Genomic DNA, 52444 nt, shown 5'->3' on the forward strand with positions numbered 1-52444 from the left:
CACAGCTTCCTGCCGCAGCGCGCACCCCGGCTCCCCGGCGCCGACATCGCCCTGCGCTATGTCCCGGCCTCCAGCCGCGCCGAGATCGGCGGCGACTTCTACACCGCGCTCAGCACCCCGGCCGGCCTCCTCGTCGGCGTCGGCGATGTGGTCGGGCACTCCCTGGACGCGGCCACCGTCATGGTCGAACTCCGCCACGCCTTACGGGCGTACGCGACCGACCAGCACGAACCGGCGGCCTTGGTCCGCCTCCTGGACCGGATGCTCCAGCTGTACCACCCCGAGGCCACCGCGACGCTCTGCCTGGCCCTGATCGACCCGGCGACCGGCGCGGCCCGCATCGCCAACGCCGGGCATCTGCCGCCGCTGCTCCTCCCGGGCGGCGGCGGGGCCTCGTACATCGAGACCCGGGGGCCGCTGCTCGGCCTCGGCCTGCGCCATCCGCCCTCGACGCGAATCCAACTGGGGCCTTCCGACGGCCTGTTGATGGTGACCGACGGGCTCATCGAGCGCCGTGGCACCGATCTGGAGGTGTCCCTGGAGCACCTCAGGCGCGCGGCGGCCGAGGCCCCCTCCGCCACCGAGGCGCTCTGCGACGCGCTGCTCGAACGGTTCGGCGACGACCCGGAGGACGACGTGGCCCTGCTCGCCCTGCGCCTGGGCGCGGACGACCGGAGCGCCGCCGTGTCGATGTGACCGCGGGACGGCCGGGAGCCCCGGGCCGCCGGGTCGCCCGGGCCTTGCTCAGCCCACGCGCGGCGCGGGCACCAGGGGGAGCAGGGCGGCCAGGCGGTCCACCAGCTCGCCGAACGGACCGTCGGCCGGCTCGTCCGCGAGCATCCGCAGCATGATCGCCGCCATCTCCTCGTCGTGGGCCGCGCTCACCGCGGCGAGCGCGGCGAAGTCGTGCACCAGCTGCAACTCCAGCTCGCCGCGCGGAATCCGCCGCCCGTCCAGCCAGAGCAGGGCCGTCGACTCGGCGAGCGAGACCCACGACCGGACGACCAACTCCAGCCGCGCGGGCGGCTGTTGGACGTCTAGGTGGGAGAGGATCTGGAGGTAGGCGGCGTTGCGCACCTCGTCGATCATGGCGTTGGCGGTGGACGAGCCGGCCGCCGGGCCGCCCCGCATCAGCGCCGAGAAGCCGGGCCCGTGCTCGTCGACGAAGTCGAAGAAGCGGCCCATGACCCGCAGCAGCCGGGCCCCCAACGGGCCCTCGTGCGGCTCCAGGAAACGCCCCGCCAACTCGTCCGCGGCCCGGCGCAGCGCGGCCTCGTACAGGCTCTGCTTGCCGGGGAAGTAGTGGTACACCAGCGGCCGTGAGATCCCCGCGGCCGCCGCTATCTCGTCGATGGACACATCGTCGGGCGAACGGTGGCTGAACAGTTCGAGGGCGACCCCGATCAGCTGCTGCCTGCGCTCGTCGACGCCCATCCGTCGCCGTACCCCGGTCGTCATGCGAACAGACTACCTAGGGGGTGGACGATCACCCCCTAGAGGTCGAGCACCAGCCTCTTTCCGAGACACCTCGATACACAGATCAGCATCGAGCCGTCGCGTTCCGCGTCCGTGAGGAGTTCGTCACGGTGGTCTATCTCCCCTTCCAGGACGCGCTGTTGGCACGTTCCGCAGAAGCCCTGCTCGCAGGAGTAGGAGACGCCGGGCACCTCCGCGCGCAGCACCGAGAGCAGCGAACGGTCCGCCGGAACGGCCAGCGTCCGCCCCGAGCGGCGCAGCTCGACCTCGAACCCGGAGCCCGCCGTGGCCGCGCCGGGCGCGAAGCGCTCCAGGTGCGGGGTGCGGCCGGGGCCGAGCGCGGCGCCGACCGCGTCCATCAGCGGCTCGGGCCCGCAGCAGTACACGGCCGCGTCCGTGGGCGATGCGGCGAGGAACGCCCCGAGGTCCGCCATCCCCGACTCGTCCTCCGCGACGACGGTGACCTTCCCGCCGGGCCCTCCGGCCCCGCCGAGCCGCTCGATCTCGTCGAGGAACGGCATGGTGGCCCGTGAACGCCCGCCGTACAGCAGCCGCCAGGAGGCGCCCGAGGCCTCAACTGCCCGGAGCATGGGCAGAATGGGTGTGATCCCGATGCCGCCCGCGATGAACGCGTACGACGCGCTCGGCACCAGCGGGAAGCGGTTGCGCGGTCCGCGCACCGAAAGCTCCACCGCCTCCCGGAGCTGCTCGTGCACCTCGCGCGAACCGCCCCGGCCGGCCCCGATGAGCCGGGTGGCGACCGTGTACGCGGTGCGGTCGGCCGGGTCGCCGCAGAGCGAGTACTGCCGTACGAGGCCGGAGGGCAGCACCAGATCGAGATGCGCGCCCGGCTCCCACGCGGGCAACTCGGCCCCGTCGGGGGCTTCGAGGCGCAGGCGCACGACGCCTTCGGCCGGCTCGGCGCGCTCGGTGACGGTCAGCCTCCGCAGCACGGTGGAACGCCGGGCGCCGTGCCCCGAGACGGGTTCCTCCAGGGCGGGCAGCGGCCACAGCGGGGAGGCCCCGATGCGCCGGCGCAGCGCCCGCCGGGCGAGCAGCGCGGCGCCGGCGGCCAGGGCGACGGTGGTGGCACGGCGCATCTCAGTGGCCTCCGTTGGCGCCGGGCGAGGAGGCGAGATAGGCCACGGCCTGGGCCGTGCTGCCCTCCTGCGAGGGGTGGTAGGTACGGCTCAGATAGCGCGGGATCGACTTGAGCATGGACGGCGTCGAGGGCAGCATCCCCGTGCGGCCCGCGCGGTAGAACGCGCCGAGGCTCGCCCGGCCGACCTCCGGGGACGGGTCGTTGTCCATGAAGAAGCGGGCCCCGCGCTGCCACAGGAAGGCGAGCGCGGTGAACGCGGTCGCCCAGGTGCGCACCCGCCGGCGGTAGCCGCCGTCGACGTGCATGAACAGCTCGAAGGCCACCGAGCGGTGCTCCACCTCCTCGGCGCCGTGCCAGCGCAGCAGGTCCAGCATGGTCGGGTCGGCCCCGCGCCGGTCCAGGGTCTCGGCGTTGAGGATCCAGTTGCCGAGGAAGGCGGTGTAGTGCTCGATCGCCGCGATGGTGGCGACCCGTTCCATCAGCCACCAGCGGCTCGCCCGGCCCGGCGGCAGCGTACGGTCCCCGAGCAGCTTCTCGAACAGCCAGTCCACCTGCGCGGTGTACGGCGTGGGGTCGAGGCCGAGCTTCTTCAGATGGGGGAGTACGTCGTCGTGCGCGGCGGAGTGCATCGCCTCCTGGCCGATGAAGCCGATGACGTCCTCGCGCAGCCGGTCGTCCGTGATGTACGGCAGGACCTGCTTGTACACGTGCACGAACCAGCGCTCACCGGCCGGCAGCAGCAGATGCAGCACATTGATGGTGTGGCCGGTGAACGGGTCGCCGGGTATCCAGTGCAGCGGGGTGTTCTCCCACGCGAACGAGACGTTCCGGGCCTTGAGCTCGATGCGCTCCTCCGCGATCGGAGCGGGCTGCGGCGTATTAGACATGGCGTCAATGTACTGACGGGTACGCCGCAGCGACAGGGGTCCGCACCGGATTGTTCGGGGACGGCATCCTGGCCGGGGGCCGGGCGTCAGCGCAGGGTGCTGATCGGACTCCCGTCCGCGAGCCGCCCGTTGAGCTCGGCGCGCGCCCCCTCCTTGGCCCGCACGGCCAGCAGGTTGCCCTTCTCGGTGCCGGACATCCCGCCGGACAGGGTCACCGAGGACACCTGCGGGCTGCCCGCCGCGAGCACGAACCAGTTCCCCCCGCGCGACTTCCACAGCACCCCGGCGAGCACCCGCGCCTCACGCGCCCCGCAGGACGCGGAGTTCTCGGCACGGGCCGCGATCGCCCCCGGCGCGAGCCGCTCGGAGGGCGCCTGGAACTGGGCGAACACCCGGCTGCCCGCGCCCCGCCAGGTCTCGGCCCGGGTGCAGATCCAGTCGGCCGTGCCGTTGTTCTCGGGCAGCGCCTGCTGCGCGAACTGCCAGTCGTTGACCGAGCGCACCCCGTGCGAGCGGACGGTCGGCAGCAGACACGCGGTGCGCGCCCAGCCCTCGCGCGCGGCACGGTCCCCGACATCGCGGGGATCCGACGGCGGACCCCAGGTGAGCCGGGCCGGGGCCAGCTCACCGAGGTCGGTGACGAGCCGGACTCCGCTGTCGTCGTGGAATTCGAGCGCGTCCCAGGACGTGCACTGACGGGCCGAGGTGGGCGACACGACCGGGTCGGTCACCCCGTAGGTGTCCCGGTGCAGCGGCCGCGCCGCCGCGGCCGGCGTCAGCAGATCGCGCACGGAGGCCTCGCGCACCCAGGGCGCTGTCAGATAGCGCACGTTGCCGTCGGTGCGGCCCACCACGAGGGCGCCCGCGGACGCGATGTCGGCGGCGTCCACCCGCGCGAAGTCGAGCGCGGCACCGGCCGTGCCCTCGTGCGGCTCGGCATAGCGGGCGACCCGCAGACCGTCGTAGAGCAGCACCACCCTGGCCCGGTCCACATCGCCCGCGAACAGGAGTTGCGGCGCGCCCATCGGCGGACCCGACGGCGTGCCGGGCGTCGCCGAGACCTGCACCGAGGGACCCGGACGTGCCCACACGGCGAGCGCGCGGCGCAGCAGGCCCGAGTCCCCGAGCAGATTGCCCCGGGCCGGCCAGACCGAGAAGTCGCTGCGCGTCGCGGTCGTCCACGCCGTGGGCTCGACCCGCAGCAGATGGCCGGGGTCGAGCGCGGCCTGGGCCGCCGGGTTCTGTGCGTAGGAGGGCGCGGCCGCGCCGTCGGGCCCCCAGCCGCCGCCCGGCAGCCCGATCAGCGCCCCGCACACCACGAGGGCGGCGACGGCGGCGAGCGCGGCCCGGCCGTGCTGGCGCCGCCGCATCAGATCGGTGGGCCGGGCCTGGAGTGAGCAGGGGTCGAACTCGGCGGACTCAAGCAGCTCCGCGCGGGACTCCGGGCCGCCCGCCGCCACGAGCGCCTGGCGCGCCTCGGTGACCCCCGCCGCGGTCAGCTCCGCGCACACCGCGTCGTCGCCGAGCCGCTCAAGACCGCGCAGCACGTAGGCCGCCCGCGCGGGTCCGGACAGCGCGGAAAGGCGCTGGTCCAGGGCGAGTTCATCGGCGCCGCCCGAGCGCGGGAACAGGCGCAGGCCCCAGACCTGGGGCAGCAGCGGCGGAAGCTGGGCGCGCTTGGGCCACGCCCGGCGGCGCAGCGGGAGCCCCGCTTCGAGCGCCTGGCGCACCACCCGGCGCCGCACGTACACATACCCCGGGTCGACGCCGGATCCGGGCCGCCGGGCCCCGGGGATCAGGCCCTCGTCGGCGTTGTCGCCGGGGCCGCCGCGGCCGCGCGGCAGCGAGCGCTGCACGATCGCGTGCGCGGTGAGCACCCGGCGGTTGCGCCCGAGGGAGGGCGGCAGCACGAGGTAGGCGAGCCGCACCAGTCGCGGATAGTGCTCGACCAGCGCGGCTTCGGCCTGCTCGATGCCGACGGTGGGGGCGGGTGGGTTGAGGATGTCCTGCTCTGGGGCCACGTTCAGCAAAACGAGCGAATGTGGAGATGGTCACCCCGCACCCAACCGCCCGGTCCCTCAGGCGAGTTGACGGCGCCGCGCGCCGCTCACGCGATGAGCCGTTCGCGCAGCCGGGCCACCGCGTCGTCCGGCACCCCGAGGCCCTCGCGGGCGTACTTCTCCATCGAGCCGTACGTGGCGTCGACCTCGTCGAGCGCTGCCGCCAGGTACTCGGGCACCACGCCGATGATGGCGAGCGCGATCTCCGGGTCGCCGCCCTGCGCGACGAAGCCCTCGATGAGCGGGGCGAAGGCCTGGCGCACGGCCGGGTTGACCGACAGGTACTCGCGCTCGACGGTCGCCTCGTCGGCGCCGAGCAGCGTGAGGATCACCGTCGCGCCCCAGCCGGTGCGGTCCTTGCCCGCCGTGCAGTGGAAGAGCAGCGGGCCCGCGTCCTCGGCGGCGAGTTCCGTCAGCAGGACGCGGTAGGCGGCGCGGGCCGAACCGGAGGAGACGAGGGAGCGGTAGGTGTCCGCGAACAGGGCCTGCGCCTTGCCGCCGCCGAGGTGCTCCTCCGCCACGATCGGGTCGGCCAGGATGTGCTTGAGCTGGGCGGCGGCGGGCGCCCCGGCCGACGCCATCTTGTCGGCGAGCGCGTCGGCGATCAGGAGCCGGGTCCCGTCCGGCACCCGGTCGGGGTGGTCGGCGCGCTCGGCGTCGGTGCGCAGGTCCAGGACCGTACGCAGCCCGAGTCCGGCCACCGCCGGGTCGGCGGCCGGGTCCATGCGGTCGAGCTGACCGGCCCGGAAGACCAGGCCCGGGCGGACCGTACGGCCGCCGGACAGCGGGGTGGAGCCGAGGTCGCGGAGGTTGGCGACGGTGGTGGCGGGGATCGCGATCATGGGTGGGCGGCTCCTGAGCGGGTGAAATCTACCGGTTCATAACCGAACGGTAGTCCACGGCCGCCGAACGGTGGTCCATGGCTCCCGCCACCCCGAGACCGAGCCCCAGCGCCGCGAAGTGTCCCGCGTCCGTGAAGCCGCGCCCCCGGTTCAGGAGGGGCTTCGCGGCGAGTGCGAGCAGGGCGATGCGGGTGGCTGCGCGCAGCGGGCCGCGCGGCAGGGCCGAGGTCAGGGCGCCCAGGACCGCGTAGAAGCCGTAGCTGGTGCCCACGTCCAGGGCGGCGCGGGTGGCGGGCGAGGGGCGGCCCGCGCGCAGGCCCCCGTACACCAGGAGCGTCGCGCCGGCGTGCCCGAACAGGAACACCCCGGCCGTCCACCAGGCCCCGTGCGCGTACTCCGCGTAGCCGAGGACGGCGAGCAGGAGCAGCGCGTAGGGCAGCTCCATGGGCTCCTCGACGAGCAGTGCGCTGGTGACGAGGGTGGAGCGGCGGCCCGCGGCCAGGTTGTCGACGTTGGTGGAGCACGAGCGCAGCAGGTCCTGGCGGGCCGGTTCACTGAGCAGGCGCCTGCTCGCGTACGCGAGGAGCTGGACGCCGCCGACGTAGGCGGGAGCGAGGGTGGGTACACGCATGCGTCCATGATCCGGCATGGCGCGAGAGGGCCGCTCGGTGGCCCGGCGATTATCGCCAAGTCGCTTTATTTGTACGGGAGTTGGGGGCACGATGGGGTGATGCGAAACGATGCGCGAGTGGTTCTCGGGGTGCTGGTGGCGGCCGCCGTCGTGACCGGGTGCGGCTCCTCGTCCCCGCGTCCGGCCCCCACCGCGAGCGGCACCCTGGAACAGCTGGCCGCGCGGGCCGACTGCACACCGGTCGTCTCGACGGACTCGGCCGAGCTGCGGCAGGCCAACTGCACGACGAAGGACGGCCGTTATGTGCTCGCCACCTTCGCCACCGACCGGGGCCAGCGCGAGTGGATCAACGAGGCGAAGGACTACGGCGGTGTCTACCTGGTCGGCCGCAAGTGGGTGGCGGTCGGCGAGCAGCCCGTGGTCACGGCACTGCACGGCCGGCTCGGTGGCAGTGTCGAGACCGGGACCATGCATTCCGGACACTGACCGGGTCGGCCGCGCAGCGGCAGATGCCTCCTCGCGCGAGGGCGCGGGGGGTCAGGCGCAGGCGCGCCCCGAATTGATGCAGTTCACCGCCTTCCCCATCAGCTGATCGCTGAAGACGTCGATGAAGTCACCGTGATCGGTGACCGGCTTGTGGAGCTGCTCGGGGAACGAGTCCACCGCGAAGGCGCCGGCCTTGGCGGGCACGTCGTAGACGATGCGCTGCACCAATTGGGGAATCGCCTTGAATCCGGCCGGGCAGGCACCCCTTCGGTCGGTGAAGGCGACATGGGCGCGGTGATTGGCGCTGTCGGTGTTCTTCCCGTCCCAGCAGCTCTGGAATTTAAAGGTACGGACCACTTTGCTGCCCTGGGGGCAGAGCGGATAGGCGTCCTTGAGCTGGCGGTTCTCGAATCCGGTGCAGCTCCAAGAGGCGTTGGCATTCGCGTTGCCGTTGGTGAACGCCTTGGCGTCCCCGGTGATGATCCGCAGGAACCGGGGCATGGCGGTCACCTTGCTCACCGGGCTGCCGACGAATTGAATCGTCGCCTGCACCGGGGTCTGGATCTTTCCCAGGTTCTTGTCCCTGCCGCCGCCGTCGGCCTTCGCGTCCACGTCATTGCCCCGGTCGAGGACGCGTACGACGGGCCAGTAGTAAGTGGACTTGTCGCCCTGGTTGCGGCAACTGGTGCCGCCCCCGGCGAGATCGGCGTCGCTGGAGAAGGCGTCCGTCGCCTGGTTGCCGACGTAGTCGTGCATATGGTGGGCGCCATTGCTCACGCCCGGCGCCACGATGACGTTGTCGGGATTGCGCTTGCCGTTCCGGTTGCGGCCGCAGTCGCTGGTGAAGCTGCCGGTGGAGGCGCCGCGCCGGGGGGCGGGGGCGGCGGCGTTCGGCCGTACGGAGCGGATGTCGACGAAGTCGCGGCGGGAGAGCCCGGAGGCGGCGGCCGTGGCCGCGAGGGCCTGGCCGTCACCCTGGCCGCTGCCCTGGCCGGCGTTCTGGCCACCGGCCTGGCCCGACTGGCCGTCGCCCTGGCCGCTGCCCGGGTCGCCGGCCCGGTCGCCGGGGGCCGGTTCGTCGGCGGCCCGCATCGAACAGGCGGCCAGGTTCCGGCCGTTGAGGTCCGGCTGTCCGGTGGCGTCCGCGATCCGCCCGATCGAATCGGTCCGCTTCGCCTTCAGCGGGGCGAGCACCATGCTGTCCGCGAGGGCGGGGTCGCGTTCGATCCGGTCCTTGTTGTCGGCGAACTCGCTGTACGCGTCGGTGATCTGCGTATCGAGATCGGCGAGCTGCCGGTCGACGCGTGATTTCGCCGAATCGGGCACGGTGGAAAGGGAATTGCCTACGTCCGGACAGTCGATCGTCGACAACGTGCGCAGCTGCGCCATGTCCTGCCCGGGCGACCCGTGGCCGCCCGCACCGCCCTCACTGGCGGAGGCGTAGAAATTGACCGCGGCGAGCCCGCCTCCGCCCAGGATGAGCGCGGCCGCGGCCAGCGTCATCCGACGGGGGAGGGTCGGCCGTTTTCGGGGTGAGCGTGCGATGCGTCCCATGGAACTCCTTCGCTTGAAGCGCGCAGTTCCATACGGATGGGAACGGTGGGGCGTTCAACGGCTCAGGAGATTCACGGGAGTTGGGAAAACCCCGCTCGGTCAGCGGGCCTGCTTCACCGCGCGCAGCACCACGAACTTCGGGTCGGAGGCCATGAGTTCGCACGTGCCGAACATGCGGCGCAGCTTTTCGTGGTAGCCGAGGTGGCGGTTGCCGACCACCCACAGCTCGCCGCCCTCGCGCAGCGCGGTCCGGGCGTCCGCGAACATCCGCGAGGAGGTGCGGTCCGTCGTCGCCTGGTGGGTGTGGAACGGCGGGTTGTTGAGGACGAGGTCCGCGGTGCCGGGCGGGAAGTCCGCCAGGCCGTCGCCGAGCCGGAACTCGGCCTCGCGCGCGGGCCCGGCACACATCCGGAAGGTGGCCTCGGCCGAGGCCATCGCCGGGTGCGACTCGTCGGCGAAGGTGATCCGCGCCCGGGGGTTGGCGAGCGCCGCCGCCGTGCCCACGATGCCGTTGCCGCAGCCCAGGTCCACCACGTGGTCGGGGCCGGTGCGCTCGGGCAGGTGCTGGAGCAGGAAACGGGTGCCGATGTCCAGGCGGTCGGCGCAGAACACCCCGGCGTGATTGGTGACCGCGAGGCCGGAGGCGGGACCGATGCCCAGCTCAAGGGAGTACGTCAGCGGCCACGGGTTGCGCGGCCTGGAGAGCTTCGGGTCCGGGGTGGTGAAGATCAGCCGGGCCTTCTTCTCGGCCAGCGAGGTCTTCGTCGGGCCCAGGATCCGCTCGAACAGGTTCAGCGTCGAGGTGTGGATCTCCTTGACCATGCCGGCCCCGACCACGACCGTGCCCGCGTGCAGCGAGGGCGCGATCCGCTGGAGCTGGTCCTCCAGGAGCCCGAGGCTCTTGGGCACCCGCACGAGCAGCACGTCCACGCGCTCGGGCACCGCGTCCCGGGTCGACAGGAGACGTACCGCGTCGGGCGCGGAGCCGGCCCGCGCCAGGTTGGCCCGGGTCGCCTCCTGGGCCAGGAACGAGTCGCTGATCTGTACGGGGTGGTGCTCGGCGAGCGCCGTCGTGAGCGCACCCCAGCGGTCGCCGGTCACGACGACGGTCCCCGAGAAGTCCAGGTCGCCGATCTCGGCGAGGTGCCGCAGCAGATAGTCGTCGGCGGCGTCCCAGGCCCGCAGCGGGTCGCGGGGGTCTTCGGGGAATCGGGTCAGGTCGTGCTCGCCCCAGGGCGTGATCATGCGGTTCATTGCTTGCCAGGCTAACCCGAAACGGCGGCCGTGCCCCGCCGCGCCGGCCGGGGCCCGCATCCGGCCGGGCCCTGGCCGCCCGGGCCCCGGGCGGCCGGGGCCCGCAGCGCCCCGGCTCAGCTCCGGTCGAGGTAGGCGAGGACCGCGAGGACCCGGCGGTTGTCGTCGTCGGAGACCGGCAGGCCCAGCTTCGCGAAGATGTTGGAGGTGTGCTTGGCGATGGCCCGCTCGGTCACGACCAGGCGCTCGGCTATCGCGGCGTTGGACCGGCCCTGCGCCATCAGCTCCATCACTTCCAGCTCGCGCGGGGTGAGCCCGCCGAGCGGCTCGTCGCGCGCCTTGCGGGAGAGGAGCTGCTGGATCACCTGGGGGTCCATCGCGGTGCCGCCGCCCGCGACCCGGCGTACCGCGTCGATGAACTGCGCCGCGTCGAACACCCGGTCCTTGAGGAGGTAGCCGACCCCGCCGTCGCCGTCCGCGAGGAGTTCGCGCGCGTACAGCTGCTCCACGTGCTGGGACAGGACCAGGACCGGCAGGCCGGGCCGGGCGCGGCGGGCGGCGAGCGCGCACTGGAGGCCCTCGTCGGTGTGCGACGGCGGAAGCCGGACGTCGACGATCGCGACGTCCGGCTCCAGCTCGGCGAAGGCCCGGGTCAGCTCGGGGCCGGTCTCGACGGCCGCCAGGATCTCGAAGTCGAACGCCTCCAGCATTCTGACCAGGCCGTCGCGGAGCAGGAACAGGTCTTCGGCTAGGACAACGCGCAAGGGATCTCCAGGGTGACCAGGGTGGGGCCGCCCATCGGGCTGCTGACGGCCAGGACGCCGTCGAATGTACCGAGCCGCCGTTCGACCCCGCTCAGGCCACCGCCCGCCCCGGCCTTCGCACCGCCCCTGCCGTTGTCGCCGACGGACACCCGCAGCGCGCCCGCCTCGTACGACAGGTCGACCCAGACGCTGTCCGCCGCCGCGTGCTTGACCGCGTTGGTGAGCAGCTCGCTGACCGCGAAGTACGCCGCCGACTCGACCGGCGCCTCGGCCCGGGCCCGGTCCGGCAGGTCCACCGACACCTCGGTCGCCACCGGCAGGCGCAGCGCCAACGCCCGTACCGCGTCCGCGAGTCCACGCTCGGCGAGGACCGGCGGGTGGATGCCGCGCACCAGGTCGCGCAGCTCGGTCAGGGCCTCGGCGGAGGACGCGCGGGCCGCCGCGAGGAGCTTCTTGGCCTGCGCCGGGTCCTTCTCGACGAGGGCCTCGATGGTGCCCAGGTTCATGCCCATGGCGACCAGGCGGGCCTGTGCCCCGTCGTGCAAGTCCCGCTCGATGCGCCGCAGTTCGGCCGCCGAGGTGTCCACGGCGTCGTGCCGGGTCTCGGTGAGGCGGTCGACGCGCTGCGCCAGCTCGGCCTCCCGGGAGGGCGCGAGCAGCGCCCGGGTGAGCTGGAAGTGGCCGCGCAGCAGAGCCGGGTTGACGAACAGGCCGAGCACGAACAGGGCGGTGCCGAGCGCGGCCGCCGCGTAGCCGCTCTGCCGGCTGGTGACGTGGATGAACAGGAACCAGTCGCCGCCCGCGTCCGCGATCGGCCGCCACACGCCGAGCGCGATGACCCAGCCGTACGCCACGTACGCGAGCAGGGCGGGCGGCACGATCGCGATGAGGGACCCGGCCGTCATGTCCACGAGCATCCAGCGCAGGTCGTGCCAGGTCGCGGGGTCGCGCAGCAGCGTGACCAGCCGCTCGCCCCAGCCGGCCGCCCCCGGGCGCCGGGGCACCGGCCGGTACGCCGACGGGATCGGCACCCCGCTCCAGCGCAGCGCCAGCGTCCGCCGGAAGTCGGCGTGGGCGCGCACCCGCTCGATGAGCGGCGGGGCGGCGAGGACGCCGACGCCGACGGGTATGAGGGCGATCGCGACGACGGTCAGGGTGAACAGCAGGATCGAGCCGGTCATCGACACCAGCGTCAGGGCGAGCCCCCGCACCCCCGCCAGGAGCGCTTCGCGCGCCTTGGTCGCATTCATCGTTTCCCCGTCTCCTTGCCGCCGATGGACCGGCCTCCAGTGTCGCCGGGCACCGCACGCGCGGTCACTGGGTCCCGCCCCCGGCCCGGGGGTGTTGCTGGCAACACCCCCTGACCTCGTAGTTCGCCCCCTCGATGCGCGAGGGGAGGCGGCACATGCGAAAGGGCGGGGCGCCCCCCGGCGCCCCGCCCTTTCCAACCCGCCCGTCAGGGCGCGTACTTGTAGCCCACCCGGCGTACGGTCTGGATCGCGGCGCGGTGCTGGGTGCCCAGCTTGCGGCGCAGCCGGGCCACATGGACGTCCACGGTCCGGCCGTCGCCGACGTGGCCGTAGCCCCACACCGTGGTGACCAGCTGATCGCGGGTGTGCACCCGGTGCGGGTGCGCCACCAGATGGGCGAGCAGCTCGAACTCCAGGTAGGTGAGGTCGAGTTGGGCCCCGTCGACCTCGGCGGTGCGGCGCACGGTGTCGATCCGTACGAGGGCGTCGCCGGTGGTCGTGGCGGGCTCGACGACCGGCACCGGCGTCAGGGGCTCGGGTGCGGCGGCGAGCAGCGGGGGCTGCTGGTCGGCGGGGACGAGGACCAGGTAGCCGACCATCGCCGGGCGGCCCGGCAGCGCGGGCAGCGTGTGCTGCGGGGCGGGCAGCCAAGTGGCGCCCGGCGGAAGGAAGTCGGCGACCTGGCCGGCGGCCGGCCGGGCCACCTCGTCACGGTCCACGGCTCGCAGTCGGTGCCGGCCCAGGGGGAGAGGGGCGTGGGCGTCGGAGGACGGGAGGGTACGGGTGTTCGCCATGAGGGGTCAGCTCTTTCGCGCGAGGAGTCGTCAGCGGGAGACGTACGTCGTTGCGCGCGGGCCGAAGGCCTGGAGTGGATCGAGGCGTTAGAGGGCCGGCGCGTTCGTCGCGCGGCAACACACCCGGTCGAAGTCGTGGTCCTGACGGGACGGCCAGAACGGTTCGAGGTCGGTGCGACCTGTCGTGGCGCTCTGGATGCTGGTCATGTCCCCATTCAACCAGACGATCCGCCCGGTGCAGCAGCCCCCTCCCACAGACTGATACGGATCCTTGGCACAGCGTGACCACAACCGGCCACCGCGCCGGGTGGTCCGAACGCGCGAGAAGCGCCCACCGCACCGGCGGTGGACGCTCCCCGGGGATCCGGGGCCCGGCTCAGACCTGCCCGGCCTTCTCCAGCCCGGCGCAGCAGGTGTCGACGATGAGGCGGGTCACCACGTACGGGTCGACGTTGGCGTTCGGGCGGCGGTCCTCGATGTAGCCCTTCCGGTCCACCTCGACCTGCCACGGGATGCGGACCGAGGCGCCGCGGTCCGAGACGCCGTACTTGTACTGGTCCCACGGCGCCGTCTCGTGCAGGCCGGTGAGGCGGTCGTCGATGCCGGCGCCGTAGTTCTTGACGTGGTCCATGGGCTTGGAGCCCTCGCCGAGCGCCTCGCAGGCGGTGATGATCGCGTCGTAGCCCTCGCGCATCGCCCTGGTGGAGAAGTTGGTGTGCGCGCCCGCGCCGTTCCAGTCGCCCTTGACCGGCTTCGGGTCGAGGGTGGCCGACACGTTGAAGTCCTCGGCGGTGCGGTAGAGCAGCCAGCGCGCGATCCACAGCTGGTCGGAGACCTCCAGGGGGCCGACCGGGCCGACCTGGAACTCCCACTGGCCGGGCATGACCTCGGCGTTGATGCCGGAGATGCTCAGGCCCGCGGCGAGACAGTGGTCCAGGTGCTTCTCGACGATCTCGCGGCCGAAGATCTCGTCCGCGCCGACGCCGCAGTAGTAGCCGCCCTGCGCGGCCGGGAAACCGCCCACGGGGAAGCCGAGCGGACGGTCGCCGTCGAAGAAGGTGTACTCCTGCTCGATGCCGAAGATCGGCTCCTGCGCCGCGAACTGCTCGGCGAGCGGGCGCAGTTGGGCGCGGGTGTTGGAGGCGTGAGGCGTCCCGTCGATGTCGAAGACCTCGCACAGGACCAGGACGTCGTCGCCGCCGCGGATCGGGTCCGGGCAGGAGAACACCGGCTTCAGGACGCGGTCCGACGCGTGGCCCTCGGCCTGGTTGGTGCTGGACCCGTCGAAGCCCCAGACGGGCAGCTCGGCGACGGCCCCGGGGGTACCGGCCATGATCTTGGTCTTCGAGCGGAGCTTGGCGGTCGGCTCGGTGCCGTCGATCCAGATGTACTCGGCCTTGTACGTCACGGAAGCCATCCTCTGTGGGAGCTGCGGGTTGCCTGCGCGCTGCCACGCTGCGGCGCTGCTGTATGCCCCGCAGCCTCACACCCCGAAATTTCCCGCCCGTTGCCCGTTTGTGAACCCGGTGTTACCTGGGGTTCCGCAGGAGCCCCGAAAGGCCCGCACGGCGGATCCGCCTCGTCAGTTCCTCCGGTGTGGCGCCGAGGGCTTCGGCGCATCGTCCCAGGTGCCAGTCGTGGGCGGCCAGGTTCCGCAGCAGATGGCCGCGCCGCACCTGGTTCTCGGAGAGCCGGAACGTCTTCAGGTACGCGACCCTGCCCTGGTGGTCGGTGATGGTCTCCCCGATGTGCCGGCCCGCGCCGCCCCGCTGGAACGGCGGCAGGAAGCGCCACAGGGCGAAGCCGCCCATCCGGTGCACCCGGCTGAAGGTGTACGGGGTCGCGTGGAGCTCCGCGGCCAGCACCGTGTCGTGGGCCTCGCGCCAGGCCCGCTCCTGGCCGCGCGCCGCCGCCCGCAGATCGCCGAGGCTGCGGATGTGCCGGTCGTCGAGCCGGGCGGTGAACTCCGTGACGGGACGCCCGTACAGCGCGTACTGGTGGATCAGCTCGCCGAACAGGTCCTGGAGCAGGGTGGCGTGCAGGGCTCGGTAGTCGTCGGGGTGCGGTACCGCGAAGGCGGCGCCGAGTGCGTCCGCCGCGTACACGAGCACGCCGCACTGGCCCGGAAGGATCTCGAACACCCGCAGGGCGTCGGCGAGTTGGGGTACGTTGGCGCCGAGGTACGCGCTCTCGACGCGGGGCGAGAGGCCGTCGCGCAGCGCCGTGCGGGACCACTCCTCCCATGCCACGGACGGGCCGCCGAAGTGCAGGGCCAGATAGCCCTCCAGGGCCAGGTGCAGCGGCAGGAACCGCAGCCGGTCGCCGGGCCGGCGCTTGGCCATCCGGTGCAGCGGCATCCGGTCCGGCACCCCGTCGCCCAGCGTCGTGCCGTACGCGGCACCAGGGCCCTCGCCCGACCAGTCGGCCACGAAGCCGTGCGGGATGTACGAGGTGTAGCGGGCGCGGCCGGCCAGGCGCACCTCGGCGCCCTCGGGGTGGCCGTACGCCTCGCGCGTCAGGCGCAGCCCCGCCACCGGTTCCGCCCGCAGCAGCGGGACGAGCCGGATGCCGCCCCACACCTGGGCGGGGCCTGCCTCCAGGCCGGTCAGGTCGAGCGCGGTCATCGGCTGCTTCCCGTGAAGTCGGCGGTGCGGCGGTCGAGATACGAGTACAGCTCGGCGAGGCCCGTGCGGCCTTCGGCGAACTGGGCGATCTCCACCAGGGCGGGCAGGTCCTCCGCGTCGCGGATGCCGGCCGTGGGCACCGAGGGGGCGAGGCGGCGCACGTCGAAGCCGTCCGCGTCGTATACGGGGTTCAGATGGACGACGCGGGTGCGACGCTCCGGATCGAGCCGGCGGCGCCACACGCGCAGCACCTCGCCCGCGAGCCCCGGTGGCGCGTTGTCCCAGCCGTCGGAGACGATCACCAGCCGCTCCGGGCGGTCGTCCAGCGCGTCCAGGACGCGCATGCCGAGCGGGGTCGCGCCGAACGGCCGGGCGAGCAGCGGGTCGCCGCCGCCCGAGGTCCACCGGCCGCGGTAGGCGCCGCCGGAGGCCAGCGCCTCCAGGAGGAAGTGGCAGGCCAGCGCCACCGCGAGCGGGCGGCGCCGTTTCTGGCCGGAGCCGGACGAGGAGTAACTGTCGTCGAGCACCGCCGAGATCCGGCCCCACGTCCCTGCGTGCGGCCCGGCGGCGCGCAGGGCGGCGGCGCGCAGCGCTCCGGTCAGTTCGCCCCGGCGCCGCGCCCGTTCGTCGAGGCCGAGCGACAGGACGTACAGGGCGAGCCGGGTCAGCGGCATGGTGGCCAGGTCGGCCGGTACGGCCCCGGCCCGCGACTGCGTGCGCAGCCGCTCCAGACGGGTGGTGCGCGGAGCGATCCGCTCCAGGAACACCGCGCGCGGTATCCCGTGCCGGGCCGCGAATCCCTCGGCGACGGTGAACGGCAGCTCGAAGACCGCGGCCTGCTCGTAGTGGGCCCGCCGGTGTGCGTCGAGCAGCGGGTGCGCGTACCGGGCGCGACGTCCGGGACGGAACAGGAAGTCCCCCAACTCGGCCTCCACGGGCGGGAGATGGGCGTGCCGCGTGGCCGCCTTGAGGCCGCCGCGGTATTTCACCGCGTCGAACGCCGGGTCCGGTCGGGCGGCCAGCCAGTCGCGGAAGATCGCCCGGGTGCGCCGGTTGTTGACCTTCGCCGCCCGCAGTGCGCGCAGCAGCCGGTACACGCGCTGTGGCGCCATCACCGCGAGCCGGGCCGCGATCAGCCGTCCCTCGGCGCGCTTCTCCTCGGCGTCCGCCTCACCCGCGCTCGCCAGCAGGTGCCGGATGACGAGCGCGGCGTTGTGGTCGTTGATGTCCAGGGCGAGCACGGCGGCGTACACCCGGCGGTAGTTGACCCGTACGTACGCGTGGAGGAAGGCGAGCGAGAGGCGCTGCTCGCCCGCGGCCGAGCGGAACTCGCGCTGGCCGGTCGCGGTGACGGCGGCGTTGACGAAGAGCAGCACGTCCTCCGCCGCGATGAGGTCGGCGCAGCTCTCCTGAGCCATGGAGGTCCCCCGTGGGTGAAGTGGAGGCCGGCCGGGGAATGGGGGCGCGAACAGCGAAATGTTTGCGGTAGAGGCAAGTCCCGGAAGTCGCGCCGGAGTCCCGCGGCCGGCCCCGGAAACGTAACATTCCACCCCCCTCGCCCCGCCACCGGAATTCGGCGCCGGGCAGACTGGTCCCATGAACGACACCGCCCGCACCCCCCGCATCGGACTCCTCGGCACCGGCCCGTGGGCCGTCGCCACCCACGCGCCCGCGCTGGCCGCCCATCCCGGCGTCGACTTCGTCGGGGTGTGGGGGAGGCGGCCCGAGGCGGCGCGGGCGCTGGCGGCGGAACACGGTGTCGCGGTGTACGAGGACGCCGACGCGCTGTTCGCGGACTGCGACGCCGTCGCCTTCGCGCTGCCGCCGGACGTGCAGGCGCCGCTCGCCGTGCGGGCCGCGGCGGCGGGCTGCCATCTGCTCCTGGACAAGCCGGTCGCCACGGACGTGGCCGCCGCCCGCGAACTGGCCGGGGCGGCCGAGCGTGCCCAGGTCGCCTCCGTCGTGTTCTTCACGCTGCGCTTCGCGAAGGAGACCGCGTCCTGGGTGGCCCAACAGGCCGCGACGGACGGGTGGTTGACCGGTCGGGCGCGGTGGTACGGCTCGCTGTTCACGCCGGGTGCCGAGCGCAGCCCGTACGCCGCATCGCCCTGGCGGGGCGAGAAGGGCGCGCTCTGGGACGTCGGACCGCACGCCCTCGCCGTGCTCGCCGGGGTGCTCGGCGAGGTGACCGCCCTGACCGCGGCGGCGGGCCCCGGCGACACCGCGCACCTGATCCTGCGGCACGCCTCGGGCGCCTCCAGCACCGCAGACCTGAGTTTCACCGCGCCCCCGGCCGCCGCGGGCGTCGAGGTGTCGCTGCTCGGCGAGGCCGGCACCGAGGTGATGCCGGGCTGGGGCGGCGCGCTCGACGCGTTCGGCGCGGCGATCGACGCGCTCCTGGACGCGGCCCGCACCGGGGTGCCGCACCCCTGCGACGCCCGGTTCGGTGCGCGGGTCACCGAGCTCCTCGCGGCCGCCGAGACCCAGCTGGGGCGAGCCACGGGCCGGGCCTGACGCAGGGCCCGACGCGGAGCCGCCTGCGGAACCGCCTGGGGAGGGGCCGCCCGCTGAAGGGTTACTTGCGCGCGAGGGCGTCGCGTACGGCGGCTTCGGTGCGGCCCACCACGGCCGTGCCGTCGTCCGCCGTGATGAGGGGGCGCTGGATCAGCTTGGGGTGCTCGGCGAGCGCGGCCACCCAGCGCTCGCGGGTGGCCACGTCGCGCGGCCAGTCCTTCAGGCCGAGTTCCTTGGCGGCGGCCTCCTGCGTGCGCGTGATGTCCCACGGCTCCAGGCCGAGCCGGTCGAGCACCGCCCGGATCTCGTCGGGCGACGGCACGTCTTCGAGGTAGCGGCGCACCGTGTAGTCGGCGCCCTCCGCGTCCATCAGGTCCACCGCGCTGCGGCACTTCGAACAGGCCGGGTTGATCCAGATCTCCATGCCGCCAGGCTACCCGCGTCGCACCGTCAAAGCCCGGCTGGCCAGGGGCGATTGTCAGTGGTGCCCAGTAAAATCGAGAGAGTAAGTGAGGGTTCCCGACCGCCCAGGAGGATGCCCATGACCGCTGCCGCACTCACCTCGCACGCCCCGAAACAGCTGTCCCTCCAGCCCCTTCACAAGGTCCCGCTGCCCGCCGGGCGTCCGCGCGTCTGGTACGAGTCCCACAACCGCCGCCTGAAGGCCATGCGCCTGGCCATCGCCCTGCTCGACACGGGTGTCTACCGGCCCGAGCAGGCGTCCGACCGCGCGATACGCACGGTGGCCGCGCTCATCGGCGTCCACCAGCCGTCGGAGACGACCTGCCGGATGGTGCGCGCGCTGCTCCACGACGGCCGCTGAGCCAGGACGGCCGCCGATCCAGGGCACGCGCCCATCCCCTGCGGGCGCCGATCCAGGGCGCGTGCTGATCCCACGGCGGGCGCCGGCGCACGAAGGGTGTGCGGACGCCTCCGCGTGACTGGCGGGCCCGGTCGTGCCTTGAGGGACCCGGTGGTGCCTTGAGGGATCGGGTCGTGCCTTCGAGGGGCCGGGTCGCGCCGTCCGGAAGCCGGGGGGGGGCACGGCCCGGTCCCAGGACGCCGATGAGGGTCCGGGACACCGATGACGGGCCGGACCGCCGATGACGGGCCGGACCGCCGATGATCTAGGGTGGCCCGGCCGTGGTGTTCGGGAATTCCGGTGCGAAACCGGAGCGGCCCTCGCCACTGTGATCGGGTTTCCCCGGGTTCCGGGGAGCCGCCGTCCCCTCGCGGCGCCACTGGCCAGGACCCACCTGACCGGGAAGGCCGGGACCAAGGCATCAACCCGTCAGCCAGGAGACCGGCCGCGGCATCTCACGAAGTGATCCACGAGGTGCTGGAGCGTGACCCGCATGACCCTGCCTGTTCGCACGTCCCCCGAGAGGGGCACCCGTGCGGTGCCCTCCTTCCACTGGCGGCGCGAGGACACCGTCCGAACCGCCGTCCTCCTGACAGTGATAGCCCTCCTGCACATCGTTGCCTTCGGCGTCCTGTTCCTGCTCGTGGCCCCCGCGCACTACGCCGTCGGCACCAAGACGTACGGCATCGGGCTCGGCATCACGGCGTACACCCTCGGCATGCGGCACGCCTTCGACGCCGACCACATCGCGGCCATCGACAACACCACCCGCAAGCTGATGGCCGACGGCAAGCGGCCGGTGTCCGTGGGCTTCTGGTTCGCGCTCGGCCACTCCAGCGTGGTCGTGATCATGGCGGCCCTGGTGGCGGGCGGCGCCCAGCTCGCGGGCACCCTGATGAACGAGGACTCCCGCGCCCACCAGGTGCTCGGCGTGGTCGGAACCACCGCATCCGGCTCCTTCCTCTACCTCATCGCGGCCCTCAACCTGGTCGCCCTGTTCGGCATCCTGAAGGTGTTCCGCGCGATGCGGTCGGGTGCGTACGACGAGAAGGAACTGGAAGCGCACCTGGACTCGCGGGGCTTCATGAACCGGGTTCTGGGCCGCTTCACCAAGTCCATATCCCGGCCCGGCCAGATGTTCCCGCTGGGCTTCCTCTTCGGCCTCGGCTTCGACACCGCGACCGAGGTCACCCTGATGGTGATGGCCGGCACCGGCGCCGCCGCCGGACTGCCCTGGTACGCCATCCTGTGCCTGCCGCTGCTGTTCGCGGCGGGGATGAGCCTGTTCGACACGCTGGACGGCACGTTCATGAACTTCGCCTACCAGTGGGCGTTCTCGAACCCGGTCCGCAAGGTCTACTACAACCTCACCATCACGGGCCTGTCCATCGCGGTGGCCTTCTTCATCGGCACCATCGAACTCGTCGGCGTCCTGCACGAGAAGCTCGACCTCACCGACCCGGTCAGCGGCTGGATAGCCGAGCTGAACATGGACAACGTCGGCTTCGTGATCGTCGGCCTGTTCGTGGTGGTGTGGGCGGCGGCACTGGCGTACTGGCGGCTGGGGAAGGTCGAGCAGAAGTGGGCGGGGGGCGGGGTGTGAGGGGTGGGGCGTGAGGGGTGGCGGTGCCCTCCTCGCCGAAGTGGCTGCCGGCCGGGAACTCGACACAGCCGAACGTCCAGCCGAGGTCCTCAACTGGCGCATCACCACACAACCCAACAAGCGAGCGCGGGCAGCGCGACAGCCCAGTATCTTCCTGGGTGCGGCAGCGGCGCCTCCGACCGTCCAGCCTTCGGCTCCGGCGACGAGCCCGACGCGCGAGGAGCGTCGTCGGCTCCGGTAGTTGCACGCGCAGCGGTGCCTGCGAGCCGCGAGGTACCGGCAGGTTCTGCGCCATGCCTATGGGGCTTCGCGCCCAGGCGAGACCGCCGGCAAAGACGATGCGATGCCTCCGCTCAACCCTCTCGCCCACGCTGTGACCTGAGTGAGGTGCTCAGGTTGCAGACCCAGACGGGCGTTCGGCTGCACGAGGAGGGTGGGGAAGCCCGCAGCGGTGCGCTGCACGGCCCACTCGTGATCGAGCGCGGTGAAGTCGTCATCGATCCAGGCCGAGGGTTCGTCGCCGAGCCACGCGTCGACATAGTCACGCTTCCAGAGGTAGCCGTTGGGATGGGACGTCGTGATCTTGGGGCGTGGGAGATCGACGTACGTGAGGGCCGGAAGACCGAGGAGCGGGCCGATCAGCGTGGGGGCGTCCCGGCGCCAACTCGTGCACCAGACCGGGGCAAGTGGAACGCTCCGGAACATGCTGGCGAGCATGGGCCCGTGCGCCGGGTTGAGCCAGACGGTGACCGGATCCTCCGGAGTCCGACCGTCCGGCACGACCTCGTGGCGGACGTGCGTGGCCGGGATGCTGTCGTCACCCTGGGGGAAAGGTATGAGGACACCGTCGAGGTCCAACAGCAGATAGGGCACGTTCATGGGTGCCTCCATGGGTGTGGCGGTCGGCAGCGTCAGAGCTTGCGGGCCGTTATCAGCAAGGTCGTGGGCCAGCGGCCGAGCCGGGCATCGTGGAACTCGTGGGCGGCGGTGAGCCATAGACCGGCGTCGACAAGGTGCCGCTGCCACTGCTCGGCGCTGAAGTCCCAACGGGCGACAGGCAGTCGGGTGCGGTCGGGCAGTACGACGTAGTCCCGGCGGGGGCGGTCGCCCGTCGTCGCGCGGCGTCCCCCTCGCTGAGGGTGCGGGGTGGAAAAGGCGAGGGTGCGACCAGGCTTGAGGCGCTGAGCGATGGCAGGCAGCAGTAGCTCGGGGGCTACGAGGCCAACGGCGCCGAACACGGAGTAGATGGCATCGAACTGCTCGTCGCAGCCGTGCAGGTAGTGCAGCGCGTGCCCGGCGACGAAGGTGAGGTTGCTCAGCCGTCCATAGTGCGAGCGTGCTCGGCGGATCTGGAGTCCTACAAGGTCCACGCCGGTGACTCGGGCGCCGTGCCGGGTGGCTAGGTGGGCGACGTTGTGGCCAGGGCCGCAGCCGAGCTCCAGCACCCGCTTGCCGCTGAAGTCGGGGCCGAGGATCTCAGCACCTGGTCCGCGCCCTGGTCTCGTCGTCCATTCCATCCGCGCCGGTATGGCCAGTGGCTCGGCAGGGCCGGTCGCGGTGCGCTGGAGGGCATGGACGTACCAGGGAGAAGCTTGGGCGGTAGGCACCTAGACCTCCAGGAGTTGGAGGACGTCGGTGAGGTGGCGGCGTACGACGGTGATGTACGCCGGGTCGGTAGCCGGGTCGTTGATCCAGCGGATGGACTGCTCCATGAACCACTCGACCGCCCACATGCGGTGCCACCCGAGCGCCCACTGCTCAGCGGGCAGACCGCCGCGCTCGGCGAGGGCGTCGGGGGTGCCGCCGGCGGTGACGTACTGGTCGAGGAAGACCCGCATCCGTACTGGGTCGGGGGTCTCGAGGGTGCCGTGCCAGCTGGCGAGGTCGAGCAGGCCCGGGCCGGTGAAGGTGCGAGCGAAGTCGAGCAGACGCCAGCCGTGATCCCCGGTGTGGAGGCTGGTGGGATGGAACTCGGAATGCACCCAGCCGAACGGAGCCAGTGTGGTTCCGACCGCGCGTGGCCCGGCGGCCTTGGTGATCTGGGCGAGGGCGTCTGCGATGTCGGCGGTGTCCGGCCAGCGGCCGGCCTGGTGGAGTTGGTCGAGGTGCTGGGCTGCACGGGCGGGCAAGCCGATCAGACGTTCCTCATCGAGCAGAGGCAGGGCCGGCGCTGTACGGGTGCCGTGGAGGACCACGGCCGCGGCGACACCGTCGAGGTCGTCGGCGTCACGAGCCGGGTCGCCGAGATCTTCGAGGAGCATGCCGAGGCAGCCGTCCAGAATCGCGGTTGCACGCAGCTCGGGTACAGGAACGCCGAGGGTATGAGCCAGGCGCAGGGCCTGGGCTTCGCTGTCGAACGGCTGCTTGGCGTACTTGAAGATGGCAGTGGTGCGGTCGGGGAAGGTGACGCGCTCGACGCCGGACATCGACCAGACCCGCACCTCGGCGCGCTCGGGCAGGGGCAGGCCCTTGACCGCGCACAGGTGGGTGAGGAGTTCGGCGGTCAGCTTCTCGTCCATGAGTGGGCTCCGTGGGTTGGTGGCGTCCGGGGTGGGCGAAGGTGGCCTGCCCGCCCCGGAGCCTGGTCGGGTGTTACGCGGTGGGGTCGCTCACGCGGCGGGCGTAGACCTGCTCGATCCAGCCGGCCTTGAACTGGGCAAGGTCGTCACGGAAGTTGGCCATCGAGGCACCGTAGGGTGCGACGACCCCGCCGGACTGGTCGGGCACGGACTGGCAGCCGTGCACGAGGCGTCCGCCGAGCGCCGTGTGGGCCTTGATGGCTTCGATGCGGCGGTGCTCGTTGAACCAGCCGCCGTGGTAGACCTCATCGAGCATGCCGCCGGTCTCGTCGTCCAGGTCGAAGACGACGGAGGTAGCGGCGGGGAAGAACCAGCACGGGCCGATGTTGGAGATGTGCCCGTCCAGCTCGACCTTGTTCAGCGCCATCAGCGTGGCCGCCTCGCGAAGCATCCGCAGGTGGTCGGCGGTGATCTGCGGCAGGCCGAGGCCGGCGAGGTGCTCCTCGCGGAACAGGTAGGCGTACACCTCGTACGCGGTGGCCAGCACGCGGGCCGCATCCGAGGTGGAGGCGGCGTGGGCCTTGATGAAGTCGAGGGCGAGCTGCTCGACCGCACTCTCCGCGGTCTCATCCACGTTCAGGAGCTGGGCCTTGACCAGCTCCCAGTCGACGACGAGCCAGGTGTTGGACTCGAAGCGGAAGAAGTACTCGGCCGGGTCGATGGTGATGCGCCGGCCTTCGACCTGGATGCCGGGCAGGCGGCTCCAGCGCTCGTCGAATGCCTCGGGCAGCTCGACCGTGATGGCCGTATTGGTCGCCGTGTCGATGGTGGTCACCTGGGTCTCCGTCTCTGATCGGCCGGGTTCGGGCATAGGAATGCCCGAACCCGGAGCGGGCGTACGGAACTTGGGTGCCGCCCGGCCAAGTGGGGAGCCTGGATTCACGGTCGGACCTGAACCGTTCCGGGCGGCTGATGATTAGTGAACCGCCCGTCACGCTCAGTGGGTACGGTGAAGAGCAGGCCAAGCGGTATACGCGGTTTACAGCCCCGGATCGGAGGCGGTCGTGGCAGCACCGAGAGAGCCCAACTCCCGCCTGCGCGAAACGATCGACGCCGTCGGCTGCACCTTCGAGGCCCTCGCCAAGGACGTCCGCCGCGTCGCCGCGGAGAACGGCGAGATGCTGCAGACCAACAAGTCGGCCATCTCCCACTGGGTGAGCGGAACCCGCCACCCCACCGGCAGGACCGGCCAGTACCTGGCCGAAGCCCTCTCCCGCCGGTCCCACAGGACCGTCACTCAGGTCGAGATCGGCCTGGCCGCACCCGACTCCACGGCCGACGAACCGAACCCGGACCCAGTCCTTGCCGCAACCGATCTCGGCCGCGCCGACGTCGAACGCCGCCGCTTCCTCGCCATCGCCGCCTTCACCACCGCCGGCGTCGCCATGCCCCTCGCCTACGACCACGAAGCCACCACCCGCATGCTCCGCGCCCGCACCGGCACGACCCTGGTGGGGGCGGAGGATGTGGACGTTGTACGGCAGATTACCGCCGCTTTCAGCGCAGCCGACGAACGCCTGGGCGGCGGCCACGGCCTGACCACCGTGACCGCCTACCTCGCCGACACAGCAGCTCCCATGCTCCGCGCCCGCTTCCCAACCGACGTCTTACGCCGGGCCGCCTTCGGCGCGGTGGCCGAACTCGCCTACCTAGCAGGCTGGAAGCACCACGACCTCGGCCAGGAGGGCGCCGCCCAGCGCTACTACCAAGTCGGCTACCAGCTCGCCTGCGAAGCAGACCCCCACGGCCACGCCGCCTGGATGATGCGCGCCCTCGCCCACCAGGCCCTCAGCCTCAAGCAACCCCACCACTGCATCGACCTCGCCGAAGCCGCGCTGGCCGGCGGCCTTGGCCACATCGACGGCCAGACCGAGGCCCTGCTCCACATCACCCACGCCCGCGCCTACGCAGCCACCGGCGAGAGAGCACACGCTGCCCGCGCCCTGCTCGCCGCGGAAGACGCCCTGCTGCGCGAGGACGGCCCCCAGCCCAGCTACTCCCGCGTCAGCGGCCCGGCCGCCGGCACCGTCGCCAGCCACACCGCCCGCACTCTGACCGACCTCGCCGATCACGTCGGCACCGAACAGCAACACCGCGACGCGCTCACCCGTTGGGACCCGGAGAAGTACAAGCGCGTCCACGCCCTCACATACGCAGACCTCGGCGACAGCCTGGCCGCACAGACCCGCGCCGACGAGGCAGTCGCCGCCTGGAGCCAGGCCGTGGTGCTGATGGAGGGCATGACCTCGGACCGCACCCGCAAAGCGATCACGTCGCTCCGATCTACCCTCGTGACCTACCAGCGGCGCAAGGTGCCCGGAGCCACCGAGCTCGCCCGTCGCGCACGAGAAGCACTCCCTTAGCATGCCCAACAACCCGGCCGACGAAGGGATCACCGTGGCTCAGCAGCAGACCGAGGACCAGCCGAAAGCTCTCAAGCCCGCCCTCGAATCCATGACCCTGCTGGTTGCCGCCGTCATCGTCCACGACAAGGCCACCAACCGCGTCGTCCTTCTACAGCGCAGCGAGAACGCCAAGTTCGCCCAGGGCATGTGGGACCTGCCCGTCGGAAAGAGTGAACCCGGCGAGCCCATCACCGAGACCGCGGTGCGCGAGCTCTACGAGGAAACCGGCCTGACGGTGAAGCCGGAGTCCCTCAAGGTTGCCCACATCATCCACGGAGCATGGGGAGTTGAGGCCCCCAACGGCTTCCTGACCGTCGTCTTCGCAGCCCACGAGTGGACCGGGGCCCCCGAGAACCGCGAGCCGCGAAAGCACGCCCAGGTCTGCTGGATCGACACCGACTCCATCCCCGAGGAGTTCGTGGACACGACCGCCAGTGCCCTCCACGGCTACCTCGACGGTGGCGCGGACGTCTCCCTCAACGGCTGGCAGTAGCGGAAATTTCTCCCACTGTCAGTGGCTGCAGATACGGTTCCGACCCGAGCATTCGATCTGCGTGGGAGGGGCGTATGGCGACAGAACGAAAGTGCCCGGAGTGTCAGGCTGGGGGCAGCGCCAACCGGAAGGGGAAACCGGGGCGATGTGTCGGCTGTATCGACAAACGATACCGGCAACTTGGCTGGAATCCCATCGAGCCATACGTCTCTTCGGAGCATGCGCGTCAGTGTCTCTGCACTGAATGTGATCGCGCCGAACTCGTCCCGTACACCGAGATCCGCAACAGCAACAACCGCTACTGCGACTGGTGCTCGTGCCGCCGGATGTACGAACAGGGTCTGGTGAGCGATCCCTCGAAGTGGGACGTTACCGTGGAACAAGCCGCAGAGATCGTCCTGGGGGAGGACTTCCTTGCACGCAGTCCGGCCGGTGAAGTCTTGGATGCCGTTGGGCTCGCTGCACAGATGGAGCACGTGTGGTCGTTGGTCGCGGTGGAGTGCGTCATATGCGGCACCGTCGCCAGACGGAGCGTGTCGAGGACTCTCGGTAGCCGCAGCAACCCTGGACGTAGCCGGTGTTCGTACTGCTTCTCGCTGCCCTTGGCTTCATGGCAAGACGAGTTCTTCACAGCACATCGGTTGTTGCGCGACCACGAGGGATATGCCCGATTCGGTCAGCGGGTTGCTGCCAGTTGCCTTGACTGCGGTGCTGATCGAAGCATTTCGGTCTCCGAGCTAAAGAGCGGTGTGGCTCCTTGTCTCGGCTGCGCCGAAGCGACAGACCCCGATGCCGTACACGTCGTTTACGTGATGCACTTTCCCGTGCTCCGTGCGCGCAAGGTTGGAATTACCAGCACCGAGGTACGGCACGACAGGATTGCCTTTCACGAGGCGCAGGGAGGCGTTCTTCTTGAGCAGCAGGAGGTGCCCAACAGGGAAGCCGCGCGGACAGTTGAAGACTGCGTGCTGCGTGCAGTGCGAGCGTTTCCCAGCGGGTGCGCTTCGCGGGACTTCCCCCAAGGAGGCTTCACGGAGACCTGGAGTCATGACGGTCCCGCCGTCGATCTTGCCTGCGTCATCGAGAGGCTGGAGCGAGATGAAGCACCTGGCTTCGATCGGCTGAGGAAGCTCTGGGCCTACTTCGACAGCGAGCCGGCGACTATCGAAGAACTTGTTGAGTTCCGGCACATTGAGGTCATCGAGGTCGATGGGACGCAAGTGCACCAAGTTGGCTTCAGCGAGCCCTTGGAACAGGTGCTGCGCAAGATCCGATCGCGCAGGTTAGCGGGGGGCGTTGGAGCGACCGAGACAGCGTGACGCTGCACTTGTCGGACCGTGCGTCGCGGTGTGGTACTCCGCAGTGCCCTTGAACGGCGGGACCAACAGTGACACGGATATTTGGTCGACTCGCGGTGACCACCGGCAGCTAGGCAGCCCCTTCCGGTCGTACTTTCGGAGCCAGAGAATTCACACTGCTGCGATGCGTGTTCATGCCATGCTGGACGGTTGGCCTGCAGAAGGAGCGGGCCCAGGAAGGGCATGGAATGACCACCGCCAAGAACACCTACGCCGTCTGGCCGCATGCCACGGTGACTGCGATTGCGGACGTTCTCGCCGACACGAGCGACGGTCTGACCGGCCGGGAGATCAGTCTCCTGCTCTCTCAGATAGGCATCGCGGAGGCTGAGGGGCCCAACAAGCGTGAGCGGCTGGCTCGGGCACTGTGGGCACGGCAGATACGCGACCAGGCGTCGAACTGCGTGGTCAGGTTCATCGCCGAGGCGATGGCGCCCGTGCGCTACACGCAGAAGCTCGATGTCTTCTCCCGCCGATGCGACGACCTCAACGAAGTGCTGGTCCACATCGGCCTGCGGGTCAACGAGGCGGGAAAGGTGGCTCGTGGGCCGGTCGCGAGCACCCTGGGCGAGGCAGCGCAGCACGCCAACTCCCTGCGGGCGGAGCTTCGCCGTCGTGGAACGCATCATCAGGTCCTGGCGTACTGCACCCGGGAGATCCTGACGAAGAATGCGTTCCACGCCAGTTTGGAAGCGACGAAGTCTGTCTTTGACCGGCTGCGGCAACTCACCGGAGAGCAGCGCGACGGTTCGCAGTTGGTCGACGCTGTCCTCATGCCCGGCTCCACCGGCACGCCACGGGTCGCCATCAACTCCGGAGCAACCCCGACGGAAACCGGCGAGCAGAAGGGCTTCGCGTCCCTACTGAAGGGACTGGCCAGCATGTATCGCAACCCTACCGCTCATGATCCGCGGCTTAACCGACCCGTCTCCGACGACGAGTTGCTTGAACTGTTGACCACTCTGTCGATGGTTCACCGTCGTCTCGACCACGCCCGCGTGCAGCCCTGAGTCGCAACCCTCAGCGCGTGGGGAGCTAGGAGTTCCACACCAGCATGTTCTGAACAACGGATAGGCCAATCGGAGACGTCTCAAAGCACTTGGCGAAGCAGTGAGGGCTGCTTCCCTGGCAATCAGGGAAGCAGCCCTCACTATGACTGACGCGCAGTCAGAGACCCGCCGGACCGGTGCACACCCGGTGCACAAGGGCCTGGAAAACGAGCGGTACCAATGAGAAACACTGGAGAGTGTTTCCGCAGGTCACATCACGTTTTCGGGGCTCCGGTCAAGGCCACCCAACCCCGCGCTCTAGATGTCGAAGTACAGCTCGAACTCGTGCGGGTGCGGCCGCAGCTGGATCGGGGCGATCTCGTGGGTGCGCTTGTAGTCGATCCAGGTCTCGATCAGGTCGGAGGTGAAGACACCGCCGGCCTGGAGGTACTCGTTGTCCGCCTCCAGGGCGTCCAGGACCGCCGGGAGGGAGGTCGGGACCTGCTGGACGTTGGCGTGCTCCTCGGGAGCCAGCTCGTAGAGGTCCTTGTCGATCGGCTCGGCCGGCTCGATCTTGTTCTTGATGCCGTCGAGGCCCGCGAGCAGCAGCGCGGAGAAGGCCAGGTACGGGTTGGACGACGGGTCCGGGGCGCGGAACTCGACGCGCTTGGCCTTCGGGTTGGAGCCCGTGATCGGGATGCGCATCGCGGCGGAGCGGTTGCGCTGCGAGTACACCATGTTGACCGGCGCCTCGAAGCCCGGCACCAGGCGGTGGTAGGAGTTCACCGTCGGGTTGGTGAAGGCGAGCAGCGACGGGGCGTGCTTGAGGATGCCGCCGATGTAGTAGCGCGCCATGTCCGAGAGGCCCGCGTAGCCCTGCTCGTCGTAGAACAGCGGGTCGCCGCCGGACCACAGGGACTGGTGGACGTGCATGCCCGAGCCGTTGTCGCCGAAGATCGGCTTCGGCATGAAGGTCGCGGTCTTGCCGTTGCGCCAGGCGACGTTCTTCACGATGTACTTGAAGAGCATCAGGTCGTCGGCCGCGGCGAGCAGCGTGTTGAACTTGTAGTTGATCTCGGCCTGGCCGGCCGTGCCGACCTCGTGGTGCTGGCGCTCGACCTGGAGGCCGGAGTTCTCCAGCTCCAGGGAGATCTCGGCACGCAGGTCGGCGAAGTGGTCGACCGGCGGGGCCGGGAAGTAGCCGCCCTTGTAACGGACCTTGTAGCCGCGGTTGTTCTCCTCGGAGCCGGTGTTCCAGGCGCCGGCCTCGGAGTCGATGTGGTAGAAGGACTGGTTCGCGGAGGTCTCGAAACGTACCGAGTCGAAGACGTAGAACTCGGCCTCGGGGCCGAAGTAGGCGGTGTCCGCGAAGCCGGTGGAGGCGAGGTAGGCCTCTGCCTTCTTGGCGATGTTGCGCGGGTCGCGGCTGTACTGCTCGCCCGTGATCGGGTCGTGGATGAAGAAGTTGATGTTCAGCGTCTTGTCGCGGCGGAAGGGGTCCAGGCGGGCCGTCGACAGGTCCGGGCGCAGCGCCATGTCGGACTCGTGGATGGCCTGGAAGCCGCGGATCGACGAGCCGTCGAAGGCCAGTTCCTCCGTCGCGTCGAACGCCTTCGCGGGAATCGTGAAGTGCTGCATCACGCCCGGCAGGTCGCAGAACCGGACGTCGACGAACTTCACGTCGTTGTCCGCGATGAACTTCTTCGCGTCGTCGCCGTTCTGGAACATCCAACTCCTCCTACTCCCACCCGGGAGGGGCGGGGTTGCAGCTCGGTCGTGCGGCCAGTGCGGTGGCACACGCTGGACCCGACCATAGGCAGGCGGGATTTCTCAAGCGTGACCCGTTTGTTTCACCCAAGTTAACCGGCCTGGTGACAAGCGTGCCAAGACTGACCCGGGCCGAAGTGATCGAAAACGGGCGCAGTACCGTGGGATCCGTGGACAACAGGCAAGCAATCGGATCGTGGCTCTCGGGACCCCGCGCGGCCGCCGAGGACATGGGCGTCGACTTCGGCTACCGGGGCCAGCGGCTCGGTCTGCCCAAGGACGGGCCCGGCTCGGTGGCCCCGCTCGGGCGGCGGTTCGCCGCCATCTTCATCGACTGGGCCCTGTGCGCCCTGATCGCGTACCAGCTGATCGCCCGCGGCAACCAGCACAGCGCGGGCAACTGGGCGCTTCTGGTGTTCTTCGTGCTCGGCGTGCTCACGGTGGGGACCGTCGGGTTCACGCCGGGCAAGCGGCTGCTCGGTCTGCGCGTGGTCGCCGAGGAGGGCGGCCGGCTCGGCATCGTGCGGGTCGTCGTGCGCACCGTGCTGCTGTGCCTGGCGATCCCGGCGCTGATCTGGGACCGCGACGGCCGCGGTCTGCACGACCGCCTCGCCCGCGCGGTCCAGGTCAGGATCTAGACCCGCCCACCTACGTCGGAAGGCGGCCCGGACCAGCTCGGTCCGGGCCGCCTTCGTATGCGTTCGAGGCCTCGTGTGCCTACGGGCTTGTGCCTACGGCGTTGGTGCTACGGCGTTGTTGCTACGAGGTTGTTGCTACGAGGTGGGGGTCAGCGCATCTTTCCGCCGCGCGGCATCCGCGTGCCCTTGGGCATCGGGCCCTTCGGCAGCGGCATGTTGCTCATCAGGTCGCCCATGGCGCGCAGCCGGTCGTTGGCGGCGGTCACCTGCGGGCCCGAGAGCACGCGCGGGAACTTCAGGAGCGTGGTGCGCACCTTCTTGAGCGGCACCTGGCCCTCGCCGTCACCGACGATCACGTCGTGCACCGGGACGTCCACCACGATGCGGGCCATCTTCTTCTTCTCGGCGGCCAGCAGGGACTTGACCCGGTTCGGGTTGCCCTCGGCCACGAGCACGACGCCGGCCCGGCCGACGGCCCGGTGGACGACGTCCTGGCTGCGGTTCATCGCCACGGCCGGGGTGGTGGTCCAGCCGCGCCCGATGTTCTGGAGCACGGCCGCCGCCGCGCCCGGCTGGCCCTCCATCTGACCGAACGCCGCCCGCTCGGCACGCCGTCCGAAGACGATCGCCATCGCGAGCACGGCCACCAGGAGACCCAGGATGCCGAGATAGACCGGGTGCCCGAGCAGGAACCCGATCGCGAGGAAGACGCCGAGGACGACGATTCCCACGCCAGCGATGACAAGCCCGATCTTGGAGTCGGCCTTGCGGGTCATCTTGTAGGTCAGGGCGATCTGCTTCAGTCGCCCCGCATTCGCATCGTTCGCAGCGCTCTCTGCGGTTGCCTTCCTCGCCATACCAGGAAGTTTACGTGGCCTAGGAGGGGCGGGCGGCCACGGCCTCCAGTACGTGCTGGGCCTCGACCCGGTCCTTGGCCCGGCGGCGGTCCTCCAGGACCGCGGTCCAGGCGTTGCGCCGGGCGGTCCGCTGGCCGGAGCTCATGATCAACGACTCCACGGCGCGCAGCGCGCCGGTGACGGACGGAAGCGTGGTGGCTCGAACGGTCTGCGGAGCGGTAGCGGCCTGCATCGTCGGGGTCCCCCCTCGGGACGGGATCAGGAACGGACGGTGGGCGTGGGGGCGTGTGCGGTGCGTAAAGCCAGAGTCACTGATTGGTGTTACCAGGGCGTGTCCAAGCGGTCAAACCCCAATGAAACATTGACGCGGACCCCGCAAACGTTGACGCGGCCCGTACGCGCGCCCCGACCTGCGGGGACGGTACGGGCCGCGTCGGCGAGGCCATTACCAGTCGGTAGTCGCTTGTGAGCGGATTCACGTGCGGTGCTTCCGGATCCGCTTCCGGATCTGCTTCCGGAGCCGTCTCCGAGGCCGCTCCCGGATCAGGCGGTGGTGGCGGCGCTCCGGGCTTCCATCGCCTGCTGGTAGAGGCGGCCGGCCCGGTAGGAGGAACGGACCAGCGGGCCCGACATCACCCCGGAGAAGCCGATCTCGTCGGCCTCCTCCTTCAGCTCCACGAACTCCTGCGGCTTCACCCAGCGCTCGACGGGGTGGTGGCGCACGGAGGGGCGCAGGTACTGCGTGATCGTGATGAGTTCGCAACCCGCGTCGTGCAGGTGCTGGAGCGCCTCGCTGATCTCCTCGCGGGTCTCGCCCATGCCGAGGATCAGGTTCGACTTGGTGATCAGGCCGTAGTCGCGGGCCTTGGTGATCACGTCGAGCGAGCGCTCGTAACGGAATCCGGGGCGGATCCGCTTGAAGATCCGCGGCACGGTCTCGACGTTGTGCGCGAAGACCTCGGGGCGGGAGGAGAAGACCTCTTCCAGCTGCTCGGGGACCGCGTTGAAGTCGGGGGCCAGCAGCTCGACCTTGGTGCGGCCCTCGGCGCGGCCCTCGGTCTGCGCGTGGATCTGGCGCACGGTCTCCGCGTACAGCCAGGCACCGCCGTCCGTCAGGTCGTCGCGGGCGACGCCGGTGATGGTGGCGTAGTTCAGGTCCATCGTGACGACCGACTCGCCGACGCGGCGGGGCTCGTCGCGGTCGAGCGCCTCGGGCTTGCCCGTGTCGATCTGGCAGAAGTCGCAGCGCCGGGTGCACTGGTCGCCGCCGATGAGGAAGGTCGCCTCGCGGTCCTCCCAGCACTCGAAGATGTTCGGACAGCCCGCCTCCTGGCAGACCGTGTGCAGACCCTCGCTCTTCACCAGCTTCTGGAGCTGGTTGTACTCGGGGCCCATCTTCGCCCGGGTCTTGATCCACTCGGGCTTGCGCTCGATGGGGGTCTGGCTGTTCCGGACCTCCAGGCGCAGCATCTTGCGTCCGTCGGGTGCGACTGCGGACACGTCCGGCTCCCTGTGACTTCGATTCTTCGGCGAACCCAAGGGTACGCCCGTTGATTGAACGGCCGGGGTGCGGCCCACTGCCGTGGGGGCAACCCCGGGAGGGGCGGGGGCATTCCCCCGCCGCGGGTCGGCCGGGCCGAGGACCGGCCGGGGCCGCCCGGGGCGGTCAGGCCGAGGCCCGCTCGATCTCGCGGGGGGCCAGTTCCGCGTGCTCCAGGACGTCCTTGAGGTGGCGCTCCACCACGGGCAGCACCTCCTCGATCGTGACCTCGCGGCCCAGCTCGTACGAGAGCGACGTCACACCCGCGTCGCGGATCCCGCACGGCACGATCCGGTCGAACCAGGTGTTGTCCGGGTTCACGTTGAACGAGAAGCCGTGCATGGTGACGCCCTTGGCGACGCGGATGCCGATCGCCGCCAGCTTGCGGTCCTCGCGGCGCTGCCCGGCGTTGGACGGCGCGTACTCCGGGCCGTTGAGCCGGGGGTCGAACTCGTCGTCGTTCAGCCGCGGGTCGAAGTCGAGGGAGAGGCCGCCGAGCTTCGGACGCTGCTCGACCGGGTCGCCGAGCACCCACACTCCGCTGCGGCCCTCGACCCGGGTGGTCGCGAGGCCGAAGTCGGCGGCGGTGCGGATCAGGGCCTCTTCGAGACGGCGGACGTGCGCGACGACGTCGACGGGGCGCGGGAGCTTCTGGATCGGGTAGCCGACCAGCTGGCCCGGGCCGTGCCAGGTGATCTTGCCGCCGCGGTCGACGTCGATCACCGGGGTGCCGTCCAGGGGGCGCTCGCTGTCCTCGGTGCGCCGGCCCGCCGTGTAGACCGGGGGGTGCTCAAGGAGCAGACAGGTGTCCGGAACCTCGTCCGCGAACCGGGCCGCGTGCACCCGGCGCTGCTCGTCCCAGGCCTCCTGGTACTCGACCGCGTCCTCGCCGAAACCCAGCCGGACAAATCGCAGCTCGTTCACTCCAGCTCCCCTGTCGAACTTCTCGGATGCCATCGATGCGCGCCCTCAATCACTGTACGACCGTGTTCGACGACCCCCGCACGCCCCCCGGAGCCCGGCAGAAACGGCACGTCACCACACGATCGGATGAATGGGGGGCGAAGGTGGCGGCACCGGCCGTATTGACCGCTAAATTCTCGCCGTTCCATGAGGGCTGCAAGGTTGGCCCGGAAGGCAGGAGAACGCAGAGCTGATGACGGAACGACCCTCGCAGCGCACCCCCAACCGCCAGCTCGCCACACTCATCGCGGAAGCCGGGTTCTCCAACGCGGGGCTCGCCCGTCGCGTTGACCAGCTCGGTCTGGAGCACGGACTGGACCTGCGCTACGACAAGACCTCGGTCACCCGGTGGCTGCGCGGCCAGCAGCCGCGCGGCACCACACCCGCGCTGATCGCCGAGGTGTTCACCCGCCGGCTCGGCCGCCGGCTGTCCGCGCAGGACCTCGGTCTCGACGCCTGTGCGCCGGTGTACGCGGGCCTGGAGTTCGCGGCGACGCCCGAGGAGGCCGTGGACATCGTCAGCGGCCTGTGGCGCAAGGACTCGGGCAGCCATGCCGAACTCCGCAAGATCGCGTTCACCCCGGCGGGCCTGGTGGTCCCGAGCCGGGACTGGCTGATCGGGCGGGCCGACGACCGGGTGGGGCGCGGTGAGCCGGCCCCGCCGGGCAACGTGACCCGCATCCCGGTCCAGGGCCGGCCCACGGTGCCCCGCCAGCGCACCACCGACCGGGGGCCCGGACAGCGGGTGACCGGCGGGGACATCGCGGCGCTCCGGTCGGTCGGCGAACTGTTCCGCACGCTCGACCACGCCTACGGCGGCGGCCACGCGCGCCAGGCCCTGGTGCGCTATCTGGAGCACGAGGCCGAGCCGATGCTGCGCGGCAGCTACGGCGAGAACGTGGGCCGCCGGCTCTTCGCGGCCGCCGCGGACCTGACGAGACTGGCCGGCTGGACCTCGTACGACATCGCGGCGCACGGGCTCGCGCAGCGCTACTTCGTGCAGGCGCTGCGGCTCTCGCAGGCGGCGGGGGACCGGGCGTACGGCAGTTATGTCCTGGTCACCATGAGCCGGCAGGCCGTCTATCTGGGGCACGGCCGCGAGGCGGTGCAGCTGGCGCGGGTCGCCCAGCAGGGGGTGGGCTCGGCGGCGCCGCCGGTCGTGCAGTCGCTGCTCAACGCCGTCGAGGCCCGGGGGCACGGGGTGCTGGGCGAGGTCCGGGCGTGCACGGCGTCGCTCGCGCGGGCCGAACGGGCGCTGGAGAGCGCCCGGCCCGGCGACGACGTGCCGCACTGGGGCCGGCACTTCGACGAGGGGCAGCTGGCCGACGAGTTCGGCCACTGCCACCGCGATCTCCAGCAGTACCGCGCGGCCGCCCAGCACGCGGAGCGCTCGCTGCAACTGCGCGCGCCGGGCTATGCCCGCTCCCGGCTGTTCTGCCGGGTCGTGCTCGCCACCGCCCGGCTCGGGCTCGGCGAACTCGATCAGGCCTGTGCGCTGGGTGCGGAGGCGGCGCAGCAGGCCAGCGAGATGCGGTCGGCGCGCGCGGTCGAGTACGTGCGCGACTTCGAGCGGCGTCTGGAGCCGTACCGGGACGCGGCGGCGGTCCGTACCTACCGGGACCGGGTGGCGGCCCTCGGCTGAGGCACCTCGGCCGAGTGCGGGCTCGGCCGAGTGCGCCCTCGGCCGAGTGCGGCCCCGGCTGCGTGCGGCCTCGGGTGTCGAGGCCGCACGCAGCCGGGACGCCGGGTCTCAGGCCGCCTTGTGGATCACCTCCGCCGTCGCCCGCCAGGACGGGACGCCCAGGTCGGCGAGGATCGCCCGGGCGGCCCGGCGGCCCGAGTACAGGGCGCCCTGGACGGTGCTGGTGTCGCGGTGGTCGCCGCAGACGTACAGGCCGGCGAGCAGCCGGACCTGGCGGCGCAGATCGTGCGGGGCCGGCATCGAGGGCACGGCCTGCGGGGTGTGGTGCACCGCGAGCAGCTCCCAGTCGTCCGTGGACGTGGCGTACAGCCGCGCCAGTTGGCGGCGTACGGCGTCCTCCAGGTCGGCCGGCGGGGTGCCGAGCACGGTCGAGGTGATCAGGGCCCGGCCGTGCGGCGCGCGGCTCGGGTCGACCTCGCTCATCACCGAGGTGTACGCCACCGGCCCGCTGCGGTCCGCGTCCAGGAGCAGCGCGGGGTCGGCGAGCGGGGAGCGGGGCGCGGTGTGGTGCAGCACGGTGAGCGGGTGGAAGCCGGGTACCCGCAGGCCGGGCAGCAGTTCGGCGGCGGCGGGGGCGTCGGTGGCCAGCAGCAGCGAACGGCAGCCGAGCACGCCGTGGTCGGCCGTGGTGACCGAGGTGGTGGCGACGGAGGTCACCTTCACATCGGTACGCACGGTGCCGGGCGGCAGCCCGGCCGCGAGCAGCTCCGGCAGGGTGGACGCGCCGCCCGCCGGGACGCACAGCCGGCCCCGGGCGAAGCCGCGCAGCGCGAGGTCCGCGCAGCGGCTCGACGTGGTCAGGTCCGGGTCGCAGAGCAGGGCGGAGAGCAGCGGGCGGACGAATCCGTCCAGCGTGCGGGCGGGCAGGCCCCGACTCAACAGGGCCTGACCGATGGGGAGTTCGGGCCGGGCGACGAGCCGCTCGACCGGGGTCGCGGCGAGCTTGGCCAGCGCCTTGCCGAGCCGTGCCTGGTCGAGCGCGCCGCCGAGCGGGGTGGCCGTGCCGCGCGGGGCGCTCGCGCGGGCGCGCGCGGCGGCCAGTGCGCCCCGCGCGCTCCCCGTCGTGCCCGCCCGGTGGTGCCGGCCCTCGCTGTGCACGAGGACGCCGGGGGCGAAGGGGCGCAGCGGCAGGTCCGCCAGGCCCGGAGTGCGGGTCAGCTCCGGGTACGAGGTCGACAGCAGCTGGCCGATGCGGTCGAGGCGGAAGCCGTCGACGTGGGCGGTCGACATGCGGCCGCCGACGTCGGGGGCCGCCTCCAGGACGCTGACCGTGACTCCCGCGCCGGTCAGCTGATGAGCCGCTGACAGGCCCGCGAGCCCGGCCCCCACGATGAGTACGTCCGCATGGTGTGCGGTACTGAGCACGTGGCCCTCCCCGAGGTAGGCGCGGTCGGTGGAGGCCTCATGCCCCCAACTGGCGCACGGAATGCCGGAGTTCGGGGAGAGAGTAGGTAGGTTCTGCTGGTTCGCGCTGCGCGCGTGCGGGTGGGCGTGGGCGCACGGCGGGCGCACGGCTTCCGTCCTGGGGGCATGCTTGCCCGCCCTCCCGCCCGTGACCCGGGGTTGGTTGGTTCCGGGTCCCCCTGGGGCTCCGCCCCAGACCCCGATCGCGCCTGAAGGGCGCTCGTCCTCAAACGCCGGACGGGCTGAAGGTGCTCATGCTGGGCCACCTACAGGGGCGCGGGGAACTGCGCGACCAGCCACGCACGGTCCGCAGCCGAACCGAGCGGGGCCCGGGGGCGCAGCCCCCGGAAGCCGGGGGCGACTTGCCGGGGCTACGCCAGCGCCGCGCCGAGCGCGTCCTCCACGCTCGGGAACGCGAACGCGAAGCCGGCCGACAGCAGCCGGGACGGCAGGACGCGTTGGCTGGACAGGATGTCCCCGGCCGCTTCGCCCAGGGCCAGCCGCATCGCGGGGGCCGGGACCGGGAAGAGGGCGGGGCGGTGCAGGAGCCGGGACATCGCCGCCGTCACCTCGGCGTTCGTGACCGGCTCGGGCGCCGTCAGGTTCACCGGGCCGGAGAGATCCTCCGCGTCCAGCAGGAACCGCAGCGCCGCCACCTCGTCGTGCAGGGAGACGAACGACCAGTACTGGCGCCCGCTGCCGAGCCGCCCCCCGAGCCCCGCCTTGAACAGCGGGATGAGCTTCGCCCACGCGCCGCCCTCGCGGGACACCACCAGGCCCGTGCGGGCGAACACCGTGCGGATGCCCGCCTCCTCGGCGGGGGCCGCCGCCTCCTCCCACTCCACGCACACCCGCGAGAGGAACCCGTCGCCCGGCGGGGCGGACTCGTCGACCGGCCGGTCGCCCGTGTCGCCGTAGTAGCCGATCGCCGAGCCGCTGACCAGCACCTTCGGTGGGACGTCCAGGGAGGCCAGAGCCTCGGCGAGGGCGGCCGTGCCGAGCACCCGGCTGTCCCGGATCTCCTTCTTGTACGCGGCCGTCCACCGGTGGTCGGCCACGCCCGCCCCGGCCAGATGCACCGCCGCCTCGCAGCCGGCCAGGCCCGCCGCGTCCACGTACTGGCGTAGCGGGTCCCATTCCACCTCGTCGGGCGCGTCCGGCCGGCGCCGTACGAGGCGCAGTACCTGGTGTCCGTCCGCCCGCAGCGAGCGCACCAGCTCCGCACCGATCAGTCCTGTCGAACCCGTCACCGCGATCTTCATGAAGTCCATCCTCGCGCGCCCCGGCCCGCATGGCACAGTGGCCGCATGCCTGAGTCGTACACCGAGCCCGGTCGTCCCGCTCCTCCGCTCATACGGCCCGCCCGGCGCTCGGACGGCGAGGCGCTGGGTGTGCTCACCCGGGACGCCTGGTCCCCGCTGCACTCCGTGCAGCCCCGCCCGGTTCCCCCGTACGAGCCCTTCTTCGACGAGCGGCACGAGCCGGCGGACTATCTCCTCGCCGAGGCCGGCGGCGAGGTCGTGGGGTTCCTCCGCCTGGTGCCGGCCACCTCGCTCGCGTGCAACAGCCACGTCCGCCAGATCCAGGGGCTCGAAGTCGCCGAGGCCGCACGCGGCCGGGGCGTCGCGCGGGCCCTGCTGCACGCCGCGTACGACGTGTCGCGCGGGCAGGGCGCCACCCGTATCACCCTGCGCGTCCTCGGCCACAACGCCCCGGCCCGCGCCCTGTACGCGGCGGAGGGATTCGCCGTCGAGGGCGTCCTGCCCGGGGAGTTCCTGCTGGACGGCGCCCCTGTGGACGACGTCCTGATGGGGCGGACGCTGCTCGACCGCTGACCACCGACACCGAATTCCCCGACCCCCGAAAGCAGGGCAGCTCCGTGTCAGAATCCGCCCCCTCCACCCCTTCCGGCCCTTCCGCCCCCTCCGCCAAGGCCGTCGCCGACACCGCCCGCGTCGCGCTGCGGGGACTCGACGCGATCCGGGACGATCTCGCCGCGCTCTACCGCGATCTGCACGCCCACCCCGAGCTGTCCTTCGCCGAGCACCGCACCGCGGCCGAAGTCGCGCGCAGGGCAAGGGAGTCCGGGTACGAGGTGACCTGCGGGGTCGGCCGCACCGGGGTCGTCGCCGTGCTGGCCAACGGACCCGGGCCCACCGTGCTGCTGCGGGCCGACTTCGACGCCCTGCCGGTCGCCGAGCGCACCGGGCTCGACTACGCCTCGACCGCCGAGGGAGTCATGCACGCCTGCGGGCACGACATGCACGTCAGCTGTCTGCTCGGCGCGCTCAAGCTGCTCGCGGACGCCCGCTCGCTGTGGAGCGGCACCGTCCTCGCCGTCTTCCAGCCCGCCGAGGAGGTCGGGCAGGGCGCGCGGTCCATGCTCGACGACGGTCTCTACGAACGGTTCGGCACTCCGGACGTGGTGCTCGGCCAGCACGTGGGGCCGTTCCCGGCCGGGCTGATCGGCGCGCACGCGGGCCCCGCCTTCGCCGCCACCGACGCGCTCAGGGTCGTCATGTACGGCAAGGGGGCGCACGGTTCGCGGCCCGAGACGTCCGTCGACCCGGTGGTGATGGCCGCGTCGACCGTCATGCGGCTCCAGACGATCGTCTCCCGCGAGATCCCGGGCGGCGAGACGGCCGTCGTCACCGTGGGCTCGCTCAACGCCGGGACCAAGGACAACATCATCCCGGACGAGGCCGAGCTCAAGCTCAACATCCGTACGTACAAGGAGGAGGTGCGCACGAGGGTGCTCGCCGCGGTCGAGCGGATCGTGCGCGGGGAGGCCGCCGTGGCGGGGGCCGAGCGGGAGCCCGACATCACCGGGATCGACTCGTTCCCGGTGCTCGTCAACGATGCCGGAGCGGTGGCCCGCACGATGGCCGCCGTCGGCGCGGTGATCGGCGGCGACCAGGTGCTGGACCCGGGGCCCGTCACCGGCAGCGAGGACGTCGGACTGTTCGCCACGGATGCCCAAGTACCGCTCTGCTATTGGCTGTTCGGGGGTGCCGACCCCGAGGTGTACGGGGCGGCGTTCGCGGCGGGCACGGTCGACCAGGACATCCCGTCCAACCACTCGCCCTTCTTCGCCCCGGTCGTCGAACCCACCCTGACCACCGGTGTCACGGCCCTCACCACGGCCGCGCTCGCCTGGCTCGACGCGCGGTAGCGGGGTCGCTCAGCGGCCCAACAGGCGCATCCCGCCGGTGAGTTCGCGCAGGCAGCGCACCGCGAGCTCGGCGGGGGAGCCGGCCCCCGAGGCCGGGGCCTCGGTGGCCGCCCAGGCCTCCAGGGCCACCCGGATCGCGTCGGTGGCGGCCGCCGCGACGAGGCGTACCTCCAGGGCGTCGGCCCCCGGCCCGGCGAGCCGGGTGAGCACGGGCAGCAGGCGCTCCTCGGAGTCCTGGTTCACGCGGTACCAGACCGCGCGCAGCGCCGCGTCGCGCTCGGCCGCGCGCAGCAGGCCCCGGGTCCATCTCAGCTGCTCCACGGCGGCCGCGTCGGGGGCCGAGAGGGCGCCCCGCACGGCGGCCTCCAGGGTCTTGGCGAGGGGGCCGGGCTCGGCGACCTCAAGCAGCGCCCGCCAGCGCTCGGCGCCGCCGGAGAGGAGCGGGCCGACCGCGTCCTGCTTGGAGCGGAAGTAGCGGTAGAAGGTGCGCAGGGCGACCCCGGCATGCCGGGCGATGGCCTCGGCCGTGGTGCCGTCCGGCCCGTGCTCGGCGAAGAGCGCGGCCGCGGCCCGGGCGATGTCGAGCTGGGTGGCCGCCCTGCGGCGCTCGGTGAGCGAGGGGACGGGCGCGGACGAGGGCTGCGGAACAGGGTGGGTCACTTCGCCAGCGTACGCCCGCGACCTGTGGGTGTGCATGGATTGACGTCATGGCAAAACGTGCCATCCAGGCGTACGGTGGACGTCGGAAGCTGCCCGGTGGCCGGACCACGACGCCGCCGTCCCCGGCAGTCATCGGAAACATCGAGAAAGCTGGACCCGCGATGAGCGTGAACACCGTCACCAACCGCTACGAAGGCCGCCGCGCCCTGGTCACCGGGGGTGGCAGCGGCATCGGGCAGGCCACCGTGCTGCGCATGCTCGCGGAGGGCGGCCACGTGGTCGCCGCGGACGTCAGCGAGGCGGGCCTCAAGGACACCGCGGACAAGGCGGGCGCGGGCATCGGCCGGCTCACCACCCTCGTCGTCGACATAGCCGACGAAACGTCGGTCGCCGAGGGCGTCGCCGCCGCGGTGGCCGCGCTCGGCGGCCTGGACGTGCTGGTCAACGCGGCCGGCATCCTGCGTTCCTCGCACACCCACGAGACGAGCCTGGCCGACTTCAACCGGGTCGTCGCGGTCAATCTGACCGGCACCTTCCTGATGATCCGCGAGGCCGTTCCGGCGCTGCTCGAAGGCGACGGCGCGGCCGTCGTCAACTTCAGCTCGACCTCGGCGGTGTTCGCCCACCCCTACATGGCGGCGTACGCGGCCAGCAAGGGCGGCATCCAGTCGATGACGCACGCGCTCGCCGCCGAGTACGCCAAGCAGGGCATCCGCTTCACCGCCGTACAGCCCGGCTCGATCTCCTCCGGCATGACGGACGGATCCGGCGCCTCCCGCTCCAGCGTGGGTCCCGGCCTGCCCGCCGACGCCGACATGTCGCTCTTCGCGAAGCTCGCCCCGGCCATCGGCCAGGGCTTCGCGGGTCCGGAGACGGTGGCCTCGGTGGTCGCGATGCTGGCGAGCGACGACGGCCGCTTCATCACCGGCACCGAGGTCCGCGTCGACGGCGGCACGCACTTCTGACCGCCGGCAGGCACCCGCGGCCCGTGGCGCGGCGCTCCGACCCGCGCTCAGCCGGTGCCGAAGCGCTCCCACAGGCGCGGGAAGCGGGCCGCGAGCGCCGAGTCGTCCTCGAAGTCCAGCGGGGTCCCCTCGGGCTCCTCGGCCTGGGACGGGATGCCGAGGTCCGGCGCCTCGACGCCGGTGAGCTGCTCGTACGCCTCGTCCGCGGCGTAACCGAGCTCCTCGCCGTCGCCGTCGACCTCCTCGTCGAACTCGCCGAGGAGGCCGGCGAGCGCGTCCGGGTCGTGCAGCGCGCCCTCGAAGACCTCGCGGCCCTGGCCGATGAGCCAGCAGCGGAAGTAGTCGAAGGCGTCGTCGCTCGCGCCGTCGAGCAGCACGGCCGCGGCTCCCCACAGGTCCCAGCGGTAGGCGCGGTTGTAGCGCGCCTCGAAGTGCCGGGCGAAGTCGAGCACGGAGTCGGGGTCGTACTGGAGCAGCCGGTCCACGATCAGGTCGGCCTGTTCCTCGGGGTCGCCGTCGGCGGCCTCGCGGGAACGGTCGACGATCTCCCAGAACTCCGTCTCGTCCATCACGGAACCAGCATCGTGGGTGGGGCAGGGCGGCGCACGCGGAGCGCCGTTATTCGTCCGGTTGCCGCTACCGGCCGCCGCCTCCGCCCGGCCCGGCTACTCGTCGAGCGGGCGCAGCGGGGTCGCCACCGTCTCCCAGCGCGAGTCGAACCACGCCTGGACCTGCTGGAACTCCGCGCGTTCCAGGGGCCGCGCCCCGTTGCCCTCCAGGGTGGCCGGGAACAGGGTGTCGCTGTGCAGTTCCAGTACCTCTATGGACGCGGCGTCCACCAGGATGCGGGTCTTGCGCAGGAAGTAGTAGCCGGTCAGCATCTGGGTGCCGTTGATGAGGTAGCGCTTCTCGCCGGGCACCGTCGGCAGGCCCCGGATCTCCACGGACACCGAGCCGACCGTGCCCTCCTCGGCCAGCTGGGTGAGCGAGTGGTGCAGCGCCTCCGCGTACATCCGGATGACCCGGCGCAGCCGCCGCAGCGGGCGCATGTCGTCCGGGTCGTCGAGGTGGCGCGGGTAGGGGTGGTGGGTGTCCAGGTCCGGCACCAGGACCCGTACCCGGATGGAACGGGGGGCCGCGCGGTCACCGAGCCGGATCAGCTCGGCCTGCTGCTGGACGGCGCGGGACAGCTCCTCGGTGTGCAGCGACCAGACGTCGAGGGAGACGTGCGGGGCCTCGAAGGCGCGTGAGACGTAGTGGACCAATGGCCGCCCGATGGCAGCCTGCCGGGCCACCCGGGCGCCCCGCCCCGGCACGCCCTCCTCCAGGAGCTGCTCGTCGCGCAGCAGCTGGAGCGCCTTCTGTACGGTGCCGCGTCCGCAGCGGAAGCGGCGCATCAGCTGCTCCTGCTTGGGCAGCCCCTCGCCGGGCGCCGGCACCCCGTTCTGGATGTCCTGGCGCAGCGCGTCGGCGACCAATCGGTAGCGGGGGATCTCCCCGGCCTCGTCCCGGTCGGCCCCATTGATGTGGGTCGTCACCCACAGAGGCTACAACTCGCGGTCAGGACAGGCCAGATGGCTGCGGGAGGCGAGCAACTCCCCCTGTTGACCGGTTGGTTGGAGCAGATGGCCGAGCAACTCGCCAATGGCATAGTCGTGTTGCTCGATATGCAGTCGGTTGACCATAGATGGCAGCCATTCAGCCCGGGTAGGAGGAGGGCACACAATCGCCTGCCAATGAGGGTACCGAGCGTCACTCCACGCGGTCCGCGGCGGCGACAACCGGAGGAGGTGTTCCATGGGACTGGAGACACGCGTGCAAATCGTCCTCGAACTGCTGTCGAACGTGGGTGTGGTGTCCCTGCTCGGCCCCTCGGGCCTGCTGGTGCTCGCCCTGGGTGTGCTGCTCGCGAAGGGCGGCGGCGCGGACCGCGAACGGCCGGCGGCGGTGCCCGCCGGGCCGCGCACCAACCTCGTGTGCGTGGCGGCCGTGCTCCTGGTGATCGTGCTGATCGCCGCCCGCTGAACGGGACTTCACGGCGAGCGGCGCCCGCTCCGGATCCGGCTCAGTTCGGATCCATGGGGCGGGCGATGGTGTTCCACAGGGAGTCGAACCACTGCTGGGTCTGCTCCACATAGCTCCGGGTGACCTGGTCGTCGTCCACCACGGTGTGCCGGAAGAGCATGCCTTCCACGCCGAGCATGTCGTAGATCTCGATCGGATTCCGGTCGAGATCCACCGTGCGTTCGGTCACCTGGTAGTGCCCGGCGAGGACCTCGCGGCCGTTGAGGATGTACACCTTCTGCGTCGGGGTGATCGACACCTTGCGGGCCTCGACCGTCACGTCCGGGACCAGGTCCCGGACCTTCAGCATGCGCAGCGAGTGCCGCAGCGAGCCGTAGATGTGGTTGCTGGTGATCCGCAGCCGCTCGCGCGGGCGGACGTTCCCCAGGTCGCCGATCACCTGGGGCAGCGCCAGGGGCGCCTCGGCGTCGGGCAGCAGGATCCGCACCGCGACCCGGCGCGGACCCGCGCCCTCGGCCTGCACGGTCACGAGCGGGCCCGCCAGCGCCGCCGCCAGCGTCTCGCCATTGAGGCAGTACGCGTCGATGGTCACCTCGTCCTGGCGGAAGCACTGCGCCACCCGCTCGCCCAGGAAGACGCCCGCGGGCCGGGGCGAATGGCGGCGCGGTCCCGGCACCTCGCGCCGGTCCTCGACGGCGCGGCCCGGGCCCGGCCGGGCCACCGTCGGCGGGGTGCCCTGCTGGGCCCGCCGGATCAGACCCTCGCGCTCCAGGAGTTCCACGGCGCCGCGGACCGCGCCGCGCGGCACCGAGAAACGCTCGCTGAGCTGCGCCTGGGTCGGGAGGTGCTCACCGACCCGCAGCTCCCCGCCGGAGATGAGGGCACGCAGACCGTCGGCGACCACATCCCGCGGACGACGCTGTCCATCGGTAGAAGCGCTGGTTCCAGGCACACACCCAGCCTACAACGGCCTGCCAATGACGGCGAGTTGTCTGCTGGAAACTGCCCGTATCTGCCAATGGCCCGCGCTATTCATAGAGTTGGCGCAGAGCGCGAGCCGCCGCCGTGAACCGTGTGCGCAGTTCGGCGGGCTCCAGGACCTCCAACTCCGGCCCTACGGCCATGAGTTGGCTGTACGCCACCTCCTGGGACTCGACCGGCAGGATGAGGGTCAGTCGGCCTTCCTCGTCCGGCTCCCCGGCCCGCTCCAGGGCCTCGCGCACGACGCCCCGGTCGCCGGTGGTGTACGGCAGCAGGGCGGCTCCGGCCGGTGAGACCCGTACGACCACCGTATCCCTGAGTACCGTACGGGCGAACTCCTCGGCCCGGGCCTCCCAGAACCGCGGCAGGTCGAAGCCCTCGTCGCGCACGAAGCGGGCCTCGCCGGCCGCGACCGCCGTGAACCGGTCGAGCCGGTACACCCGGAAGTCGCCGCCCTCCTCGGCGGCCCGTGCGCACAGGTACCAGACGCCCGCCTTCAGGACCAGCCCGTACGGTTCCAGGTCGCGCTCGACCTCGCGCTCGGTGGCGCGCTCGGTGGCGCGCTTCGCCTCGCGGCGGGCCGGACGGCGGTATCCCACCCGTACGCACCGGTCGTCCCACACCGCCTCGGCCACGGCGGGCAGCAGCTCGGGCGTCTTCGGCTCCTGCCACCAGCCGGGGGCGTCCAGGTGGAAGCGCTGGGCGGCGGTGGAGGGGGCGTCCTTGAGGGACGGGAGCAGGGCCGCGGACACCTTCAGGCGGGCGGCCGAGGCGGCGTCCTCCAGGCCCATCTCCCGCAGCGCGCCCGGCACGCCGGACAGGAAGAGCACCTCCGCCTCGGAGCGGGCCAGGCCCGTGAGACGGGTGCGGTATCCGCCGACCAGCCGGTAGCCCCCGGCCCGCCCCCGGTCCGCGTACACCGGCACGCCTGCCTCGGCGAGCGCCTGCGCGTCGCGGGTGACGGTGCGTTCGGACACCTCCAGCTCTCGGGCGAGTTCGGTGGCGGTCATGGTGGGCCGGGCCTGAAGGAGCAGCACCATCTTGATGAGCCGGGCAGCACGCATGGGCCCATGATGCATGGGCCGCAGCTACCGGCGCGGGCTGCCCCTGGCGGGGCGGGCTTTCGCCGTGTGCACGGGGTACCCCTGGCGGGGCGGCTTTCGGTTTCTGTCCGGGCCACTCCGCGGCGGGGCTTCCGGTGTCTGCGCGGGCCTGCCCTCCAGGGGCGCGGGGCTGGCACATGTGCGGCTCCGCCGCGCGGGCGCGACCGGCCACGCACGGCCTGCGGCCGAAGCTGTTGTTTTTCGGGTGCGGGCCCGTCCTGGGCTGATCGCGCAGTTCCCCGCGCCCCCATGGGTGCTGGGCCGTGCCGGGTGGTTCGGCGGCGTGCTCCTGGTCCTGCTCCGGGGTGCGGATTGTGCGTGATGGGTCGCGCCCGCGCGGCGGAGCCGTACATGTCACAGCCCCGCGCCCCTAAATGCCCGGGGCCGCCCGTACCGGGCAAGTGCCCCTAGCCCGGGGCCGGGCCGTACGCGAGCCGTGTGGGCCGCGCCTAGCTGTGCTGGTCGGTGAGGGCGATGATCGAGAAGACCCCGCCCTGCGGGTCCCGGAGCAGGGCGAAGCGGCCGGGCGGGATCGAGGTGGGGGGTACGTGCACCTCGCCGCCCAGATCCCGTGCCCGCGCGGCGACCGCGTCGCAGTCGTCGACCTGGACGTACACCATCCAGTGCGCCGGCACCTCGGGCGGGAAGTCCGAGCCCATCCGCATCATGCCGCTGAAGCTCTCCCCGTCCAGCTTCCACTCCGTGTACTCGGAGGAGGACCCGTACGGGTCGGCCGCCTCCGTGTTCCAGCCGAAGACCGCCGCGTAGAACGTCTTCGCCCGATCGCTGTCGCGGGTGAGCAGTTCGAACCAGCACATGCCGCCCGGCTCGTCCACCACGCCGAAGCCCGCGTGCCGATCGGGCTGCCAGACGCCGAACACCGCGCCCTCGGGATCGCTGAAGACCGCGAGCCGGCCGGAGTCGAAGACGTCCATGGGGCCCGCGACGATCGAGCCGCCGTTGCCGGTCACCGCCGCGGCCGTCGCGTCGGCCGATTCGACCTGGAAGTACGCAAGCCAGGCCACCGGCTGCTCCGGCGCCCTGCAGGGCCCGTATCCGCCGACGTACCGGTCGCCGAGCAGGAACATCCCGTAGCCGCCCGCCTCCTCCATCGGCACGTCCGCGCCCCGCCAGCCGAAGAGGTCTCCGTAGAAGGCCTTGGCGGCGGGTACGCCGGTGGTCGAGAGGTCGGCCCAGGCGGGGGCGGACGGGCGGTTGTAGATCTTCATGCGATGCTCCCGGAGTCGCGCCGCCCCCCGGGCGACCATTCACGCACGCGTGCCCCGCCCCGGCAATCGGGACGGGGCACGCGCGCGTGACCTCCGGGCACCGGGGTCCCGGTGCTCGCGCACCGGGTTCCAGGACCCCGCGGGCTACAGGCCGTAGCGCTCGCGCGCTTCCTTCACGGACGTGACCGGGACCTCGCCGCGCTTGGCGAGCTGGGCCAGGGCCGCGACGACGATCGACTGGGCGTCGACGCCGAAGTGGCGGCGGGCGGCCTCGCGGGTGTCGGAGAGGCCGAAGCCGTCCGCGCCCAGCGAGGAGTAGTCCTGCTCGACCCACTGCGCGATCTGGTCCGGGACCTGGCGCATGTAGTCGGACACCGCGAGGACGGGGGAGTCCACGCCCTCAAGTGCCTTGCGGATGAAGGGAATCCGCTCCTCGCCGCGCAGCAGGGCGGCGTCCGCCTCCAGGGCGTCGCGGCGCAGCTCGGTCCAGGAGGTGGCGGACCACACGTCGGCGGCCACCCCCCACTCCTCGGCGAGCAGCTTCTGGGCCTCCAGGGTCCAGTGGATCGCGGTGCCCGAGCCGAGCAGCTGGATGCGCGAGGCGTTGACCGGAACCGTGACGCCCGCGGTCTCCGCCGTGTTGAAGCGGTACAGGCCCTTGATGATGCCCTCGTCGATGCCCGAGGGCTTCGCCGGCTGCGGCATCGGCTCGTTGTAGACCGTGAGGTAGTAGAAGACGTCCCGGTCCTCGCCCGGGGCCGCCTCGCCGTACATCCGGCGCAGACCGTCCTTGACGATGGCCGCGACCTCGTAGGCGAAGGCGGGGTCGTAGGACAGCGCCGCCGGGTTGGTCGCCGCGATCACCGGGGAGTGGCCGTCCGCGTGCTGGAGGCCCTCACCGGTCAGGGTCGTACGGCCGGCGGTGGCGCCCACCAGGAAGCCGCGGCCGAGCTGGTCGCCGAGCTGCCACATCTGGTCGGCCGTGCGCTGCCAGCCGAACATCGAGTAGAAGATGTAGAACGGGATCATCGGCTCGCCGTGCGTGGCGTACGCGGACGCCGCGGCGATGAAGTCGGCCATCGAGCCGGCCTCGGTGATGCCCTCGTTGAGGATCTGGCCGTCCTTGGCCTCGCGGTAGTACATCAGCTGGTCGCGGTCGACCGGCTCGTACGTCTGGCCCTTCGGCGAGTAGATGCCGAGCGAGGGGAACAGCGACTCCATGCCGAAGGTGCGGGCCTCGTCCGGGACGATCGGCACCCAGCGCTTGCCGCTGGTCTTGTCGCGGATCAGGTCCTTCATCAGCCGGACGAACGCCATGGTGGTGGCCATGGACTGGCTGCCGGAACCCTTGTCGAAGGCCGCGAACGACTTGTCGGCCGGGGCCGGCAGCGGGGCGAGCGCGTGGCTGCGGCGGGCCGGGGCCGGGCCGCCGAGGGCCGCGCGGCGCTCCTGGAGGTAGCGGACCTCGGGGGAGTCGGCGCCGGGGTGGCCGTAGGGGACCACACCGTCGACGAACTGGTCGTCGGAGATGGGCAGTTCAAGAAGGTCGCGCATGTTCTTGAACTCGTCGTTGGTGAGCTTCTTCATCTGGTGGTTCGCGTTCTTGGACGCGAAGCCCTCACCGAGGGTGAAGCCCTTGACGGTCTGCGCCAGGATGACGGTCGGCGCGCCCTTGTGGGACAGGGCGGCCTTGTAGGCGGCGTACACCTTGCGCGGCTCGTGGCCACCGCGCGAGAGGTGGAAGCACTCCAGGATCTTGTCGTCCGAGAGCAGCTTTGCCATCTCGACGAGCGCCGGGTCCTTGCCGAAGAAGTCCTCGCGGATGTAGGCCGCGTCCCGCGTCTGGTACGTCTGCACCTGGGCGTCGGGGACCTCGCGCAGGCGGCGGACGAGGGCGCCGGTGGTGTCGAGCTGGAAGAGCTCGTCCCAGGCGCCGCCCCACAGCGACTTCACGACGTTCCAGCCGGCGCCGCGGAACTGGGCCTCCAGCTCCTGAACGATCTTGAAGTTGGCGCGGACCGGGCCGTCGAGGCGCTGGAGGTTGCAGTTGATGACGAAGGTCAGGTTGTCCAGACCCTCGCGGGCGGCGAGCGCGAGGGCCGCCGTCGACTCGGGCTCGTCCATCTCGCCGTCACCGAGGAACGCCCACACGTGGGAGTTGGAGACGTCCTTGATGTTCCGGTTGGTGAGGTACCGGTTGAAGCGCGCCTGGTAGATCGCGGAGAGCGGGCCGAGTCCCATGGACACGGTCGGGAACTCCCACAGCCAGGGCAGGCGGCGCGGGTGCGGGTAGGACGGCAGGCCGTCGCCGCCGGACTCCTGGCGGAACTTGTCCAGGTGCGCCTCGGTGAGGCGGCCGTCGAGGAAGGCGCGGGCGTAGATGCCGGGCGAGGCGTGGCCCTGGATGTAGAGCTGGTCGCCGGATCCGTCGCCCTCCTTCCCGCGGAAGAAGTGGTTGAAGCCGGTCTCGTACAGCCAGGCCGCGGACGCGAAGGTCGCGATGTGGCCGCCGACGCCGTACTTCGAGCCGCGGGTCACCATGGCCGCCGCGTTCCAGCGGTTCCATGCGGTGATCCGGCGCTCCATCTCCTCGTCGCCGTCGATGGCGGGCTCGGAGGAGGAGGGAATGGTGTTGACGTAGTCCGTCTCCAGCAGCTTCGGCAGGGCGAGGCCCGCGCCTTCGGCATGCTGGAGCGTGCGGCGCATCAGATACGCGGCCCTATGCGGGCCGGCGGCCTTGGCGACGGCATCGAGGGAGGCCGCCCATTCGGCGGTCTCCTCGGTGTCACGGTCCGGGAGCTGGTCGAGCTCGCTCGGAAACTTGGCTACGGGGTCGATCATGATCGCCGCCTTCCGGACAGGAGGGGGGTGGAGAAATAGGGGCCTTTGTCTGGCAGGACGGGGCCTTGGACCGGTGAGTCCGCCGTTGACTGTAAGCCGACGATCGATGATCGATCAAAGCGTTGAGCCAAAAACTTCTTCGAATCGCAAAAGTCGGCACAGGGTGCCGCCAAAAAGGGCACCGGGTGCCTTGGATTGCCAGGTGCCCCGCAGCCTGCCGCGCAGGTCAGGCGCTACGCGGCGCGCACCCCAGGACATGGGCCTTCACCAGCGGGCCGATGGCCGGATCCCGCCGCCGGAAGGCCGCCACCAGGTCCTCGTGCTCCTCGGCGTACGACTTCTGTACGGTGCCGAGCCAGCGGATGGAGAGGGCCGTGAACACCTCGATGCCGAGGCCTTCCCATGTGTGCAACAGCACACTGTTGCCGGCCGCCCGCACCAGTTCCCGGTGGAAACCGACCGTGTGCCGCACCTGCGCGGTGCCGTCGGCCGCCCGGTCCGCCGCGTAGAGGGCCGCCACATGCGGCTCCAGGGCCGAGCAGTCCTCGGCGAGCCGGTCGGCCGCTAGCTCGGCCGCGATCTGCTCCAGACCGGCCCGCACCGGATAGCTCTCCTCCAGGTCGGCCGCGCTCAGACTGCGCACCCGTACGCCCTTGTTGGGTGCCGACTCGATGAGGCGCAGGCTCTCCAGTTCGCGCAGCGCCTCGCGCACCGGCGTCTGGCTGACCTGGAGCTCCACCGCGATGCGCCGCTCCACGATCCGCTCGCCGGGCTTCCAGCGCCCGCTGACGATGCCCTCCACGATGTGCTCGCGGATCTGCTCGCGCAGCGAGTGGACGACGGGCACGGTCATGGGGGCTCCTTAAAACGAGCGACGACGTCCAAACAATACGGCCGCGCCCCCGTCCGGAAGTGCCCGGACGGGGACGCGGCCGCTGGTGAGACGAGTCTTACAGCCGTCCCACGGTGCCTCTCAGAGCCTTACAGGCCGAGCTCGACCTCGAACTCGCCGGCCTCCAGGATCGCCTTGACGGCGCCCAGGTAGCGAGCGGCGTCGGCGCCGTCCACCAGGCGGTGGTCGTAGGAGAGCGCGAGGTAGGTCATGTCGCGGACACCGATGACGGTGCCCTCGGCGGTCTCGATGACCGCCGGACGCTTGACGGTGGCGCCGATGCCCAGGATGGCGACCTGGTTCGGCGGCACGATGACCGTGTCGAACAGCGCACCGCGCGAGCCGGTGTTGCTGATCGTGAAGGTCGCGCCGGACAGCTCGTCCGGGGTGATCTTGTTGGCGCGGACCTTGCCGGCCAGCTCCGCGGTCGCCTTCGAGATGCCGGCGAGGTTGAGACCGCCCGCGTTCTTGATGACCGGGGTCATCAGACCCTTCTCGGAGTCCACGGCGATGCCGATGTTCTCCGAGTCGAAGTACGTGATGGTGCCCTCGTCCTCGTTGATCCGGGCGTTGATGACCGGGTGGGCCTTCAGCGCCTGGGCCGCCGCCTTCACGAAGAACGGCATCGGGGACAGCTTGACGCCCTCGCGGGCGGCGAAGGAGTCCTTCGCGGCCGCGCGCAGCTTCATCAGCTTGGTGATGTCCACCTCGACGACGGTGGTGAGCTGCGCCTGCGAGTGCAGGGCCTTCATCATGTTGTCGCCGATGACCTTGCGCATGCGGGTCATCTTGACCGTCTGACCGCGCAGCGGGGACGCCTCCAGGGAGGGGGCGGCCTTCGCGGCGGGGGCGGCGGCAGCGGCCGGAGCCGGTGCCTTGGCGGCCTCGGCGGCGGCGATGACGTCCTGCTTGCGGATGCGACCGCCGACGCCGGTGCCCTTGACCGCGCCCAGGTCCACACCGGACTCGGAGGCGAGCTTGCGGACCAGCGGCGTGACGTACGCGCCGTCGTCACCGGAGGTGGCCGCGGGGGCGGCAGCCGGGGTGGCGGCCGGAGCCGGAGCGGCGGCCGGAGCCGGAGCCGGAGCGGCGGGGGCGGCCGGAGCGGGAGCCGGGGCCGGAGCGGCCGGAGCCGGAGCGGCCGGGGCGGGCGCGGGGGCGGCGGCCGGAGCCGGAGC

The 52444-nt window shown here is 71.7% G+C and carries 50 protein-coding genes, 1 pseudogene and 1 riboswitch (1 of these 52 cut by a window edge); of the genes and pseudogenes, 16 read left to right on the forward strand and 35 right to left on the reverse strand.

The window, feature by feature from the left end:
- A protein-coding gene (locus CG740_RS21620; protein ID WP_100576846.1) for a SpoIIE family protein phosphatase crosses the window boundary here: on the forward strand, positions 1-696 show its final stretch. Its footprint begins 909 nt before the window's first position; the window shows 696 of its 1605 coding nt (coding positions 910-1605); its start codon lies beyond the left edge, outside the window; the stop codon is at positions 694-696.
- A 48-nt stretch (positions 697-744) separates the two neighbouring features.
- Here CG740_RS21620 and CG740_RS21625 read toward each other — a convergent pair whose 3' ends face one another.
- The 6 genes from CG740_RS21625 to CG740_RS21650 form a co-directional block, all read right to left on the reverse strand.
- Entirely contained in the window at positions 745-1458 is a 714-nt protein-coding gene (locus tag CG740_RS21625; protein WP_100576847.1) for a TetR/AcrR family transcriptional regulator, read from the reverse strand.
- Between the two features lie 35 nt (positions 1459-1493).
- A complete protein-coding gene (locus CG740_RS21630) occupies positions 1494-2576 on the reverse strand; it encodes a PDR/VanB family oxidoreductase (protein WP_100576848.1) in 1083 nt (360 codons plus the stop codon).
- 1 nt (position 2577) lies between these two features.
- On the reverse strand, positions 2578-3465 hold the full coding sequence (locus CG740_RS21635; RefSeq protein ID WP_100576849.1) for a metal-dependent hydrolase: 888 nt from the start codon (positions 3463-3465) through the stop codon (positions 2578-2580).
- Between the two features lie 86 nt (positions 3466-3551).
- Positions 3552-5495 (reverse strand): hypothetical protein, encoded by a 1944-nt coding sequence (locus tag CG740_RS21640; protein ID WP_376212022.1) that lies wholly within the window; start codon positions 5493-5495, stop codon positions 3552-3554.
- Positions 5496-5572: 77 nt separating this feature from the next.
- A complete protein-coding gene (locus CG740_RS21645; protein ID WP_100576850.1) occupies positions 5573-6367 on the reverse strand; it encodes a tyrosine-protein phosphatase in 795 nt (264 codons plus the stop codon).
- Between the two features lie 28 nt (positions 6368-6395).
- Positions 6396-6998, reverse strand: coding sequence for a rhomboid-like protein (locus CG740_RS21650; RefSeq protein WP_100576851.1), 603 nt, complete (start codon positions 6996-6998; stop codon positions 6396-6398).
- Positions 6999-7097: 99 nt separating this feature from the next.
- Between CG740_RS21650 and CG740_RS21655 the strand changes: the two genes are divergently transcribed.
- The gene (locus CG740_RS21655) at positions 7098-7484 is read left to right on the forward strand and encodes a hypothetical protein (protein ID WP_234376421.1); all 387 of its coding nucleotides are present in this window, start codon (positions 7098-7100) and stop codon (positions 7482-7484) included.
- 51 nt (positions 7485-7535) lie between these two features.
- On the opposite strand, the gene CG740_RS21660 is transcribed toward CG740_RS21655, so the two are convergent.
- The 8 genes from CG740_RS21660 to CG740_RS21695 form a co-directional block, all read right to left on the reverse strand.
- On the reverse strand, positions 7536-9038 hold the full coding sequence (locus CG740_RS21660; protein ID WP_100576852.1) for a DUF1996 domain-containing protein: 1503 nt from the start codon (positions 9036-9038) through the stop codon (positions 7536-7538).
- 99 nt (positions 9039-9137) lie between these two features.
- The gene (locus CG740_RS21665) at positions 9138-10283 is read right to left on the reverse strand and encodes a methyltransferase (RefSeq protein ID WP_100576853.1); all 1146 of its coding nucleotides are present in this window, start codon (positions 10281-10283) and stop codon (positions 9138-9140) included.
- A gap of 125 nt (positions 10284-10408) precedes the next feature.
- A complete protein-coding gene (locus tag CG740_RS21670) occupies positions 10409-11056 on the reverse strand; it encodes a LuxR C-terminal-related transcriptional regulator (protein ID WP_100576854.1) in 648 nt (215 codons plus the stop codon).
- Positions 11041-12306: a sensor histidine kinase gene (locus CG740_RS21675; RefSeq protein WP_100576855.1), complete on the reverse strand. Its 1266-nt coding sequence runs from the start codon at positions 12304-12306 to the stop codon at positions 11041-11043. The genes CG740_RS21670 and CG740_RS21675 overlap by 16 nt, the downstream gene beginning before the upstream one ends.
- A 206-nt stretch (positions 12307-12512) precedes the next feature.
- Positions 12513-13100, reverse strand: coding sequence for a winged helix-turn-helix domain-containing protein (locus CG740_RS21680; RefSeq protein WP_100576856.1), 588 nt, complete (start codon positions 13098-13100; stop codon positions 12513-12515).
- Between the two features lie 376 nt (positions 13101-13476).
- Positions 13477-14508: a glutamine synthetase gene (gene glnII, locus CG740_RS21685; protein ID WP_100576857.1), complete on the reverse strand. Its 1032-nt coding sequence runs from the start codon at positions 14506-14508 to the stop codon at positions 13477-13479.
- A gap of 121 nt (positions 14509-14629) precedes the next feature.
- Positions 14630-15724 carry an ARPP-2 domain-containing protein gene (locus tag CG740_RS21690; protein WP_100576858.1) on the reverse strand — a complete coding sequence of 365 codons (1095 nt, stop codon included), beginning with the start codon at positions 15722-15724 and terminating at the stop codon, positions 14630-14632.
- On the reverse strand, positions 15721-17142 hold the full coding sequence (locus CG740_RS21695; RefSeq protein ID WP_100576859.1) for a hypothetical protein: 1422 nt from the start codon (positions 17140-17142) through the stop codon (positions 15721-15723). Before CG740_RS21695 ends, CG740_RS21690 begins: the two co-directional genes overlap by 4 nt.
- Before the next feature lie 178 nt (positions 17143-17320).
- Here CG740_RS21695 and CG740_RS21700 point away from each other — a divergent pair, with 178 nt between their 5' ends.
- Entirely contained in the window at positions 17321-18238 is a 918-nt protein-coding gene (locus CG740_RS21700; protein WP_100576860.1) for a Gfo/Idh/MocA family protein, read from the forward strand.
- A gap of 61 nt (positions 18239-18299) precedes the next feature.
- Here CG740_RS21700 and CG740_RS21705 read toward each other — a convergent pair whose 3' ends face one another.
- Positions 18300-18662: an ArsC/Spx/MgsR family protein gene (locus tag CG740_RS21705; protein WP_100576861.1), complete on the reverse strand. Its 363-nt coding sequence runs from the start codon at positions 18660-18662 to the stop codon at positions 18300-18302.
- A 117-nt stretch (positions 18663-18779) separates the two neighbouring features.
- On the opposite strand from CG740_RS21705, the gene CG740_RS21710 reads away from it, so the two are divergent.
- The 3 genes and pseudogenes from CG740_RS21710 to CG740_RS41085 all read left to right on the forward strand — a co-directional run.
- Positions 18780-19061, forward strand: a complete 282-nt coding sequence (locus tag CG740_RS21710; protein WP_100576862.1) for a hypothetical protein — start codon at positions 18780-18782, stop codon at positions 19059-19061.
- A 304-nt stretch (positions 19062-19365) separates the two neighbouring features.
- Positions 19366-19564, forward strand: a riboswitch (cobalamin riboswitch).
- 29 nt (positions 19565-19593) lie between these two features.
- On the forward strand, positions 19594-20703 hold the full coding sequence (locus CG740_RS21715; RefSeq protein WP_100576863.1) for a HoxN/HupN/NixA family nickel/cobalt transporter: 1110 nt from the start codon (positions 19594-19596) through the stop codon (positions 20701-20703).
- A gap of 28 nt (positions 20704-20731) precedes the next feature.
- Positions 20732-20944 (forward strand): annotated as a pseudogene (locus CG740_RS41085) (relaxase/mobilization nuclease domain-containing protein); the annotation flags it as partial.
- 56 nt (positions 20945-21000) lie between these two features.
- Here the strand turns inward: CG740_RS41085 and CG740_RS21725 are convergent.
- The 4 genes from CG740_RS21725 to CG740_RS21740 form a co-directional block, all read right to left on the reverse strand.
- A complete protein-coding gene (locus CG740_RS21725) occupies positions 21001-21582 on the reverse strand; it encodes an HAD domain-containing protein (RefSeq protein WP_100576864.1) in 582 nt (193 codons plus the stop codon).
- 32 nt (positions 21583-21614) lie between these two features.
- Positions 21615-22310: a class I SAM-dependent methyltransferase gene (locus tag CG740_RS21730; protein WP_100576865.1), complete on the reverse strand. Its 696-nt coding sequence runs from the start codon at positions 22308-22310 to the stop codon at positions 21615-21617.
- Complete coding sequence (locus CG740_RS21735; protein WP_100576866.1) at positions 22311-23222, reverse strand: phosphotransferase; 912 nt, start codon at positions 23220-23222, stop codon at positions 22311-22313.
- A gap of 73 nt (positions 23223-23295) precedes the next feature.
- Positions 23296-24057 carry a hypothetical protein gene (locus CG740_RS21740; protein ID WP_100576867.1) on the reverse strand — a complete coding sequence of 254 codons (762 nt, stop codon included), beginning with the start codon at positions 24055-24057 and terminating at the stop codon, positions 23296-23298.
- A gap of 229 nt (positions 24058-24286) precedes the next feature.
- Here CG740_RS21740 and CG740_RS21745 point away from each other — a divergent pair, with 229 nt between their 5' ends.
- From CG740_RS21745 to CG740_RS21760, 4 genes are all read left to right on the forward strand, one after another.
- The gene (locus tag CG740_RS21745) at positions 24287-25645 is read left to right on the forward strand and encodes a transcriptional regulator (protein WP_100576868.1); all 1359 of its coding nucleotides are present in this window, start codon (positions 24287-24289) and stop codon (positions 25643-25645) included.
- 1 nt (position 25646) lies between these two features.
- Positions 25647-26180, forward strand: coding sequence for an NUDIX domain-containing protein (locus CG740_RS21750; RefSeq protein ID WP_100576869.1), 534 nt, complete (start codon positions 25647-25649; stop codon positions 26178-26180).
- A 74-nt stretch (positions 26181-26254) separates the two neighbouring features.
- A complete protein-coding gene (locus CG740_RS39795) occupies positions 26255-27499 on the forward strand; it encodes a hypothetical protein (RefSeq protein ID WP_159030375.1) in 1245 nt (414 codons plus the stop codon).
- Between the two features lie 227 nt (positions 27500-27726).
- Positions 27727-28548, forward strand: coding sequence for a TIGR02391 family protein (locus CG740_RS21760; RefSeq protein WP_100576871.1), 822 nt, complete (start codon positions 27727-27729; stop codon positions 28546-28548).
- 297 nt (positions 28549-28845) lie between these two features.
- Here CG740_RS21760 and glnA read toward each other — a convergent pair whose 3' ends face one another.
- Positions 28846-30255 (reverse strand): type I glutamate--ammonia ligase, encoded by a 1410-nt coding sequence (glnA, locus tag CG740_RS21765; protein ID WP_100576872.1) that lies wholly within the window; start codon positions 30253-30255, stop codon positions 28846-28848.
- Between the two features lie 209 nt (positions 30256-30464).
- On the opposite strand from glnA, the gene CG740_RS21770 reads away from it, so the two are divergent.
- A complete protein-coding gene (locus CG740_RS21770; RefSeq protein ID WP_100576924.1) occupies positions 30465-30932 on the forward strand; it encodes an RDD family protein in 468 nt (155 codons plus the stop codon).
- Between the two features lie 149 nt (positions 30933-31081).
- Here CG740_RS21770 and CG740_RS21775 read toward each other — a convergent pair whose 3' ends face one another.
- The 4 genes from CG740_RS21775 to lipB form a co-directional block, all read right to left on the reverse strand.
- On the reverse strand, positions 31082-31789 hold the full coding sequence (locus tag CG740_RS21775; protein ID WP_100576873.1) for a DUF4191 domain-containing protein: 708 nt from the start codon (positions 31787-31789) through the stop codon (positions 31082-31084).
- A gap of 19 nt (positions 31790-31808) precedes the next feature.
- Entirely contained in the window at positions 31809-32021 is a 213-nt protein-coding gene (locus CG740_RS21780; RefSeq protein ID WP_100576874.1) for an SCO2195 family GlnR-regulated protein, read from the reverse strand.
- A gap of 311 nt (positions 32022-32332) precedes the next feature.
- Positions 32333-33289 (reverse strand): lipoyl synthase, encoded by a 957-nt coding sequence (lipA, locus tag CG740_RS21785; protein ID WP_100576875.1) that lies wholly within the window; start codon positions 33287-33289, stop codon positions 32333-32335.
- 166 nt (positions 33290-33455) lie between these two features.
- A complete protein-coding gene (gene lipB / locus CG740_RS21790) occupies positions 33456-34253 on the reverse strand; it encodes a lipoyl(octanoyl) transferase LipB (protein WP_100576876.1) in 798 nt (265 codons plus the stop codon).
- A gap of 232 nt (positions 34254-34485) precedes the next feature.
- On the opposite strand from lipB, the gene CG740_RS21795 reads away from it, so the two are divergent.
- A complete protein-coding gene (locus tag CG740_RS21795) occupies positions 34486-35934 on the forward strand; it encodes a regulator (protein WP_100576877.1) in 1449 nt (482 codons plus the stop codon).
- Between the two features lie 108 nt (positions 35935-36042).
- Here the strand turns inward: CG740_RS21795 and CG740_RS21800 are convergent, their stop codons facing one another.
- On the reverse strand, positions 36043-37359 hold the full coding sequence (locus CG740_RS21800; protein WP_100576878.1) for an NAD(P)/FAD-dependent oxidoreductase: 1317 nt from the start codon (positions 37357-37359) through the stop codon (positions 36043-36045).
- Between the two features lie 410 nt (positions 37360-37769).
- Positions 37770-38669, reverse strand: coding sequence for a TIGR01777 family oxidoreductase (locus CG740_RS21805; protein WP_100576879.1), 900 nt, complete (start codon positions 38667-38669; stop codon positions 37770-37772).
- Between the two features lie 36 nt (positions 38670-38705).
- Here CG740_RS21805 and CG740_RS21810 point away from each other — a divergent pair, with 36 nt between their 5' ends.
- Both CG740_RS21810 and CG740_RS21815 read left to right on the forward strand, forming a co-directional pair.
- Positions 38706-39233, forward strand: coding sequence for a GNAT family N-acetyltransferase (locus CG740_RS21810; RefSeq protein WP_100576880.1), 528 nt, complete (start codon positions 38706-38708; stop codon positions 39231-39233).
- A gap of 125 nt (positions 39234-39358) precedes the next feature.
- On the forward strand, positions 39359-40570 hold the full coding sequence (locus CG740_RS21815; RefSeq protein ID WP_199846537.1) for an amidohydrolase: 1212 nt from the start codon (positions 39359-39361) through the stop codon (positions 40568-40570).
- A 9-nt stretch (positions 40571-40579) separates the two neighbouring features.
- On the opposite strand, the gene CG740_RS21820 is transcribed toward CG740_RS21815, so the two are convergent.
- The gene (locus CG740_RS21820) at positions 40580-41266 is read right to left on the reverse strand and encodes a TetR family transcriptional regulator (protein ID WP_100576881.1); all 687 of its coding nucleotides are present in this window, start codon (positions 41264-41266) and stop codon (positions 40580-40582) included.
- A 125-nt stretch (positions 41267-41391) separates the two neighbouring features.
- Here CG740_RS21820 and CG740_RS21825 point away from each other — a divergent pair, with 125 nt between their 5' ends.
- Positions 41392-42195, forward strand: a complete 804-nt coding sequence (locus tag CG740_RS21825; protein WP_100576882.1) for an SDR family NAD(P)-dependent oxidoreductase — start codon at positions 41392-41394, stop codon at positions 42193-42195.
- A gap of 47 nt (positions 42196-42242) precedes the next feature.
- On the opposite strand, the gene CG740_RS21830 is transcribed toward CG740_RS21825, so the two are convergent.
- Together CG740_RS21830 and CG740_RS21835 are read right to left on the reverse strand one after the other, a co-directional pair.
- The gene (locus CG740_RS21830) at positions 42243-42764 is read right to left on the reverse strand and encodes a DUF4240 domain-containing protein (RefSeq protein WP_100576883.1); all 522 of its coding nucleotides are present in this window, start codon (positions 42762-42764) and stop codon (positions 42243-42245) included.
- A 96-nt stretch (positions 42765-42860) separates the two neighbouring features.
- Positions 42861-43733, reverse strand: coding sequence for a winged helix-turn-helix domain-containing protein (locus CG740_RS21835; protein WP_159030376.1), 873 nt, complete (start codon positions 43731-43733; stop codon positions 42861-42863).
- A 259-nt stretch (positions 43734-43992) separates the two neighbouring features.
- Here CG740_RS21835 and CG740_RS21840 point away from each other — a divergent pair, with 259 nt between their 5' ends.
- On the forward strand, positions 43993-44220 hold the full coding sequence (locus tag CG740_RS21840) for a hypothetical protein (protein WP_100576885.1): 228 nt from the start codon (positions 43993-43995) through the stop codon (positions 44218-44220).
- 40 nt (positions 44221-44260) lie between these two features.
- Here CG740_RS21840 and CG740_RS21845 read toward each other — a convergent pair whose 3' ends face one another.
- The 6 genes from CG740_RS21845 to sucB all read right to left on the reverse strand — a co-directional run.
- On the reverse strand, positions 44261-45172 hold the full coding sequence (locus CG740_RS21845; RefSeq protein WP_100576886.1) for a FadR/GntR family transcriptional regulator: 912 nt from the start codon (positions 45170-45172) through the stop codon (positions 44261-44263).
- 76 nt (positions 45173-45248) lie between these two features.
- Positions 45249-46265 (reverse strand): helix-turn-helix transcriptional regulator, encoded by a 1017-nt coding sequence (locus tag CG740_RS21850; RefSeq protein ID WP_100576887.1) that lies wholly within the window; start codon positions 46263-46265, stop codon positions 45249-45251.
- Between the two features lie 488 nt (positions 46266-46753).
- The gene (locus CG740_RS21855) at positions 46754-47533 is read right to left on the reverse strand and encodes a VOC family protein (RefSeq protein WP_100576888.1); all 780 of its coding nucleotides are present in this window, start codon (positions 47531-47533) and stop codon (positions 46754-46756) included.
- Between the two features lie 144 nt (positions 47534-47677).
- Positions 47678-50374 carry a pyruvate dehydrogenase (acetyl-transferring), homodimeric type gene (gene aceE / locus CG740_RS21860; protein ID WP_100576889.1) on the reverse strand — a complete coding sequence of 899 codons (2697 nt, stop codon included), beginning with the start codon at positions 50372-50374 and terminating at the stop codon, positions 47678-47680.
- A gap of 226 nt (positions 50375-50600) precedes the next feature.
- Positions 50601-51227, reverse strand: a complete 627-nt coding sequence (locus CG740_RS21865) for a GntR family transcriptional regulator (protein WP_100576890.1) — start codon at positions 51225-51227, stop codon at positions 50601-50603.
- Positions 51228-51355: 128 nt separating this feature from the next.
- Positions 51356-52444, reverse strand: a 1089-nt coding sequence (sucB, locus tag CG740_RS21870) for a 2-oxoglutarate dehydrogenase, E2 component, dihydrolipoamide succinyltransferase (RefSeq protein ID WP_100576891.1), incomplete at its 5' end; no start/stop codon positions are given.

Origin of the sequence: Streptomyces sp. CB01201, assembly GCF_002803085.1 — a bacterium.
Lineage (GTDB): Bacteria > Actinomycetota > Actinomycetes > Streptomycetales > Streptomycetaceae > Streptomyces > Streptomyces hundungensis.

Coding starts and splice junctions, on each gene's coding strand:
- CG740_RS21650 (WP_100576851.1), bottom strand. CDS start 6,998: ATGCGTGTACCCACCCTCGCTCCCGCCTACGTCGGCGGCGTCCAGCTC.
- CG740_RS21695 (WP_100576859.1), bottom strand. CDS start 17,142: ATGGCTCAGGAGAGCTGCGCCGACCTCATCGCGGCGGAGGACGTGCTG.
- CG740_RS21645 (WP_100576850.1), bottom strand. CDS start 6,367: ATGATCGCGATCCCCGCCACCACCGTCGCCAACCTCCGCGACCTCGGC.
- CG740_RS21715 (WP_100576863.1), top strand. CDS start 19,594: ATGACCCTGCCTGTTCGCACGTCCCCCGAGAGGGGCACCCGTGCGGTG.
- CG740_RS21630 (WP_100576848.1), bottom strand. CDS start 2,576: ATGCGCCGTGCCACCACCGTCGCCCTGGCCGCCGGCGCCGCGCTGCTC.
- CG740_RS21725 (WP_100576864.1), bottom strand. CDS start 21,582: ATGAACGTGCCCTATCTGCTGTTGGACCTCGACGGTGTCCTCATACCT.
- CG740_RS39795 (WP_159030375.1), top strand. CDS start 26,255: ATGGCGACAGAACGAAAGTGCCCGGAGTGTCAGGCTGGGGGCAGCGCC.
- CG740_RS21735 (WP_100576866.1), bottom strand. CDS start 23,222: ATGGACGAGAAGCTGACCGCCGAACTCCTCACCCACCTGTGCGCGGTC.
- CG740_RS21665 (WP_100576853.1), bottom strand. CDS start 10,283: ATGATCACGCCCTGGGGCGAGCACGACCTGACCCGATTCCCCGAAGAC.
- CG740_RS21810 (WP_100576880.1), top strand. CDS start 38,706: ATGCCTGAGTCGTACACCGAGCCCGGTCGTCCCGCTCCTCCGCTCATA.
- CG740_RS21805 (WP_100576879.1), bottom strand. CDS start 38,669: ATGGACTTCATGAAGATCGCGGTGACGGGTTCGACAGGACTGATCGGT.
- CG740_RS21690 (WP_100576858.1), bottom strand. CDS start 15,724: ATGACCGCGCTCGACCTGACCGGCCTGGAGGCAGGCCCCGCCCAGGTG.
- CG740_RS21705 (WP_100576861.1), bottom strand. CDS start 18,662: ATGGAGATCTGGATCAACCCGGCCTGTTCGAAGTGCCGCAGCGCGGTG.
- CG740_RS21855 (WP_100576888.1), bottom strand. CDS start 47,533: ATGAAGATCTACAACCGCCCGTCCGCCCCCGCCTGGGCCGACCTCTCG.
- CG740_RS21780 (WP_100576874.1), bottom strand. CDS start 32,021: ATGCAGGCCGCTACCGCTCCGCAGACCGTTCGAGCCACCACGCTTCCG.
- CG740_RS21850 (WP_100576887.1), bottom strand. CDS start 46,265: ATGCGTGCTGCCCGGCTCATCAAGATGGTGCTGCTCCTTCAGGCCCGG.
- CG740_RS21750 (WP_100576869.1), top strand. CDS start 25,647: ATGCCCAACAACCCGGCCGACGAAGGGATCACCGTGGCTCAGCAGCAG.
- CG740_RS21795 (WP_100576877.1), top strand. CDS start 34,486: ATGACGGAACGACCCTCGCAGCGCACCCCCAACCGCCAGCTCGCCACA.
- CG740_RS21820 (WP_100576881.1), bottom strand. CDS start 41,266: ATGCACACCCACAGGTCGCGGGCGTACGCTGGCGAAGTGACCCACCCT.
- aceE (WP_100576889.1), bottom strand. CDS start 50,374: ATGATCGACCCCGTAGCCAAGTTTCCGAGCGAGCTCGACCAGCTCCCG.
- CG740_RS21635 (WP_100576849.1), bottom strand. CDS start 3,465: ATGTCTAATACGCCGCAGCCCGCTCCGATCGCGGAGGAGCGCATCGAG.
- CG740_RS21655 (WP_234376421.1), top strand. CDS start 7,098: ATGCGAAACGATGCGCGAGTGGTTCTCGGGGTGCTGGTGGCGGCCGCC.
- CG740_RS21840 (WP_100576885.1), top strand. CDS start 43,993: ATGGGACTGGAGACACGCGTGCAAATCGTCCTCGAACTGCTGTCGAAC.
- CG740_RS21625 (WP_100576847.1), bottom strand. CDS start 1,458: ATGACGACCGGGGTACGGCGACGGATGGGCGTCGACGAGCGCAGGCAG.
- CG740_RS21680 (WP_100576856.1), bottom strand. CDS start 13,100: ATGGCGAACACCCGTACCCTCCCGTCCTCCGACGCCCACGCCCCTCTC.
- CG740_RS21700 (WP_100576860.1), top strand. CDS start 17,321: ATGAACGACACCGCCCGCACCCCCCGCATCGGACTCCTCGGCACCGGC.
- CG740_RS21675 (WP_100576855.1), bottom strand. CDS start 12,306: ATGAATGCGACCAAGGCGCGCGAAGCGCTCCTGGCGGGGGTGCGGGGG.
- CG740_RS21710 (WP_100576862.1), top strand. CDS start 18,780: ATGACCGCTGCCGCACTCACCTCGCACGCCCCGAAACAGCTGTCCCTC.
- CG740_RS21660 (WP_100576852.1), bottom strand. CDS start 9,038: ATGGGACGCATCGCACGCTCACCCCGAAAACGGCCGACCCTCCCCCGT.
- CG740_RS21830 (WP_100576883.1), bottom strand. CDS start 42,764: ATGGACGAGACGGAGTTCTGGGAGATCGTCGACCGTTCCCGCGAGGCC.
- CG740_RS21775 (WP_100576873.1), bottom strand. CDS start 31,789: ATGGCGAGGAAGGCAACCGCAGAGAGCGCTGCGAACGATGCGAATGCG.
- glnA (WP_100576872.1), bottom strand. CDS start 30,255: ATGTTCCAGAACGGCGACGACGCGAAGAAGTTCATCGCGGACAACGAC.
- CG740_RS21825 (WP_100576882.1), top strand. CDS start 41,392: ATGAGCGTGAACACCGTCACCAACCGCTACGAAGGCCGCCGCGCCCTG.
- CG740_RS21865 (WP_100576890.1), bottom strand. CDS start 51,227: ATGACCGTGCCCGTCGTCCACTCGCTGCGCGAGCAGATCCGCGAGCAC.
- CG740_RS21760 (WP_100576871.1), top strand. CDS start 27,727: ATGACCACCGCCAAGAACACCTACGCCGTCTGGCCGCATGCCACGGTG.